Below are 48760 nucleotides of genomic sequence, written 5' to 3'. Positions count from 1 at the left end.
AATATGCTAGATGGATAAATCATACCTTTTTCTATTTTGCTAATTTGACTTTGTGAACATATTCCATGACATAATTCGGATTGTGATATGTTTTTTTTAATTCTAATTTCTTTAATGGTAATACCCAAATCGTAAAATTCCATTTTTTCACCTACTATTTAGCAGTTTATTAGTATACGAATATTCGCTAATCTTTAATCTAATGTAAAATTAATATATTTGCAATTGTTGTTTATTTTCAGGGACTTACTGTTTCTATAAGATGGTGAAGCTTTTTTATGTACAAAAAAAAGACACCCAAAGGTGCCTTCCTCCGACTTGAACCACTTTAATTTTAATAATATGTATTGGACTCCCATCCAAATATTATTTTACCATGTTAAATTGTTTTGTTCATTGATGGGGATTATCATATTGCCATTAACCTAAGAGTACCTATTACCTATTATTGTTATAAATATTATTCTGCCTAGGATTAATAAGAAGAGATGAAAAAACACCTTCACAGGTGTCTTTTTTCATTATAGAAATATCTTAAATAGGACTCTTTTTAATAGTCTAATCGCAAAACCTTTGGATATTTTTAGGAATTATAATCAGGGTTTTATTTTCTCTCTATGAATTCACATAATTTTCAAATATTATAACTTCACATTTTAAGATTTGGTATATAATGAAGGCAACCCGTAGTTAGAGTGTTTGCTCCGATTCAAATTATGAGATAGTTTGTTTCACCTTTTTTGCATTATCTAAAAAAGAACTTGTAGGGATTCCTACAAGTTCTTTTTGTGTTTTATTTTAAATAACCTACAATTTTTTAAATAATTAAAAGGCATAAGCTCAGTTTTACTTTTTACCAGTAATATGCTCTTAATTTTATCTTTCTTGTCCATCTGTTTGATTGGCTTGGAACTCCATTTTTAGCGCAATACTATCCCCTTGGAACACGTTCTGATCTGTGCCGTTATCTTCAAATACAAACCTTATCCAAAACCAATCCATTTTCCCAGGTTTTAATCCCCCTGTTTCAGTCCACTTAGAATGAAATACTTTTTTGGAGGCAATCTCTGGGCTTTGTGATTTTAGTTCTGCAAGAGTTGTCTCGTATACAGGGCTTTTCGCAGGATCCCAATCCAAAAGAAATTGTACTTTAATATGTTTACCGAAATCTTCTGTAGTGTTATTTTGTTTTAAATCGTTTACAGTATAGTCTATTTTCATCATGATATCTTTAATATCTAATGTACCACTATTTTTTAAATTGAATTTCTTTAATATTTTGTCCCCAGGTTTTAAATTTTCTAAGTTAAGTGAAGTAGTTGGTTGCATAGCTAAATCCAATGTACCTGCAGCAAATGCATTATTTGTCACCACTTGATCGCTAAAATATGCATATGTTCCCCCACCAATTAAAGATAAGCCAAGAGCGGCTCAAACCACTCCAACACCTAATTTCTTTTTCAATGACATTTTTTGTTCCTCCCATATCATTTTTATAATCTTTCTCCCTAATCAACCGAAAAGGTCCCCTTAATACAGATATACCATTAATTGCGAAAAAATTACATTAAAAGCAAAAAATTCCTTATTGAGAAAATTATGTTATTATCTATCTTCTGTAAATGAAACGTCCCAAAAATAGAAAAGTTGAATTTATAATTATCAAAACCTCTGCCAAAAACAAATTAATATTAATACCCTTTATAAGATGCACGGAAGTTTTTGATGATATTATCGATAAGTCGTCGAGGAGAAATTAACAAATAAAGGCTAACATACTACTATAGGGATACAGCCGAGATATGTGTAAAAACAGGTCATAGTCTGACTTTTATTTTTAAATAATTGGAGTTGCTAAGGAATTAGAAGATTTAACACCAGAAGAAAAAGAAGTATTGATGATGTATGAAAACGATTCAAAGAGTAACTCGCCATAACTAAACATCCTTCCAATTTAAACGATGAAAGGAAAATGATACACACATTTAGGCATTCATTTTAATAGATGCCTAAATGTGTGTTAAGGAGCATAGAAATGTCGGAATTCACTTCTCGTTTCACTTATGAATTTAAAGATTTCGCCACTCATCACATGCCTTGCGAATATTTTCACGCATATTATTTGTAATTTCTAGTCTGTCATTTAAGAAAGTATCTCTCTGTGAGATTATCTCATTTTTAGCACTCAAATAGAGCCTTTGAATAGATGTAGAATTTCTACCAGCTTCGGTTAATCTATAACGTGGGATACCTGGAGATTCTGTGTACCATAGTGGATCTGTTAGTGATATAGGATCAGAATCATATATATGAACCTTTGTGTCTAAATTTTCATCCCATTCATCTACAAAATTAAACCTGTATTTGAGTGTAGGATAAGAATTAGAAGAAGTAGGAGCTGTAATCATATCGTAGAGGCCACTATTAGCATACATTGCATCACCTACACTTACATTTGTAAAGTAAACTAATTTGTCACCACGTGGTTCACATAAAGCAGCATACTCATCCCCACAACGACTTAAAGTAGCTTTATACCCAGAGTCAATTTCACTAAGAGCTTTTATGTCAGTTAGATGCAAAGTACAAATGTAAACAAGGGCTGTTATACCTTCAAACGTTTCAAAACGTACTAAATCTGATACTAAATCTGAACCATCGTCATATATGCCGTGTAAAATATTTACATCACCGCTCTCTGGATAGCCCTGAAGACGTCTCGCAATACTGTCACAATTAGCTACATAGTGATCTAAAAAGGCTTGGTCAATTATTTTTTTAACCCTATCACAAATTTCTTCTACTGCTTGTTTCACCGCTTCTTGAGCACTATCTTCTGATGGAAACATTTCGCTTATTATTGCTGTACCTATTGAAGAACCCAAAGAACTAGCTCCTATTTTTAATATTTTCTGCCAGTTTAACTCGTCATTTATCATAATGAACACTCCTTTATAATTAGAATGCTCACCATCATTTCAGTTTTATACATTTTTTATACCCTTATGCATTTTGGACACAGTTTAAGATGTTTGGTGTATATCAATATATGAAATTACCAGTGTTTCAAGAATCGGCTTTACCCCTATACGATAGCCCTCTTCAACAAATATCTACTGTATTTGCACATGTGGACACGTGGACATTTGTACAAGTTCACATTTACACATGTGTAAATGTGAACTATAAACTTATCGCTAGAAACAAAAATGAATTAAATGATATATGCGCTACTATTGGCACTATTATATCTCCTGTCTTTTCATAACTCCTAGCAAATAGGCATCCGTTTACAAAATAATGGAAGAAGAACCAATCAAAATGCACAGCTGCAAATATTGATTTTATAAATAGAAAGAATATTTTATATAAAAATATAATTACTGTAAAATGAATGATGAATATTACAAAGTTAGGAATACTTAAGGAGGTAATTAAATGGGAAAGGGAAAAATTTTATGTGTTTCTGTATTATCACTTGTTTTACTGTGTTCCTGTCAGAGTAATACAGAGGAATCCAAGAGTGAGGGTTCAAAAGTCATGGATGTAGTTAATAATACTGTAAATAAAAAATCCTTTATTAGTGCTGCTATATGGGACGAAAATACAAGAAGGTTAGATATAGAAATTGCTGATACTGAAGATTCATCTAAAGTAAAAAAAGAAATTAGTAATCGATTAAAAAATCAAGGGATTAAGCCGTACACAATCAATATAAAGGAACGGGATATGAAGGTTGTGGAAAAAGAGAAAATATGGAATAAAGTTACTGGTTCTATTTCGGAAAATATATTTACTAAAAATGAGTATAAGGGGTCTGAGATTCATCAAATGAATATTGAAGTAGAACAGCCGTATATTCTGACTATAAATACAAAAATTAGTAGCGCTGATCCAGGTGCCAAAGAGTTTGGGAAGAAATTAGAAAAAGAAATTACTGATTCGTTTAAAACAAAAGAAGTAAGCAAATGGATTGGAGGCGACTCTTACACTATCGAAATTTATAGTAACGATAAACAAAGAATTAACTTATAAGGTGCCAAGAAAATGGTACGCCATCTTATCTTTTTTGTTTTTGGGTTTGAAATATAAAAAAGAGAATCCTTATAATAAGGATTCTGCAACAGGAAAGAACAAATATATTATTCAATCTAAGACAAACTTTATTCTTCTATGTCTCTTATGCCATTTATTGTCATACCAAACTGCTCGAAACCATATAATACACCATTTAAAGCCGTGTCGCCCTTTTCTACATCTCCTTCGTCTAGAGCTGCAAACAAGTCGCCTAATGCCCGTAGAAATGTCTTATTAGCATCTATAAATTCAATTTTAAAATAACTGTACTTTTCAGGCGGTTTAAGGCCTACTAACTTCTCTGCCTCTCCTTTCACTATATTAAACTGTGCTTTTAATTCGTCTTTATTTGTTCGTAGAGTTTCATCTTTTTCAACTATTGGTTTCGTAGCTTTTACCGCAGCTATGAATTTATTAGCCTGTATTTCTACTTTTTCTTGATACTCTTTCATACTATTAGGTTTCGTAGCGTCAGACACCTTGTCTTTCTCTTTATTTACTTCTTCTTTCTTCTCTACCTGAACTTCCTTTTTACTTGTTTCTTCCTTCTTTGTTTCCGCTTCTTTTTGTTTCTCTAACTTGTCTTTTTCTTCGTGTATTTTATCTACGTCTTTAATTACAGTAGCTATTGGGTCCTTATTTGTTGTTCCAGACTCGCTATCACTTGCTGAAGAGTCATTATTTGTTCTTTTATCTTTATCTTTTTCCTTCTCCTTCTCTGTTTCCTTATAGTCTGCTACTTTTACACTATCCTCTTTTTTCTCTTCCGCTATGTCCTTACTTGCACAACCTACACCACTCATCAACATTACTGGCAGTGCAACTTCTAATAACTTACGCTTCATTGTAATTTACCCCTTTGTTTCGTGATTGTTGTTTCTTTTCTTCCAACTCTTTCTTTTTTGTTTCGCAATCATTTCATCTACGAAAATCGTTTTTAACCTTGAGACTTTTCCTATAGAGAAGTAGCATCTATCATAATGTATACTTCTTTTTAAAAGTATTGTAATTTATTAACATATGAAACCATATCATAAATTACGTAAATAAGATATACAAATTTTCATCTTTAAGAGGGACCTTGCCATGTTACAAATAAAAAGGATCCGATATGAATATCAGATCCTTTTTCACTATATATAATTATTTCACTGCCTCTTTTAATTCTTTTCCAGCTTTAAATGCAGGCGCCTTAGAAGCAGCAATTTGCATTTCTTCACCTGTTTGCGGGTTACGCCCTGTTCGTGCAGATCTTTCACGTACCTCAAATGTACCAAATCCAAGAATCTGTACTTTCTCTTCATTTGCAAGAGTATTTGTTATTGCGTCTAATACAGCTTGTGTCGCTGTAGCAGCATCCTTTTGTGTAAGTTCTGCTTTATCTGCTACTACTTTTATTAATTCTGTTTTATTCATTTTCTGCACCTCTTTATATGTAATTAGGGACTATTATAACGTGCCTATACTCATGGTGCAATAAATAACAGGTTGTACTGATATGCCTCACAAGTGTAATCGTCTATTTTCAATATTTTAAGAAGACAATCGTTATAACTCCTCCTTATTGTAAATCCTAAAATATTTATTGTTTATATTATTTCATTGTTATATAATACTAAATGTCTTTACTTATATGCGATTACGATATATCATAATTAGAAAAAGGGATCTTTCGGGATTCCTTTTTTCTATTAAAAATAAAAAAGCAGCAGGTTGGCTCTCCAGACATATTCCTACACCTAACGGTAATTCCTTTAAATCATTTTATTACAAATCTGTTCATCTGTATGTAAAATTATAAATAATCTCTAATATTTTGAATCGAGGTGACAATCTTGAGAAGTTTTAGTTCATTATTAATCTCTACTATCTGTTCAGTACTCCTTATCATTTGGAATGCCTATTCCTTCTATGACGGATTCACAATGGGGCGCACATACTACTGGATTAATGGCATTGCAACTGTTATCTTCCTTCTATTTTTCATTCTAAACATGCGAGATATCAACAAGAAAAACTATAGAATTTCAGAATAATAGGAGTTGATACATATGTGGAAAAAAATCAAAAATTATAGATTGAGCTTAAATGATTTAAAGTTCATGCTATGGTTGTTCAGTATAACTTGTTTTATATACAGCTACAATTTCATTACAGGATTAGCCTTTTCTCACAAATTCCAAATCTATGATTTAGGTGGTGCTATAGCTACATTCGCCGCATTTATGGATTCTAAAAATAGGATTAAAAATAAAATTTATAAGACAGCTTAAAAAGGGATCTTTCGGGATTCCTTTTTTCTATGCAAAATAAAAAAACATCCTAATTAGATGCTCTTCGCTTATCCCTTAATACAATTCTACTGTTAAAATAGCCACCCCAAATCCGATACATATAACCCCTATTAATATGAAGAGAAATCGAAAACCCCATAAATCACTAATTATATCTACAATGCGTACCAGCACTATAATTATAAAATCTTTAATTCCACGATCATTTTCTTTTGCTTTTCTGACTCCATCAATTATAGTTAGGCAAACACCTAAACCGATTAGCATAAAACCCAATACAAGCATTCATATATCTTCTTTTTTCTTTATATTACCCTAAAAGGATATAAAGTGTCAGAGTTGCCTCTTTATAAAATAAAAAAGAAGTGGATTCGCTACTTTAATTCTTTAGCCTTAGCATAAATAGTAGTGCGTGGGACACCTGTCATCTTTGAGGTATCATTGACACCCAAACTATTTACTAATCTGTTGAAAAATAAGTTCATAGCCTGTTTTACGTGTTTTTCATCTTGACCACGCCCCATATTGTTCCCTTGCGCCTACGCTCTTCCTCGGCCCTCTGTTGTTCTTTCATTAATCCAGTTTCTTTCAAATTCAGCAATAGCACTTAGCATTGTAAACACGAGCTTTCCAGAAGGTGTAGAAAAGTCGAGTTGATCCTTTATAAATACAACTTATATATCTCATTCCTTTAATTCTTTTACAATTCTTTGCAAATCAAATGTAGAACGTGCTAATCGATCTACCTTGTACACAACCAATTTATCACCTGAACGCAAATATTCTAACACTTTCTTTAATTCTTAACGATGACTTTTCGCCCCACTCTGCTTTTCAGTAAATATTTTTGTACAACCTTATGTTTCTAGTTTTTCACTTTGCAATCCTAGGTCTTGTTCTCTTGTACTAACTCGTACGTGTCCCACCACTTCCATAAAATCATCCACTTGATACTGTCTAAAAGTTATAAGTGTTTTATACATTTCATTTCAAACTAACTTTTAGATAGTTAAGCAGGACATTCATTTATTTTCGTTCGTTGTGTTCGTTTATTTTGTTAGCTTTCCTTAACAACAAACAAGACGCCACCCAAATCACGGTGGCGCCTACAATAATTCCTATACACTTAATCAACTTATTTATCCTCACGTCATTTATTTCTTTGCTTCCATACCCCATTCTCTTTACGATAAGTATTCTTTCCATTCATGAAGTCAGCTGTATTACCAGGAATGCTATATTTCTTATTCTTTTTCTTAGCCTTCTTCTTCAGCCTCTTCTCTTCTTGAACAGCTTGCAAATCCGTCTTCCATTGTTTCAACAAATCCTTTTCACGTCGCATCGAATTTGTACCTCTTAGAGTAAAATATGCATCCAATAATTAGATTCTTCCTATTTATATACTCATTTAACCCAAATGTCCATTTTGTTCAAAATAAAAAGAGTACCCATCATTAGGTACCCTTAAACAAATAAGTATGGCGCTCCAAGTTTCACCTCATATGATAACTCGTCCCACGAATTCATCATATGCTTGTCTTATTAGAATGTTCACTAGTTTAATGTGTAATTTCTATATAACAAAAAAAAGCACCCGTTTGGGATGCCTTTCTAGTTTCATTTTAAAAATACCTCTTTATCATCCGTAATAAGTTGCTGACTCTCATCATCATTATCAATTTCTTTTCTTAAGTATTCAAGGGTAATTTCGATTTCCTCCTTATTCTCATAATAAATCCCTTTTGTACTTTTAATTTCTTGGTCTAATTGTCTCTCTCTGTCTTGAAGCGGATTGATTTCTGCTCTTACGAAAAGTTTTTTCCTTTCCCCTTCAAACTTTTCACTCACTTTTTTTAGAATTTCAATTTTTTTCATCAGAGTAAAGGATTCAAGTTCTCTTTCTCTTTCCACCTTTACAATCGCTTTATACTTTTCTATTAATTTTTTTTCCCAATTTAATAATTCATCAAAAATATATTTATCCATCTCCTAATCCCCTCCAAATTAATTTATTCGATAAGAGTCATAAATATCCTTTTATTAGAATAAATTAATTATACATTTGAAATAGAAAGCCTAAATAGGATGTGAGAAAATAAATAAAAAATTCACTATTAGTTCAAGGCTGAGCACTTTCAACCTTCTCCAAGCCACCGCATCATGTAATTTTTTAGCTCTTATTAGCTACGCGCTTTACGTTCGGTGACTAGGAGAAGACTAAGAATTTTCTCGTTTATACTCCATAGAGTTGGCCAATACTTTGTCTGTCGCATAGCCTTCACTGACCTATAGTCTTTACACAATGTGATTATATCCAAGACGTATATCTTTTAACCTTGTAAAATAATATTTGGATGGGAGTCCAATACATTTTATTAAAATTAAAGTGGTTCAAGTCAGAGGAAGGCATCTTAGGGTGTTTTTTCTTTATGATTTTACACAAATAAAAAAGCCCCTTTATAAGAGGCTTTTTATAATAAATAGATTTTATTAATTAATACCATCCTTCAAAATAACCTGTCCATGTACCATCCCTTTCTTGCCATGCGTCTTTCAAGTACCACGTGATTCCATATAGTACAGTTGTGCTCGGTATAGAATTTCTTGATAGGTACCCTGTTAATTTAATATTTTTCTTATCTGCTGCCATAGTAATCTTGTCTGTCTTTGCACTATCAGTATTAGGTGTTGCAGCCATCGCTCCACCTGCACCAGATAGCATAATACCAGTTGCTAATGTTCCAACTACTAATTTCTTGAACATAAAAATTCCCCCTCAAATATTTTTATAACTTGCACCTTAAATATACCACTTTTTCAAATTTTGTAAATATTTTGAATTTGTAGAAATATTTATTTGAATCTTATTAATATTGGTAATTCATTTTATCAAATGGGAAATAGAGGAATTTATTATGATATGTAATAATGCATGATCACTCAGCAAAAGAATGTGATAAACTCTAACCACCTGTTCTATTTTTTTCAGTTATCTTAGAAACCTTACTTCTTATTTACCCAATTGTGGGGACGCTTTATAGCGTCTTTTTTTTATTTTCAAGAAGACTTGCTCAATTCATTCTTAAATACATAAGGTAATGTGAACCCATTAAATTACATGAAATGACCCCTAGTTTTCCCCTCTGATCTAAAGGAGGCACTATTGTTATGGGATATGGTGGTAGTTGCGGCGAAGGCTGCGGTTTCGCTGGAGGATTTGCTTTATTAGTTGTATTATTTATTTTATTAATCATTATCGGATGCAGTTGCTTCTGCTAAAAAACTATTGGAAAAGGCACCTTAGGGTGTCTTTTCTTTATGAATAAGAGATACGTGGGAAAAATATTTAAGTTTGGATGCCTAGGCATTATAGCTTTATTTGTAATCGGAATAATTGCTATGATCGCTGGTGGCGGAGATTTAACAGAAAAGACTTCAACAAACACTAAAGCGGTATCAAAAGAAGGGGTATCTTCTGATGTGAAAATCTCTGTCGGATCTATGGAAACAGTAGATTCTGTGGGTAATGAATACTCAAAAGAACAAGCACAAGGTGTCTTTAAGATTTTAGAAGTTATACTTACTAATAATCAAAAAGACGCTATCACTGTTGATACTAACAGCTTTAAATTGGTAGATAACAAAGGTCGTGAATTCACATCTTCAGTACAAGGTCAAACATCTTTTGACTTAGCTAATGGTGGTAAAACTGACTTCTTCTTAAAACAATTGAATCCTGGTCTAACACAGACAGGTAAAATTGTATTTGATATACCAAAAGATGCTGCAGGACCTTTCTTAAAAGCTAGTGGCGGTATGACAGGTGAAGAAATTAAGTTAAAAGTAGAATAGTAAAAAGGTACTCGAAAGAGTGCCTTTATTTTTTCACAATGGCCAACATTACTAAACGTGGTAAAATAATATTCGGATGCGAGTCCAATACATATTATTAAAATTAAGATGGTTCAAGTCGGAGGAAGGCACCTTTGGGTGTCTTTTCTTTATTTTCAAAAGGACCTGCTCAATTCATGCGTAAAAACATACAGTAAATTGAATCCGTTAAAATACATGAGTGAACCCTTGTTTTACCCTCCGATTTAAAGGAGGAACTATTATGGGATTTGGTGGTAGTTGCGGCGGAGGCTGTGGCTTTGCTGGAGGATTTGCTTTATTAGTTGTATTGTTTATATTATTAATCATCGTTGGAGCTGCTTGTTTCTGCTAAAAAAACTATTAGAAAAGGCACCCTTATCTGGGCGCCTTTTCTTTTTTGGATACAGACCGCAAAACGGAAAAAACCACGTTAAGCACATTTCGACATAAAAACAAGTAATTTTAACAACGCCAAGAACATTTAATGCAACACTATTTAAAATAAGATTAAAATGATTTAAAAACTCTTAGCGTGGTTTTTTCCAAAATGCTGGTGATGGCTCATTAAATAATTGGGATTAGGTTGAGGAATTACTAGAACGAGGTTTATTAGAGGAATTTGCTAGGTTATGGCTTTGACTCGGTTTTTCTAAAGAATACATTTGGATTATTCAGCCCATTCAACGTATTACGATTATCACTCCAGGCATGAAGCAGAGACTGTCGAGGACCTGTAATGACTTGATTATAGTCAGCCATATAACAAGGACCAACACCAGGATCTTGAGGTGGTCTAGTAATAGTTACTGGAGAAGATGGATTACTTATTACTGATTCTGGATTTAAACCTCTAGTAACAGAGAAAGTTTTCTTAAATATCCCGAATGTTCCGTTGCCAATTCCACCAACTCCCGCTGGATCATTAAAACGATTATATTGAATATGCGCTCCTTTAGCATTGGCAGCTACTGAAGGGAAAAATGCAAATGGCAGACCCTGCGTGATATTCACTGGTTGTGACCAAGTTGCCCCTTGATTTCTGCTGAATGCCAAAAAGATATTAATATCCCCATTAACTGTACCACCATTCCATACAGCATAAATAGTGCCATCAGGTCCAATGGAAGCTTGAGGAAATTCATTATTCCTGATATCCCTTTGAGCATCTACAAAAATAACTGTACGGTTAAACCCGGGTTCACATGGAACAACATTGTTCGCTGCAGCAGCGAAAGGTGTTGTAGAAACTGCTACGTCCGTATGCACTGGAAAGGTGTGTCCACCGTCAGTTGATTTTCTCATTCGAATTGTCCTATTGGCCTGCTTTAATAGTAGATTGTTGTTTGGTATTACTGCATAAAATACATAAATAACCCCTTGCTTGTCTACTATCACGTATTCTCCTTCTACAAATGTATTAGCACTTGGAGGAGAAATGATATCTATATCGGTAATCAAAGGATTTAAATTAACACCGGTTGTATATTTTGAGAAACGAATTCGTCCTAGATTAGTAGTGAAATCTTTCCAAACGATATACAGTGCCTCTTGTCCTGGTCTAGTTCTATCAGTTCCTTCTGTAATCCACTCTTTATCTTGAGAGAAGTTACCATTTTGAGGGTTTTGTCCTCTCCCGACGACTTGCGGCGGATTCATTGTAATCGTTTTGTTCGGATTAATCATTCCAGTTGATACACTAATTACGTCTTGTTGAGTGCCTCCGACAACTTCTTGTCCAATCTGACCATATTGAACTACCCCCACTTTCACTTCGTTTAGAAGAGGGGGATTCCTAAGTAAAGAGTTCTATCGAACTCTAATTTATTAGGCTAGCTCCACAGTCCTTGCGGTTAGAAGCCTTATCGCTTCATTCTTTAGATTAATACTTGCGTTAATATCCCTATCATGGTGTGTAAGACAAGAAGGGCAGTCCCATTTACGTAGGTTTAGATTTTTAACGTCTTTATTTTGATATCCACAACAAGAACATAATTGGCTGGAAGCAAATGTTTTCGATACGACAATGACTTGTTTGCCATACCATTTTGCTTTATATTCCAACATGGTTCGAAACTGTGACCAAGATACTTCACTAATTGCTTTTGCTAACTTATGATTCTTTAACATATTCGATACTTGCAAATCCTCTATACCGATAACATCGTGGCTTTTGATGATTTCAGTCGAGATTTTGTCCAAGTAATCTTTTCTAGCATTTGTCATGTATTCATGAATTCTAGCTACTTTTACTCGTTGTTTATTCCAGCGAGAAGATCCTTTCATTCTTCTAGAAAGAACACGCTGTGCTTTCGCCAACTTCTCTTCTAATGACCGAAAAAACTTCGGATTTTTATAGGTTGTTCCATCTGATAAAATGGCGAAATCTTTTAGTCCCACATCCATTCCAATGTAAGATTGTGTTTTCGGAAGTTCTTGTACTTCTGTTTCAGCTAACAATGACACAAAGTATCTGCCGGAAGGGTTCCTTCTAACTGTAGCATTTACAATACGTCCCTTTACTTCGCGACTCTTGGCAAATCGAACAAGACCTAGTTTCGGCAGCTTAATCTTTTTTCCTACAATGGCAATGTTTTCATTTGTTTGTTTTGTGGTGTAAGATTGTACGTTGTTTTTCTTAGATTTGAAACGGGAGGCACTAGTTTGTTTTTTGAAAAAGCGTGTATACGCATCCGCAAGGTTGCGAACAGACGACTGAATCGCAATACTATCCACTTCTTTGAGCCAAACAAACTCTTTCTTCATGGCAGGAAGTTTGGCAGAGCATGTACCATAAGTCAAACCTTTTCCTGTTTCTCTGTATGCATTATCCCATAGAGATAGGAAGTGATTGAATACAAAACGAGAGCAGCCAATCGTTTTTTTGATTAGGATCGCTTGTGCTTGATTTGGATAGATACGAAATTTATATGCTTTATTGATCATCATTCGTTTCACCTCCATTTCGATATGTGTCTATCATACAACAAACATACATTCTGTAGGTAGTGAAGTAACAGTTTATGCATGTCGAACAATTAAGATGGCTTCCTGCCATCTCTTGTCCGAAGCCAATTCATCTCCCACCTACTCACTTCGCGTTCCTTGAGGAAGGAGTCTTCTTGGCTAAAATGATAAAATATTCCTTTTTTATCTACAGCTATTACAGGATCTCCGTTGTTGACTCCCCCGGGATTTGTCGGTATTGAACCGCCATCAGTCCAGGTCTTACCTAAATCTTTTGAAAAAGCAAATCCAGAGAAACTATTTCTCGTAAATTCATCATTTGAATCATTAAATCCATAGAGAATGAAATCTTTAAAATGGGCTAGGCTTGTCTCACTTTGAGTTATGTTAGGAAAATTAGCTATATCACTGGCAGAATTATTCACTTGTACTTCTTTATTATTTGGTTTTGGAGGTTTTGGAGGTATTGGAGGTATTTTAACCACCCTTTCATTATTATTTTTCAATATATAATATAAAAAAATGAAAAGGGGTTTGTATCTTTTTATTATATTCCGAAAAATTCTTAACATTTGTTCTTATAATTTGTTTTTTCTAAGTAGGGGTACCGCAAACACTGACCTATCCTTACTAAACTCAATTAGGAAGAAACAAATCGCTCCCATCTTTTCTGCTTTCTCTAAGTAGTCCAACTGGTGCTACGCAATATTCTTTAAATCAAATCGTGTTGTGCTCTCTGTAGACTTTGTTTCAAATGCAATAGCTCGCCCTTTATACACACCGTCATAATCTACTGTACTTTTAGCTTCATAGAAATCATTTAGTACACGACCCCCTAAGCTTTTTAATACCTTCACAGGAGTTGGGTGCTTGTTTATAAGTGTCACTCCACCTCTTTGATACATTTCATTCGCTAGATTGATAAGCTTCTCAAAATGCATTCCTCTGTATCCTATTCCTATTATTAGTCCTCACTTTCTATTAAAAGGATTATTTTATTAACTTTCTACAAATGGTAATTAATATATAATTAAACTATTCAAATATTAGGTGGTGAAGCAAATGACTGATACAATCCGCATTGTTCTTTTCACCCTTGTAGGAATAAGTGCCGTATTTTCTGTAATTAAAGAATTTCAAAAACCAGAGAAGAGAATATTTTGGATTACATTCGAAAATTTAATTCTAATCGGGGCAGCTTGGATGTTAATAGGGCTTCTCACGTAACCTACATAATTAGTCAATCCCCTGAATAAAACTCAATATTCCGTCAACAATGTAGATGACATTAGATTTTTCTCCTTTCCCCCTTGGAGATGAGCAGTTAGCTTTTGCTAGCTGCTCTTTTGTGATTCATCGTCACATTATAATGAAATGGTCATATATTATCTCGAAGCAAAAAACCCTAATTTATTTTTCAGTATCTCACTTTTCCCTTAAAGAGCACTTTTTAAAGGTGCTTTTTTTGGGTTCCCCAGAATAAAACTTAATATTTCGTCAATAATATAGATAGGCGATGGCCATAACTCATTTAATGAAGTCCCTAACCTTTCTCCTTTCCCCCTTTTGGAGAACCAGCCGAGCAGTTAGCTTTTGCTAACTGCTCTTTTATTGTAATTTTCCTCTGTATATCTTCTTGATCTGCGCTTCAGTGAATCCTTCATATACCGCAAACACTTCAGGGAACTCACTTAAACACAAAACAATGATAGTATTATCTGTCGTTCGTATATAGAATTACTTAACTAATTCGATGTAATCATTGTGTAAATAATAACCCTTAATCTCGTGATGATAGTTGTTAGCCTTCAAGTAAAATAGCATTTTTTTAGTTCTACTACAGTCAATACATATAAACAACTATATATCAGGGAGTTAAAACGTTATTGTGGTTCTCATATAGAATCACATACGACTTTTTCTCTGCTTAAGGAGCTCTTACTTAGTAGTAAGAGCTATTTTTTATTCAATTATCATTGTCACTTCTTCTCAATCTACAATTCGATATGCACTATTACATATTTTGTATATTTGATTTATAAACATGAGATAATTGTTTTATAAGAATGTACAAAGTTAATATTGAAGGGAGAGTACTAAATGTCTTTCTTTTCTTGGGCTCCTCTTATTTTCTTAATAATTGTTGCAATCATCATTTCTGTTAAAAGGGCTAAGAAACAATAACTTTATTTAGTTACAACAATTTATTACTAGGAGGTGTAATTATGTCATTTGCAGCCTGGAGTGCGATCTTTATGACTTTAATCGGTGCAATGTCTGGAGCAATCTTTGGTACAATTTCCTCTAGAAATAAGAGCAAAAATACCAATTAAAAAACCTAATAATAAAACTCAATATCTATTTTAGTGACAGCTGATACGGCCTTAACATTTCAGCTGTCATTTTTTATTCAAATTACGCTTTTGTTCACTTTGTTGATACATTTACGAAACATTCATATGTTATCTTCAGTACGTTCTATTCTTTTTATAATATCGTGTGAAGTATACCAGACCGAGAATCCCTAGCCCCCTAAGTCTAGGGATTCTTCATTTAAATACGGATTTATACACTTTTATTCTTTTCATAAACTTTCATATTTATTATACGTAATATATAAATTTATGTTAAAATATCTTTATGAAACATCGCGTGTTTCAAATACAACATTTTTTGATGACCTCTTATCTTTCCGTAAGAGGTCTTTTTTTAATTAACGTTTTTGTTTAATTTATATTTAAATAGTTCATTTTCATACAGACTGCCCTTATATGCTATACTCATTCTTAAATAATTGTATAAGGAATGTTAAAAATGGATGATAGATCATCAAGACAATGGAAAATGCGACAAAAGTTAAAAGAACTGAAAACAAAAATAGAAATGATACAAATTTCAAAATAACCGCCATTAATCTATAAAACTGGGATATACCAATGAATAAGCATTCAAACGAATGCGGACTGCTAAAATTCGATTATAAAACTATTTCTCTGTAGAAAAATAAAGAAGGGCTATGATCGGAAAAGCGATTCCTATCCATAATGTTAGGCTCCAACCACCTAAGGCATATGCCCATCCTCCAAGAGAGGAACCAACAGCACCTCCTAAAAAGAAAATAGCCATAAATAGCCCGTTTAGTCGACTACGAATTTCTGGATCCAATGAGAAAATTAAACGTTGACTAAGCACAAGGTTTGCAGATACTCCCATGTCCAACAGAATTGCAGCAATTACTAAAACAGCTATTCCGATGGGCGAACTACCTTGAATAATAAGTGGTAGTAATAAAGAAATAATAACAACAGTGAGAGCTATCCCAGTGGCGGATCGTGTCCAGCCAAAATCAGCTAGACGACCACCTATTGGAGCGGCTATTGCACCTGTAATTCCGACAAGTGCATATAATGCTATGGCAGTCTGAGAAAAATGAAAAGCAGGACTAGACAATAATAATGGAACAGTGGTCCAGAATAAGCTGAAAGCCCCAAATACACAAGAATGATAAATTGCGCGACGGCGTAAAATTGGAGTAGTTCGTAGTAGTTGCCACATTGAACTAAGTAAGGTAGTATAATTTGTTTTTTCCGTTGGTTTCCTAGTAGGGAGTACTTTCGATAATACAAACGCCAAAACAATGATTACAGTAGCAGATAAAGCAAATATTGCATTCCATCCCCAGATATCAGCTACTAGACTAGATATCGGACGCGCAAGCATAATACCTAATAACAGGCCACTCATGACATTACCAACTACACGACCGCGTGCATCTTCCGATGAAAGGTATGATACAAAAGGTACGAGCACTTGCGCTGCAACCGACCCCAATCCGATAAAGAATGAAGCTACTAACAACAAGATTGCGCTCTTTACAAAAACTGTGGCAGTTAGAGCAACTGCACTTAGAATTAACAATATAATTATCAATTTTCTATTCTCAACAATATCCCCTAAAGGTACAAGAAATAGTAAGCCAACAACATATCCAATCTGAGTTAGTGTTACAATTAATCCAGCGCTACTATTAGAAAGCCCAATTACATGACTAATTACCCCAATTAAAGGCTGGGCATAATAAAGATTAGCCACAATAATACCACATGCAGTTGCTAGAAGAATGATTAAACCCGATGAAATCTCCTTATTGATTGCTTTATTTTTAAAATTAGACATATCTATTTCCTCCCATACTTTTATTTCAAAATTACTGAATCGCCTTGGTAAGAACTACATCACTACCATTATTCTAAATTGAGCCTGAACTACTTTCCGTTCTTCTTTCAAAAGATCCAATTACCCCACTTTTTTATTCCCCTTTTCTAAATTTTTTTTAGTAATTCACTTTGTGGATTTGGAAACCTGTTTAAAGACCTTACCATTATAAGTTGCTAGGTAATTAATAAACTAAACGTTCAGTTTACTAATTACCTAAAATATATACTAAACGTTCAGTTTTGTAAATAGGCTATTTTATTATCCGTTCATATTAAGTATACTAAACGTATAGTTTAGGTTTTTGAAAGGAATGATTAATGTGCAAGGTAAAAGAGGTCGACCACGTAATATCGAAACCCAAAAGGCTATCCTTTCTGCATCCTATGAGTTATTACTGGAAAGTGGCTTTAAAGCAGTCACAGTTGATAAAATTGCAGACCGTGCTAAAGTTAGCAAAGCTACGATTTATAAATGGTGGCCAAATAAGGCTGCTGTGGTAATGGATGGTTTTCTTTCTGCTGCTGCTGCCAGATTGCCTGTACCTGATACAGGTTCAGCATTGACTGATATCTTAACTCACGCCACAAGTTTAGGCAGTTTTTTAATAAGTAGAGAAGGCACTATTATTACTGAGTTAGTTGGCGAAGGGCAATTTGATTCGAAACTGGCAGAGGAATATCGTGCTCGCTATTTCCAACCACGTCGCCTGCAAGCAAAGCAACTTCTGGAGAAGGGAATTAAACGAGGCGAATTAAAAGAAAACCTCGATGTTGACTTAAGCATCGATCTCATCTACGGACCAATTTTCTATCGTTTGCTAGTAACAGGTGAAAAGTTGGATGAATCCTATGTGCATGACTTGGTAATAAATGCATTCGAAGGAATACGATTGAAGTGATTAATATTCAAATAAGTGTTTAGAATCCCCATTCCCTCCTATGCGGATGCAAATTAAATTAACTTGATAAATAAAGTGTTTTATGTTTTTAAACTGATGTATATGGAGTGATCTCCTATATACATCAGTTTAAAAATTGATAATTACTCTAAAAGGATCATCATGAAAATAATTTTCTTTATGGGATATTTATAATATCTTAACTTGATTGACATAGTTTATATTTTGGATTGTGAACTACCCGCCACTTAACGTCCTAACGGACTGTTTGAAGTGGTGGCTTCTCGGTTAGTCGTTACTTTTGATAGCTAACGAATTCGTCCTAAGACAGCCGAGCTAACTCCCTTGTTCCAAGGGTTATTTTATTGCTATCTATGCTAACGCCAATAGGCGTATTGCTTCATTTTTGATATTGATAGCTGCGTTATAATCTCTATCGAGATTTACACTGCATGTACAAGAATATACTCGCTCAGACAATGACATATTTTTCACATTTCCACAACTGCTACATGCTTTTGTGGAAGGAAACCATTTGTCTATTTTCACAAGCTGTTTTCCTTGTTCATTTAGTTTATAAGCTAAGAAAGAAGTGAACATACCCCAACCATTATCAGCGACACTTTTCCCAAAATGAAGTGCTTGTGACATTCCTTTCATATTTAGATCTTCAATAGCTACAACATCAAAATGAGTAGCTAACTCTTTAGACTTATGATGAAGGAAGTTCTTACGTTGGTTCGCTACTTTTTCATGTAACGTAGCTACACGGATACGTTGTTTATTCCAACGAATAGAACCTTTTGTTCTTCTTGATAATACTCGTTGTGCCTTTGCTAATTGGTCTAACATTTCACGATAGAACTTAGGATAATTGGCTCTCTCATCCTCAGAACTGACGTATAATTGATCCATCGCAAAGTCTAATCCAACAACTGTTTCTACTTCTTTTTGTACGATCTCTTTTTCGTATTCAGTCAAAATGGACACATAGTATTTACCAGTAGGTGTCATAGAAATCGTACATGACTTGATTATATGGCCTTGTGGTATTCCTCGATGCTGTTTGATACGTACCATTTTCAGTTTTGGCAATTTGATATGACCGTTAAGCAACATAATATTTCCGTTCACTACATTCGTTGTATAAGACTTTCTGTCTTTTTTGCTTTTGAATGTTGGGAAGTCATTTTGACCACTAAAGAAATTCTTATAGGCAGTTTGCAAGTTTAGTTGAGCATTTGCCAAAGCTAATGAATCAACTTCTTTTAACCACTCAAATTCTGCTTTGTATTTTGCAGGAGTGGGAAGCTTTTGTTTCTTTAGTTGATCCTTATCATCTTTATGTTTTTCATACGCTTCTTTCCGTTCAGCTAACATTCTGTTATACACGAAACGTACACAACCGAAAGTTTTACGCATAAGATGTGCTTGGTCTTCTGTTGGATACAAACGGAATTTATATGCTTTATTCTGCTTTGTCATATCATTTCACCTCACTTTTCACTTTGATTTTCAATATATGTTTTTACTACGTCTATTGGCGAACCACAAGTAGTTAGCAAGCAAAAACTTCTTGACCAAAACATCTCTTTCCAAAGTTTCTTTCTTAATTTTGGAAAGTCTCTCTTGATTAGTCGAGAACTTGCACTTTTATAAGCATTAATAAATTTTGTCATTTCTGTATTAGGGTGCGCCTGGAACAAAATATGAACATGGTCTACATCATGATTCCATTCAACTAATGTCATGTTATAGCTTTCAAATAGTCGAACAAACATATCTTTTGCATAGTCTGACATATCATCAAACACATCTCTTCTGTATTTCACGACCAACACAAAGTGATAATACAACGAGAATACTGAATGGTTATTACTATCTAATTTCATTGATATACCATCCTTTATAATTTATAAGACTGATTATATTGGAGACAAAATAAAAAGCAAAACCTTTTGGCTACGCCAAACCGAAATTCATTTCCCACCTATCGTTAGGCTATACCATTCACACGCTTGAGGAAGGAGAATTGTTTCGGGGAATTCGTTAAATCAGCCCCATCTAATTCTCAATTATTCATTTCTAACCAAGAATTCTCATATTCTTTTTAATTAAAGACGGCCACTTTTTTATAATTTTCATAGTCGATATATCCACACTTCTTAGAAAATAAAAAAGACAGGGAATCAATCCTAGTCTTTTTCATAACCGCAGTCATTTTTTTCTTCATATTCTATTACCATAACCAAAAGCGGTTGGCCTTGTTCACGTTCCATGAACCCGCTTGGTGTTATTTCTTTAACTACTTTCCCGTAATTAGCACAATACTTCAAAAAGCCATTCACTTCTTCATCTATTCTTAATGCATCAGCAATAACAGTTCTAATTTGTAATAACATAATAACTCCCTCCCAATAATTTTTTATTTTAAATATGTAATCTCAGAAATTCGAAATCCATCTATTTCTGGTACATATTTAAATTCCAGAATTAAGTCGTTTTATTTTACCAAAAACAATCCTTTTTTTATTTTTTTAACAGTTCTTGGTTTTTCATAATTAAATTGACTTGGTTTACTTTCATAAGTAACTTTGTAATTCTTATTTATACTAAAATAGTCTTATGTAAATCCATCAGCTAATTCTGCAATAGTTACATGATTTCCTAAAAACATTTCTAGTTCTTTTTTATTTTGAAAAATGGTTAAGTGGCCGTTCTTATCAATATCATCAAATATTAATTTGAATTGCCCTCCTAGGTTATTAATCACATTTTGTGATAATTCAACTTCAAACAAACAATCGTATTGAATTTTATATTTCAAATCTTCTACTTTGATTGGAGTTAAAGCATTTGTTTGATGTTTGTTTTTTATAAAGGTGTTATAAAAAACAAACATCATAGCTAAAAAGCCTAACAATAAAAACAATCTCTTAATCTTCATCCTTTCACAATGTAATGTTCTCCAAAAAACGCAAAAAGGCCCTTTTCAGAGTTATATTTTCAGAGAAAGTAAAGTTAAAATACTTAAACTATCTTAGAAAATCGAAACCCCGAAAGGGCTATAGTAGTTATAGATATAAAAAATTGAAATTTAAAAAGGTATACTTAATTTTAGCAAATTCCATCCACAAAAACAACAATATTCTGAATATTAAATTCGTTAATTTTATAACAAGATAATTCTACGCTATAAACCATTCGATAGGGTACATTTAATTTTTTGTCGTTATGCTAAAATTTTATTTAGCTACACCATTAGAATTTGATACAAGTAAACCATTACCTTGCTCTTTAGAAATTGTTCCTGCAGTTTTCTGTTCTGGTTTTTGTTCTGGTTTTTCTTTCTCAAGAACTACCACGTTAACTTTCGCCGTTGAGCTGTTACCTGCCTTATCAGTTGCTGTTACTTGAACTGATATCGTACCTGGCTTACTTGTATCATACGTCCCTACTATTACTACTGGACTTGGATCTTTATTATCTGTTACACTCACTAAACTTCCTGGACTTAATTTATCTCCCACATGTACGGTTACACCTTGTTTCACTGTTATTACTGGTGCTTCCGTATCCTTCTCTTCTTCTTTTTCTACTACGTTAACGGTTACCGTTGCAGTTGAGCTGTTACCCCCATTATCAGTTGCCGTTACTTGAACTGATATTGTACCTGGCTTACTTGTATCATACGCTCCTACTGTTACTACTGGGTTTGGATCTTTATTATCTGTTACTTCTACTAAATCTCCTGCATTTAAGCTATCTCCTACATGTACAGTTACACCTTGTTTTGCTGTAATTACCGGTGCTTCTGTATCTTTTTCCTCTTCTTTTTCTACTACGTTAACGATTACTGTTGTACTTGAACTATTTCCTGATGCATCTGTTGCCGTTACTGTTACTTGAATTTCTCCCGCCTTACTTGTATCGTAATCTCCCACTGTTACAACTGGATTTGGATCTTTATTATCACTTACTTCTACTAAATCTCCTGCATTTAGACTATCTCCTACATGCACTGTCACACCTTGCTTCGCTGTGATTATTGGTGCTTCTGCATCTTTTTCCTCTTCTTTTTCTACTACGTTAACGGTTACTGTTGTACTTAAGCTATTTCCTGATGCATCTGTTGCTGTTACTGTTACTTGAATTTCCCCTGCCTTACTTGTATCATACGCACCTACTGTCACTACTGGATTTGGATCTTTATTATCTTTTACTTCTACTAAATCGTCTGCACTTAGACCATCACCGGCATATACTTTCACACCTTGTTTTGCTGTAATTACTGGTGCCACTGTATCTTTTTCAGGTTTCTCTGGTTTTGTTGTACCACCATCGTTACCATCACCGCCTGTTGGTGGTTTTGTACCTCCTCCGCCATTATTACCATCGCCGCCTGTTGGTGGTTTTGTATCTCCTCCGCCATTATTACCATCGCCGCTTGTTGGCGGTTTTGTATCTCCTCCGCCATTATTACCATCGCCGCTTGTTGGCGGTTTTGTATCTCCTCCGCCACTAGAGTCTCCAGAAGCTGGTGGCTTTTTATCATTATTAATTGGGGGTATTGAATTATTTGCACTAGCAACTCCATCATTGATATTTAGATCGCCACCAAATACAAAGTTCTTACTGTCCTTATTATCCGAGACAGAAGGATTGTTTGTTGCGGATGCTATTGAAGTATTTAAATCTGAAAAACGATTATTTGATTTATCACTGTCAATAACTGATGCTAGATTTCTATCTGAATTTATAGCCGCGGTCCCAATTGAATCCGTTAAATCATCAAATTTCTTTTTGGTTTTGTTATTTTCAATGATTCTAGATAAATTTTGATCTGAGCTACGTTTTGCATTATCAATGATTTCATCAAAATCATTAGTATTTAAATTCTCAGTTGTTTCATCCTTACTTTCATCTTTCTTCTTTTCTTTTTCAGTATCTTTTTTCTTTTTAGATACTGATGCTGTTTTGGTGCTCTTTTTTTCCGAAGAAAACAGCGAGCAGCCTGAAACTACCCCAACACTTAGGGTAGTAGCAGTAGTAGCAAGTAAAACTTTCTTAAAAATTTCCGAATAATCTAATGGCACAATCAATTCCTCCCCATTACTTAACCTGCACTAATAGTTGCTACAGAGGTAGCAGAGCTATTAGGCGCAGAATTATTAATTTTTTCAAGTAAATCTTTATTTCCAACCTTTTGAGCAAACTTTTTAGCTTCCTCAGATTTATTTAATTTCAAATAACTATTAACAATAATTCCTTCTCTTCTGCCATCTAGTGGAATATGGTCTTTTAATTTAATAACTTCTTCATGTCTGTCATCTAATGCTGCAATTTCAAAATGAATTAGTGGATTTTTTGTTTTGAGTTCTTTTACTTTTTTCAAATTATCTACAGCTATATAATATGAAACTACTGATTCTGCAAAATCTTGCTCTAAGTCAATAGCCTTTTGTGCTTTACCGCTTAAAAGATAAGTAAATAAAACTGCCTTTTTATCTTCTTTTCCTATTTTTTTATAATCCACTTTATCAAATTCCAAGGCAGCATCTTGATATTTTTGAACTGCAGATAACCTTAATCCATTTATTAGATTCGCGTTAACTTCTAAACTATTTACATTATTTGCAGATGCAGCCTGTGAATTCTTCAAATTGCTAAAGGCAAAACCTGCTAATATTAATAAAACAATCGATGCGATTCCTATAATAGCGTACTTATATTTTTTCATATTATTTAAAATTCCTTTTTTATCGATTACTACTTCCTCTTCTTGTTTAAATCTAGTTTCATTTGCTAGATTTCTTTTCTTATTTAAATTAATTTCATCACTTTCTGGTTCTCTTTTAACCACAACTATTTTTTGTCTCTTTTGTACTTCTTCTATTCTCTTTTCTTCCTCTAATCTTCTTTTTCTTACTTCTTCAAGTTTTTTCTCTTCTTCTTTCCGTCGTGCTTCAGCCTGTTTCCTTGCTTATTCTTACGCATTTCTACGAGCTTCCGCTTCTTCAAGTTTCCTTGCTTCTTCCTCTGCTTTCCGTCGCACTTCCACTTCTGCCTGTTTCCTTGCGTCTTCCTCTGCTTTCCGTCGTGCTTCCACTTCTGCCTGTTTCCTTGCGTCTTCCTCTGCTTTCCGTCGTGCTTCTGCTTCTGCCTGTTTCCTTGCTTTTTCTTTCGCTTTTCTACGTGCTTCTTCTATTTTAAATTCACTTTCAGAAGTGCCTGACTGTTTTTGAATTGTTGTAATCCAATCAAGAGCCGGATTATTATTTGAAACCTCATTTTTAGGTGTACATAAATTTACACTTTCTTCGCTTTGTTTCAGTGGTTGTTCTAAATGCTCTTGCTGAAATTGCTCACTTACTTGATCCTCATGGAAATCCCCATATTGTTCTTCTTCCTCTGCTAGTAATCGTTCCCGTCGTTCTTTTTCTTGTCTAATCCTTTCTTTAATTACGTTTCTTTTTCTATTATTTTGCATATAACAACAATGGCCTCCTTTCTATTGGTACCTCATAAATGAGAGTAATTAAATTATTTATCCTTCATAATTAATCATGAGATATTTCTTTAGAAAAACTAAGGAAAAAAAGATAATATTATTTTTTTAAGCATGATATATAAAAAGAAGGATAAACAGGTAGCACCCATTTATCCTTCTTTTTTATTTTACATGTATTAAGGTTATATTACATGTTATGCCCTTAATACATCACTTTGTTTCCACCTTTTAGATACAAAAAAACCTCATAGTCTCGTATTATTACAAAATTAAATAACAATTTTGTAATTCACGTTACTCGAGGGGCAAAATTTTGTGAAATAGATATTAAAAAATACAATACGCTCGTTACACTGTATATTCTGATAAATACGAATATATAATTTCACGCCATATTAAGTTCATCCATTACTTTCAACTTTTCATGTAATAGATTAAAAATTTCATCTTTATAGTCGCATTTCTTCAATCTATTAATCGCTTCATCTTTTAATTGTGATACCCTTTCAGTTGTAATCATAAGTGCTTTTGCAATTTCTTTATGCAAATGAATTTTACCATCTAGTAGACCAAAACATAGATTTAGTACCATCTTTTGCTTCGGATTTAATACTTCATCAAATATTATCCATATCTCGTAATTCAAGTCCTCCATTATCATCTCATTTGTGGAGGGAATTGCTGAATTATCATTACAGAATGAGTTCAGTATACCTATATCTTCATTTATTGTATCTATATCTAAAGTCATAGTAGTAACCCGATTATAATATACGTTGTGTCGAACTACCTTTTCTCTAGTTACATCTAACTCTTTTACTACCTCTTCAACTGTAGGGATTCTGTTGTGCATTTGTAAATATTTATCTTCGATTTCAACATATTTCACATTAAATTGATTCACATAGTTAGGGATTTTAAAAGGCCCAGATTTTTTTTTACATATAAACCCTAACATACTCTTTTTTATCCAACAGTAAGCGTATGTAGAAAAACAATAACCTAAATCAGGATCAAAATCCTCAATTGCTCGCAACATTCCCTCATTACCTTCTTGAACCAAATCATCAAATTCTATTTGTGGGTGCTTCTTTTTATATTTTCTTGCAATAGATAGTACTAGGCCTATATTTACATGGAATAAATATTCACGTAGATCCTTTTCACCATGTTTGTACCTTCGAAATAAATTTAAACTCTCTTGCTTTGACAGTACTTTATAATTCCAAATCTCCTTAACTTCAAAATTTTCATCCTCAGGTTTAACCAGCGGCCCAATACTTCTTGCAGTAGTACCTAAAGTTATAGTTCTTGTTAGTGATTCGTCTCGATTTAAACTGCTATATGATTGATTCATACATATTCCTCCTTTCTGTTTTTTAGCGAAGTGTTTCTAAAAATATTTTTGTCTCTTCTTGTAAACTGTTTATTAAATTGCAATCCTTTGCACATGTATTAGCAACTTCTTTATGTGATTTCGTCTTTTTTAACTCATTATATATATCGCATCCTTTACAGATGCTGCTGATACTTTCCATTATTTCTAACTGTTTTTTTCTTTCATATAAAAACTGTTCTTTTGATTTCTTCCTATCAACTTTTCTCCCCATTTGATTCACCTCGTATAAATGAATAGAATTTAGCAATTAAAGACTACTATTGATACTACATAGATACGAAACTTCCCCATTAGATTTATTCCAAAATTCCTCTATATATAATATATATATGATTACAAAAAATGTAAAATTAATTATTAGAAAAATCTTAAAACTTAAAGATATCTATTTCCTCATTATCTTCTTATAGTGGTGTTACATATTTTTATATAAATCTACTTTAATACTTTACTTAAATATCAAAAAGAAATTCTATTTTTTAATATTCATTCAAAACTTAATAATGCTATCCTTTCATTGACAAGTTAGTTTCCTCTTTGAACAATAGCGTTTATCTCACTTTCTCTATTGCTGGAATATAATCGTTTAACAGTAAATCATCTAGCCCCTTTCCAAGATTAATATCCCAACTTGCATAATTAACACTTATCCCTTCTTGATAAAGCGCTTGCGCACATTCTAATAACGACCACTGAACATCTGAATTTGTAATCATATCCATATCTAAAGCGAAAGTTGCCTGTTTAACTCCCATTTTTTTTAATGGTTCAATTAATATTCTCCATACTTTAACCCCAGGTATTGATACGACTGTGGTACCATACATTAATTTTTCCTCATTTGTTAGTAGCTCGTCTAAGTTTTCTGCAGCAATATCAGACTTTAGACTCCCTTCTGAAATCCATACATTATCCTTTTTTATTAATTCTCCACGTTCCCAATTTTTCAGCTCTCGACTAGGTACTGCTACATGTATTGGCAACGGGTTCCCAACTCCTGTTCCATGAAATCTCCCACCTGAGCTGATCCAAATATATTTACTTTCTAACTTTAATTGTACTTCACCTAATTTTTCACCCTCATAATTAATTTCATACCATTCTTTAACATCGACTTTACCTTTAAATATAGACTCTATCTTCCCATTGATTTTATAGGTCACCTCTATAGTATTGGGTTGCTCAATAACTTCTGCCTTAAAGCTTGATTTATGATTTTTTACAACTGTCATATATTCAGGGTCATCAATTCTACATTGAAAACCGCATATCTGATTATATATATTTCTCTGCGGTATTAATAAAGAATCTCTCCTTCCTGCACACGTGAAATATCTTCCATCCTTCGTTTCTTTTGCATAAAATCCTGGAATTCCAACAATATAGCTTGTTTTCCCTCCTACTTTTTTTATTAGCTCTTTTGTAGTATCCCAAGGTTTAATAGGAAAACTTTTGTAATTTCTAATATTTATTACTTCTCTTGTAATCCTACGTTCTGATCCTCTTAACATTTTAATATGTTCATCTCGCACGTCTAAAGATTCTAGGAATAAAGTGTAAATAATATCAAGGGTGTAATCACTTTTCTTCCTATGTTCTTTAATCATCTGATCTTGAGAAAAGTCATATCCCCTTTTTTGCTCTTCAGCTACTATATGTAAATAGCCTGCTTCCCCGAATACTGTTTCTGATGAAATTCGTCCACATATTATTTTGGTTTCAGAATCATTAACCATGCACCATCCTTGCTTACCACATATAGGGCATGTTGTTCTATAATATTCAAACCATCTCTCATTACTCCCCTTATTCATGCTTCTCACTGGTCTTAATATTCTACTTGTTGCTAACTTTTCAATTGACATCACATCTCACCTTTTCCCTTAATCAAATAAAAAAGCCCTTTGGAATACGGAGGTTAAATACCACACAAACGTGTAATTTAATCCGTAACCCGAAGGGCTTCATGTAATCACTAGAAAATAAAAAAATTTACGTTTTATAATAAAAATATACTAAAAATTATAAATTTAATCTAGAGGTTAATTATAATATTCTTTATTTAATCAAATAATCTTCTAAATATTATTAAACCCCACACTATAATTATACATGGGCATATCACTATTTAACTCCTTTTGGACCTTTTGAAGCGAGAACTTCTTCAGAATCAGATACTATTTTAGCAATCTATATTTACCAAGCTATAAGGATACCCGTTATTAACGGTTCACTAATGTTTCTCTGCTGAATTTTTTTGATACAGTATATATAACCTACTAACCAATTAATTGCACTATTAAGTGCATTCTTGTTAACCATAATCAATTCCTTGTAAACAATTATCATAACTTTACACTTTGTCTAAAATTAATTATTCCTACTTTTTAAAAATTTAGACCAAGGACTATAAAACAATCATATAATTATCAATCTCATGTTGATATCAACAGAAAACCAATACATCTTACCCATATTTGACATTGACATATCAAACGAGATTAACATGTCAACTGAATCGCACCAACCTAAATGCTAGTATCTATGAATTAACATTAACATAACGTTAACAAGCGGACGCTTATCAAAAATATTTGTGCCTATCAAAACTTCAAGATCTATATTAGTTGAGCATTAGCCTATTGCAACGGATTGTATAGAAGTATGTTAATTAATAAACTAGCATTGAAAATGTTTCAATGCTAGTAAGATACACAAAAGAAACAACACGAAACTATCAATCTCATGTTGATACCAATGGAAAGATAACTGATTTTTAATCTCTCATTTGTTATTAACATGTTAACTGAGATTAACATGTTAAGTGATTGTTTTCTCTTGTTATCAATATCATTCTGATTAATATTGACATAACATTAACAATTCGATATCAAAAAGAAGGAATGTTTATAACTTTCGAGATTTCAAAATCTATATTGACTGAAATTTTTCTTCTGCGGTAGTTTTCTTGAAGCGAATCTAGTAACGATCTATCTTAAAAAATGTTTCGACACTATCAAAACATAGTTAAAGATTTAATCGAGTAATAAATGCTGACAGCAATTCAATGATTTTTACCCTCTATTTATCATTTACATATAGTTGAAAACAGCAAATACAAAGGAATACTTTCTGTATTGTTAATCTCATATCAACAATTTGGATTTAACATTGATATAACATTAACAATTAAGTGGTTGAAATACGTATAAATACAGGTCTTGAGTCTAGAGATCTGCATTAATTATAAATTTATCTACCACAACAGTTTTCCCTTCATTTATCATTGATATATAATCTAAGATTGACATGTTAAGCATTTATTTTCTTTTGTTATTGATATTATTCTAATTGATATTGATATAACATTAACAATGAGGTGTCAAAAAAGGAGAAGTATTTATGGCTTTCGAGATTTCAAAATCTATATTGATGAAAATTTTCTTTTGTGGCGGTTTACTCGAAGCGAATCTAGTGACGATCTATCCAAGAAGATGTTTTCACACTATCAAAAAATACTTGAAATTTCATCACATTAATAAATGACGACAGCAATTCAATAGTTTTCACACCTTGTTTATCATTGACATATAGTCTAAAAGCCAAACGTAGGGAGAAATGTCATTTTAATTGTTAATGTTATATCAACAATTTACATTTAACATTAATATGACATTAACAATTAAATAACTAAAATGGTCATAGAAGCACCTTTCGGTTTTTCAATATCCGCATTAGTTAAAAATTTATCTACCACCATGTATTTCTATAAAAAAAGAAAACACCCTAAAAGAACTCTAATTGTAGCTAGAAACCAACAAGAACTCCATACAATTGATAGTTTCTTATTAGTAACACAAAAAAAATAATAGTTTTCTCTTCATTTATCATTGATATATAACCTGAGATTGACATGTTAATAGGGCTAGTTATTAATTAATGATAGCTTCATAACAACTATCACCAATACGTATTAACATGACATTAACAATTATTAATTCTAAAGTTGAGAATATACATACAAATAGAGTTTTAAGTTCTACATTTATTAAAAGGCTTTTTTCTATAGCGAAATCCACTGGATAAACCGGAGAAGATATCATTCTTGAAAGCATTTTGATAGTGGCTAAAAACAATAAATTGCTTTTTATTACTTCCGATTTAAGAGTACCAATTGTATGAATCAATTTTGATTATATAGAGATCACTTGTAAAGGGCGGTGCACTCTAGAAAAAACGAGTTTATATTAAGCCGTATTAATAGTAATTCAATAACCTATAATAACCTTCATGTGCATTCTAAAGACCTACTGAAACCAATTAACTATACAGTTCTTAGCTTTCTACTACCAAATATCTTAAATAATAATAAATATAGGCCTTTATTTATTATTAGTATTGGCTTTTCGCTTTACATTTATACATACTTTTTAGCTTTTAAGTCTTTAAGTTTAATACTATATCCTCATAATTTATTTACAAATCACTAATATTTTCTTATCATTAATATATTGTAGACTAATTTGTTAATTTCATAGCAACAATAATCATTAACAACTAACGAATTATTAACAAGATATTAACAATAGTTAGCTCCAAACCCTTTATTTATCAACTTTATGTTAACAAGTGATGCTTTACATGTTAATGATACATTTCATGTGAATGTCAATCAATAAAGGGATTCGGGTTTATATTATCGAAAAAACACTTAACATGTTAATCTCACTTTATATGTTAATTCCATTTTATTGTGGCCATTATATTTCAAGGAGGTATAACGATGATTGAACAAGATAACAAAAATACAAATGAACATATGGAGTCAAATAATACAAACTCTAGTCATGAAGATGCTTTTGAAAAAGCTTGGCGAATAACAGAGTTTTCAAAACTAGTAGGCCGACATCATAACACTGTGTACAATTGGTTCAATACCCTAGAGGAAAAGGGGTTACACGGAACATTAAGAACCAATAATACAAATGAAAAGCTATATAACACACTGGATTTAGACATAGCTTTATTTATTAAGCTAAAGAGGGATGAAAAGTGGTCGCTAGATGCAATTATTGAGCTTTTACCACATCAATTCGAACTAAGACCAGTTTCTCCAGAAAATCAAACTAGTGAAGTCTCAACCCCATTAAACATGCAGGAAGCTGCAGCGACTATTGAGAAAATAGTAGAGCAAAAGATTCAAATGCATTTACAAAACATTGAATTAGAGTATCAAGGAAAGTTTGAAGATGCTATACGTGCGGTGCTACCTGAACCAGAAGACCCTGAAATGTTAAAAGAGCGCCAAAGACAAGAAAGACTAGATAATATGATAATTCAACATAGAGCACGTACAGAGTTAAGAAAACAAGCTGAAAGAGAGTGGAGTGCACAACCAGAAGAAACTCGTATTAAAAAAGTTGGCTGGTTTAAAAAAGAGGAAGATCTTGCAAGAAAACAACTTTTTATAGAAAACTATATTGATGAGAACATGATTGAATATATGAAAAGTGTAATGAAAACAGAAAAATAAGCCTGGAAAATCCCAGGCTTATTTTTTATTTTGATCCAAACATCTTATCTGGATCCATAAATGCTGCTAATTCTTCATCATTTTGTGCTTGTGGTTCTTCATTTTTAACTGGTTCTAATTCAAAGTAATCACCAAAATTAATATTGAAATCATCATCAAAGTCTTGCGCTTCAATTGTATTAATTTGAGACTTTGTATATTGGATTTGGCTTTGTTTTTCTTTAAATTCATTATATTCTTCAACTAATCCTTTAGATAATCGTGATGGTAGTGCATCTGTCTTATAGAAAGTATACACGCTGCCCATAAAGTCATTTTTACTGACTAAATAACCATTAAAAACAGTTCCATTGATTGGTAGTTTATTTGTCACTTCTACTTTTGCATCATCCATAAATGAATCATCAATGTTCTTCTGTTCATCTAAAATTGCTAACATCCCAAAATGATGTACCTTTGATGCCTCTAAATCTCCATTTTCATTTGTCTTCATCAGGTCAATAGGGTGATGGAAGGAGCTTCCTTTCAATGATTCTGAGAACATATCTACAATTTCTTTACTGTTTTCAATTTGATTCATATTACGTGAAACCTTATTAATTACTAAACAGCCTGTTCTTTCTAGTAAAATTCGTTTAAAGTCCTGAGAATCTAGAATTACTGATGTTCCTGAACCATTTGCAGCTGTATTTAACTCATGAATAATATCTCCAATGCGTTGGTTTGCATAATCTCGTGAGTTTCCAATGCCTTTTTTCTCATTTTCGTTTAATCCCTTAAACTCATCATAGAAGTGTTGGTTATCTGCAAATACAACAAATGCAACGCCTTTCGCTGGATCATTAGCTAACTTCCAAATTTCTTGTGAAAATTTATTCACCTGTCTTAGTACATCAGGTCCATCCGCTCTAACTGGAAGTGTAACTACAATACCCATTTTAATGAAATCTTTACGCTCAATAGCATTATTGAAAGCAATTCTTGCATACTTTTGTTGATTTTTTATTAATTCTTCTCTAGGAATTTTCATTGCCATACTTTTAAGTTCTTCAGCAATTACAGGTTTATTATGAAAAGCGGAGAATTCTTCAATTGCTTGAATAATTGTAGATGTACCTGTACCACCGCCTAAACCTGCAAAAAATAGTACTAATTCATCAGTTGGTCTAACACGTTCCGTTATAAATTCTTTTAGTTTATCTTTAGCTTCTTCATTAGATTCTAAAACCTTTACAGCACGCTCAGGATTCTTACCTAAACCACCTAATTTTAGTGAAACTTGGTTACTTTTCGGCACATTTTTCAGTTCAGCTAAATCCCCATCATTACTATTCAATGCTAGGCAATTATAAACTGCTGTACCGTCTGTATGCTTATACTCAGCAAACTTATCTACCATTCTAGTTCCAGCTTGACCAAAACCAACCATAGTCATTTTCACAGCTACTTCGTTTTTCAGAAAGTTTTTTGCCATTATTTTATCTCTCCCTTATTCTCATTACTTTTTTTACGTTTCCCTAATTCAACTAATACTTGTTGTCCCCTAATAGTTGAAATTAAAAACTTATACGGATGCATAATTTTTTCTGTTATTAATGACATTGAAGCTAAAGTAGCAACACTACCTTCTGCCGATCTTCTTGAAATGTTAGTTCTTTCAAGTTCTAATGAATAGGATTTACCCTTAGGTTTCTTTACTCTCCTATCAATAACAACACTTTCTACTATTTCATTTATTGAGATTCCTCTCATATACTTTGTCTCTTGGTATTGTTTGTTTACTTGAGATCCTATGTAATGAAATACATTGTAGAGTATTTCGTCTCCTTCAATAATGTCTGCAAACATTTCCACAACTTCTTCAGTGAATTTGTTTTGTTTATATTTTTCACTTAATACCTCGTTCAAGTTGTCCCCCCCTTAAAACGTTGGTTAATTATTCCTAAAAATATATTACATCATTGTAAGACGTATATCAAGTCATTATATATAAGCCTTATATTAAGTTGTTATATACAAGACTTATATAACATTTACAAAATGTAAAATCGAAACAATGTCCTATATATCAACGTCAAATATATAAGACGTACATGAAAGTCTTTCATATAAGCAGTAAATAAAGCATGTCAATATCAGGTTTCATATAACTAACAATAACTATTAAATAATAAATATGAGTGCAGTATTTATGTATATTTTTCCCAGAATTATAATTCCAATATATAATACTCCTAAAATAACGTACTATTATCAAGGTTATTTGATTTATACGTCTTATACATAAAAACTACATATAAGACGTATGGACAAACACTTAGTATTAAAGGTTTTATATGATTTTATATTAATTTCTTGTCAATAGACTTTTACCATGAATTATTACACGTCCTATTTAAAGGACTTATATAAAAGACTTATCAATAAAACGTGTATTTAACCCTATAAAAAAAGAGTAATACTTCTTAAGTATTACTCTTTTAACTATATAGTTTTATATAAAACACTTAGTTTATTAAACAGATTTTTATGATCCTGCTTCTTTTTTAATAACTCATTTTTCTGTTGGTTGTCCACAGAAAGGAAAGGGGATGTTAATGTCATGTTATATTTCGTTATTTCTTTTATTAATTCCGTAGTTATTTCTGAGATTTGCAGAAATAACACATAAAATTGTGATTCATTTTCATTCATTTGTTTTTCTCTGAAATTAAGTTCTACAAACTTGTCAGTATAACTTGTCAATTTCATATCAATATAATCACTATAACTCACATGTAATGCCATAAAGCGATTAAACTCAGATAAACTAATTAATTTCTTTGTTAAACATAGATGTACTAAATAAATCTTGTATACAGCTTTAAATGAAATAATATATTTAGTTTCTTTTTTTATTAATTGGATGTATTCACCGTATCTGTTAATTAAATACCTTAATTTATTAGGTTTTAGTCTCAATATTCTACTAACTTGTGAAGTATTGTAGATTTTATAAGGATCTAGAGCAGCAAACTGTAATGGAATTATCTCATATTCGTTATTTAATGTGTTAGTTACCTTGTTATAAAAAAAGTCTGTTTCAAATTCACTTTGTATAATCTTTTTTATTAACCCATATTCTGTGTTCCAATTCCGCATTTTTTCACCCCTTAAATCAGATTGTAACATGCAAAATACGAAATATACAAAATTTTCATTTACTTTATTATAATTATTTACTTATTTCTTTTATGATGTGATTTTTCCTCCTAATAAACAGTTACATCCAAAAAATTTTAATATTCATTTCAATATTGAATTTCATCCATTCAAAAATATATTCACTCTGTATTTTGAGGACTCTACACAGATATGACGTAATACATATGACGAACTCTATTTTTATTTTTTAGCTTCGTCACATGTCTTTTTATTTATGTCGAAGGATATATGACGAACTCTAATAGTAAATAGATCCTTATTACATTTGATTTTTATAAGACATACATGAAGATGTATTACGTGTTTTTAAATCCAGAGTCTTGATGGATAACGAGTTGTTTTTTTGTAAATTTCAGTTAAAATATTTTTAAAACATTTTTATGTTCTCAAATGTTTTATTTACCCAATCAGTCTAGGTTGGCTTTTGGATAGTTGCAATCGATTTTATGCAAGTTTCCGTATTTTATTTCCATATCAGGGGAGTGTTTAAAATTGAAAAAATCATTTAATCATGCAGTTAAATATATCGTCGGAGAAAATGATCGTGGAGTTTATTTTAATCGTTCTGATATTTTTACAGTTTTATTTTTATATGAACAGCGAACAGTATCTCAAATTCAATTACGTAAATTTTATGAATTGATAAGTGGGGGGCCTATAAGTCGAACTACTTTTTCATCAAAGTTAACTAAATGGGCAAAAATGAAATTACTAAAAAAGGAAAATATAAGCGTGAGAAAAAAGCGAGGCTTCACACTAGATTTCGTTTCTATCTCTTTGAAAGGAGCTGAAATATTATATAGATTAAAATTACTTTCTGATTGTAGCACCTCATTTGTTACTAAAAGGCAATATGAACACAATATAGCAATCACGCAATTTGTCTTAAATTTACTAAAAGCAGAATCAAACAATGAACATGCCGGCGCAATTGTAGGCGGTAATGGAGATTATCTCTTTCCACTAAGCCAAATTGTAAAGCAAAACTTACAGTTGCCCCACCTGATGTATTCCGATTCAAAAGATGTCTACTTTTTATATGAAGATGAAGAATACCGTGAAGTGTTTCAGCCAGAACTTCAACCCGTTTCTTTCCTACCAGATCTGCCTCAACTTGTATATTCATTTCGTCCATCTAAAGAATTTTATCCTGACTCAAAGGGAAACCCATTACTAATTCCTGATTGGGTTATTACTTGTAACAATTCTATTATCAATATCGAAGTTGATACAGGATCGGAAAACATTCCGTTTTTAGAAAATAAATTAAAAAAATATCTCGATATCGCTGCTGCTAACCCATCTAAGCAATATTACGTGTTATTTTCTATTATTGATGACTCCTACCATACCATTTCTACTTACAAAAAACGGATCACACGTGTTACCAATTTAAAAAAAGCTTTTGGTAATATTCCACGTTTAAGTGTGTTAAACAACCTCAATGTTTACGTATGCAATATGGGTAGTTCTGCACTTGTAGTAAATAATATTCTTCAAGAAATTCGCGAAACTAATAGTTTAAGCAAAAGTCACCTAATTAAAAAAATCACTGAACGTTTAAGCATAAATTCTTCTTTCCCTTATTCGGTAGAGTGGATATCTAATAAAAATGAAATGCAAGCGAAAGGGGTTCAGCATTCTAAACTACTTGAGCTAACAGATGACATTCTGGTATTACGAAAAAAAACATCTGATGAAGAAAAAAAATCTTTAGATTACTTAGAAATAGTTTGTATATTAACAATACTTAAGGTAGGGGAGGTTAACACACACTTTAAATTACAACAATTATCAGGATTGTTGGCCATGCAAAATCAACACCGAACACTAAACCCAATTAAAATATTGGGGATATATGAAGCGGACGAATTAGAGCATGGGCAGCAGGCCATTTTTACTGATTTGTATCACAATTCCATAGCACCAGAGAATATATTATTGGCTACTTCTGCTGAATTGCTTAATTTCACCGCTGCTTTTTATTCTTTAAAAGAGAGGGTGAAACAAGAATTTGGAGAACGCAGTTCAAAAGAATGCTGAACTTAATAATACACCAGGTAATGGGGAGGATCCAAAAGCCGGGAGGAGCAAGAAAAATTCCTATACAGTTACAATCGATATTACAAAAAGCTGGAAATATCGTTTAGTAGCTCGCTCATCTTACTATGTTGTGACTTTACTATTGCTGCTAGCTTGGTATTTTGCTTTCAGGGGAATATATAAATATGCTTCTTTCTGGTCAATACAAATGGGCGTTCCATTACCTACCTTAAGTATCTTCGGTAATCCGTTCGAAACTAATTATTACATTGAAACCTTTTTTAGCTTTTGGATTTTAATCTATACTTGGCAGCTTTCAACCAAGGTTAAGACTTATCAGGAGATAAAACGTAGATGGCTTATTTTCTCGATGATGTTAATTGGTATAGTTGCCCAGTACTTATGGGCGTTTAGTGTTCCATTAGCTAAAATATTTATTCCATTCTTAAATTCGAAAGCTGGAGAAGTTTCACTAAATGACAAAGGATTAGAGGATACTATACTTTCAAATTTTAGTAATATCATGCACCTTGTATTTGCTATACCTGTAATTATTATTATTCTCGTACTCTTATGGCTCTTTAAGATTTTTTATGAACATAAAAAAGAGCTTTTAGATGAATTTGGAAAATGGGAATACGTATTTAAAATACCTGGTTGGATGCTTTCCTTTTTGAATGATGATCGTCAACGAAAACTTGCTACTTCATTACACAAATTTTTCACTGAAAAAAATCCATTAAAATTGCCAGAACCCGATATCTTTCTTGGTCCTAACAGTGCTACACGGGAAATGGCAGTTATTCAGGGCAAGTCTTTAACACTTAACATAATGATCATCGGTAATATTGGTACAGGTAAATCAGCTGCACTAGGTTTGCCAATTGCCAATCAAATTCTTGACTATATGGCTTCAATGATTAATAACTTTAAAACCCTATATGCAAGAAAAGATTATCATTCAGAGGATGTAAAAGGAACGCAGATAAATGGTCTTACAGTTATCGAGCCATCTAACGACTTCTGCGAAAAGGTATATCAATTGGTATTGGCACACAAGATTCCCGAAAGTGTTATTTTCTATTTAGATCCAACAAATCCTGATACCCCTTCAATAAATTTTGTACGTGGTCCAGTTGATAAAGTTGCTGAGATGTTATGTTCAGTATTAACGGGGCTCTCTGATAATGGCGCAGGAAATCCTTTCTTTGTTCAATCTGAGCGTTCGCATCTTAAACAACATATTTACTTGTTAAAACTCCATGATTCAAAATTTGAAGCTAGATTTGAACATTTAATTGATTTGTATAATGATGCTAATCTCGTTTTTGAGATGCATCTCAAGTTAAAAGAGCGCCTTCCAAATGATATTGAATCTATACCTGATAGAGATGAACGAAATCATTGGCGCATAATGAAGCAAGTTGATGAATGGTTTGATTTAAATTATGTACCTGAAATTTCTGGCGGGCGTGGGGGAGGGGAAGTTGTTTATCATACTGAAGGGAAATACTATGGGCAGCCAAAGATTATTGATAAACAAGAAACCTTCGTTCGTGGTTTACGAAACACATTAAATGATATTTCAGCTCAACCTCTGCTCCGTCGTGTATTATGTGGTCCATCAGATTTTGACTTTGAAAAGCATTTGGAATTTGGAGGTATCCTTTTAATCAATACAGCGAAAGGGGAACTTTCTGACCTATCTGATGTATTCGGTAAATTATGTTTATATGCAGTGCAAAATGCTGTTTTCCGTCGTAAACCTAACGTATCTCCATACCATCCTGTTTTAGTGGATGAGTTTGCAGATTACATTTATAAAGCATTTAAAAGTTTTCCTGCTCAATCACGTAAATATAAAGCTCCTTTAATTGTTATTGCGCAAACAATTAGCCAATTAGCAATTGAACATGGCCCAAGATTCATGGATATCCTGTTAGGTACATTTCGTAATAAACTTGTTTATGGTGATGTCACTAATGAAGATGCTAAATTGTTTAGTAAGCTTATGGGTACGAAAACAATTTATGAAGCACGTGAAGGTGATCAAGAAATTGATATGGTAACAGCTGAAACGAAAACTCAAAGTACACGTAGAACATCCTACTCTTATTCGAAAACAGAGGTACCCATTCTTTCTGAAAATGATATATTGATTCAAAAAGCATTCCAGTGTGCTGCTAAAATTGTAAAAGATAATGCTCCTCAAGGAGGAATACAAGTAAATGCAAACTTTGTTCCTGCCACTGAGTTTAAAACAGCTAAGATTCAAGTTGATGCAGAAGCAGCTGCTTATTGGCTAAAAGTACGTGAAGAGTCATTGAATACGGAAATTAAATATGATGATTATGTTACAGATACAGATGTTGATAGTGAAGATACTGTAATTGAGGAATTGAGTACACCTAAAACAGTGCCTACTGCAATAGAAGGTTGGTTACAAACGTTAAATCCTGATACTTACGATTTTTATAATAATGAAGATGATACTGACAATGAAGGTGATTTAACAAATAATCAGTCTGTGCAAGATTACTCAAGAAATTCTGCTCCTAAGCTAAAAAAGAAGGACGCTACAGCATCAATTGCTACTTCTACTTCAACAGAACCCGCAAAAATTAATGAAGTAATCAATGTTCAAAAAGAAAATGTACCAGACACAAGTAAACATAGAGAACCTATTGAAATTAACAAAAAAGCATCAGTTATTACTGAAACCCCAATAGAAGTGCCAAGGGCAAAGCATACACCACAATATAGAGAGCCTGCTTACACATCGACTGTAACTCATAATCAGCAAGAACAGGAAATTCAACGAACTGCAGAAATCAATGGTAAAAATACAACATCTAACTTAACAATGCAATGGTTACAGCAACAAATGGCTGCAACTGTTTCTCAAGATGTTGAAAATACATTACCTTTAGATGAAATGGACGGAGGCTCTCGTCTTCACAATCGTAAAATAGCAGAAGTAACTCCAGAAAGTGCAGCAATTAAAGATAAACTCCGTCAATATATCGAAGGTGACATTGATCATGATTGATAAGCTATGCATATAACGAATATTTCTACCAGTAAGAAGGGGTGGGCTGTAAACTCATACCTTCTTATTTTTTAAGATGCATATTTCCGAAAAAAAGACTTTTTATGAAACAAAACCAGAATTGTGGCCTTACAGCAAAACTTGATTAGAATCCTGTGTTAATGTGCAGGATTTTTTCCTATTAAGCAATCGGTCCAGATTACGGAATAACTCCTTACTGAATAAGATTTTAAAGAAGAAAATTAAAACTCAGTAAGGAGGGGTTTCTTAATCTCGCATTGCCCCAGCTTCCCGGGAAGTCATTGCTCCTTGTCCTGCTCTTACATCATTTTGAATTTCTTGTTTTACTTTTTGCGCATCAGTTTCTGCAAAATTTGGTTTCATAATAGAACCAGACTTCTCTATAGCTTTTTTATGATTTTGCATACAAATCCTCCTCAATTTAACGTTTAACACTCTTATTTTGTACAAAAGTACACTCGGTATACCCCGAGTAGTTGAACGAATCTCACGTAAAGTAAAGGAGGGAAATTAAATACGTGGTTTCTGTTTTTAGGAATAGCAAATAGAAATTATTCCAATGTCAAGTGCGATTATGGAGCCATACATATAGAAAATGAAAAAACTAAAAAGAAGCAGGTACCTCTGTAAAGGTATCTGCTTCTTTTTACATAGATTCTATAATCATTTGTCTTTCATACCACTTGTTAAGTTTTTCATTAACACTTTTTGAAATGCGTTTCATTTTTTTATTACAAAATCTTGAGAGTGTAGCAGGGGATAGACCTATTTCATCTGCTATCTCACGCATTGTTTTATTTTGATGCATATGCTGATGCATAATTTTCTCTCGAACCATATCCTCTGATCCTACAGTAGGTTGTTTTACTGTATCTACAATATAACGCTCCTCTTGCTTCTCTTGTGTATCTATTGATTTTTTCTTCACCATACTATCTATATTATTCATCAATTCTTTTGGAGGTAAAATAATGATTCCCAACTTTTCAAAGTAATTCTTAAACCAATTACGTTCTCCTATCTTTGTTTCATCCAATTCCTCTGCATACGCCCAATGTGAAATTACATTTTCTTTTTCTAAATCATTTAAAACATTTTCTAGTTGTTCACGAATTCGAGTTGGGCGCCCCTTTGTAGTTGTAATACCCATTACAGATAGTAAACCTTTTTCTCCACCAATGGAGTATGGTCTTTTTAAAGTACTGTATTGTTGACGGATTCGCCACTGCCAGGATAAATAACGTATTAAACGTTTATGAAACTTGTGTCTATAGCTATTATACTCTAATGCTTTTTTCGATAATAAAGCAGTTGTGCTATTAGATCCATACAAATAGCCCGATAAAAAACTACCTGGTTTAATCTTACAGGATTCTATCCCCATATATTCATTAGTATTCTTATCTCTCCATAACACTACAGAGTCCAGTACGAATAGCCTTTTGATTACTTCACGTTTTACTTCAAATTTTTCCCCAGTTTCAGCTTGATCGTTCAATACTACAACTTCATTATCATCATTCAAATAAATAAAGATGCTTGCTAACGCTGCAATACGTTGCGCTACTTTTATCTTATCTTCTGCACGATAATACTCTACACCGTTTGCTGATGCTTTTGGCATATTACATAATTCCAACACATTTTCATAACTAAAATCTATGAATTCATCTGGAGATTTAGCTTGATTTAACCATTGTATTGTAATGGTATCCAAACAGTCTGCTGTAAGATCATCCATATTACTAATTACTCCATCAACCAATATAGACCATCTTTCTGCTTCGTTTGTATTCACTAATCTCAAATCCTCATCCTTATGTGAAGATAGTTGTGCAACTCCGCTTGAATTTTTTGTTTCTAATGGCAGTACCGGTTTTGCTACTGCTTCATCTTCCTCAAAATGATTTTTTGCTATTCCATCACGTAATTGATAGTACATTGCGTCATTGGTTACAGGATAGTAATCATCCGATATATCTTCTATATGTTCTGTTACCTGACTATCTTCAAAAATTGAAATTTGAGTTGGTTCAACTGCTTCAACTTTTTCTCCGAATTCTTGTTCAATGATCTTATCTAGTACATTTTGAATTTCAATTTTATATTTATTCAGATTGGCATAAATGTTTAACAACGATATTCCTTGCTCTTGTTTCTGACCTAACCAAGAAACAAGTGTCGAAAAGGAAGGGGACATATTAGCTGATGTTACTAATTTATCGTGATTCCCTTGTACTTCTTTATAATATTTATTCCATTTGGCCCATAACTGCTTGTTTTCTTCATAAATTGGAGCAGCAAGTAGGAGGGCATCACTAAACAATGCTAACACTTTCTCCATATTTAAATACCTCCTAACAATGTTAATTACAAATATAATTTGAATCTTAAAAATGTGAAACGTCATAGCTATATGATGGCTATATAACCTTTAAGTTGAAATGTTGTCTGAATAATCTACATAATCGTTGTTTTTTTACACGTTTTACTGTGAATCATTTAAATTCTCTTTACTTGTCTTTAATTATATAAAACTGCTTCTATTTGTAAAATCATTACTTTACAATACAATTTCAATTTTTGAAAGTTTTTAATGCTCAAATTCAGTTACTGTTACATTTTTAACATCTATATTTTTGGTTCAACAAGTTGTAAACCCGGGTGGTAAATATGTTGATATAAGTCCTTGGATATCGTATTCTTCAGTTTTCCATTCCCTAAATCTTCTTCATCAACAATAATAGTTTTTGGGGCGACTCGATTTATTAGCTTAATAATTATGGAGCTTTCCTCTAAAAGAACCAAAGTAAACAATAAAAGCGCTTGCATAATTAAAAATCCGAGTTATAATACTTGTATACAAGTATACTTGATTAACATGAGGTGAATTTATGGCGAAATCAATGGAATTTCTTTATCCTGAAAAATGGCTTTCAAAAGCTTCTACAGGTGATCGTGTTGCGAGCGAACTGAGAATGCGCATTATTGCAGGTGAAATTGAAAGCGGTACCATCCTATCGGAAAATAAATTAGCTGCCGATTTTTCTGTAAGTCGGTCACCCGTCCGTGAAGCATTAAAAGTACTAGCTTCTGAAAATATTATTCGCTTAGAAAGAATGGGTGCAGTTGTCATTGGTTTAACCGAGAAAGAAATCGAAGAAATATATGATGTTCGTTTACTTATAGAAACGTTTATCTTTGAGCGACTTGTAAAGATGGACACAAATGATTTAGTAAGAGAACTAAATAAAATAATGGAAATGATGAAAATCGCCATTAAATATCATGATTCCGATGAATTTTCTTATCAAGATCTCTTATTCCATGAAACGATTATTCGAACCATTGAGCATTCCTACATCCTGATGATTTGGAATAATTTAAAGCCTGTTATGGAAAGCTTAATCCTTTTATCAATGCGTACTCGTTTCAAGGAAAAGTACGAAGACTTTGAACGGATTATAAAAAATCATGAGCTTTATATAAAAGCAATCGAATCAAAAGATCGAGCCCTCATGATTAAGGCCTTACATCAAAATTTTGATGATGTTCAAGGGAAAGTTGAAGATTTCTGGATGTCACAACAAATGTTATCTAAAGGAGTAGAGCAAGGACATGAGTAGCTATATGTTAGGTATAGATATCGGTACAACAAGTACGAAAGCAGTTTTATTTACTGAAAAAGGCGAAGTCATCCAAACCGAGAATATTGGTTATCCACTTCGCACACCGGATATATCCACAGCGGAACAAGATCCAGAAGAGATTTTCCAAGCTGTTTTACAAGCGATATCAAATATAACGAAACAGCATTCAGATAAAAAACCATCGTTTATTTCATTTAGCAGTGCTATGCATAGTGTCATTGCTATGGATGAAAATGATCATCCGCTGACACCTTGTATCACTTGGGCAGATAATCGTAGTGAGGCATGGGCACATAAAATCAAAGATGAACTGAATGGCCATGAAGTTTATAGACGAACAGGAACACCTATTCACCCCATGTCACCATTAAGCAAAATTACATGGATTGTGAATGATCATCCGGAAATTGCTATTAGAACGAAAAAATATATTGGAATCAAAGAATATATCTTCAAACAATTCTTTAATCAATATGTTGTTGATCATTCCATCGCCTCGTGCATGGGTATGATGAACTTAAAAACACTAGATTGGGATGAGGAAGCTTTAAAAATTGCTGGTATAACACCAGCTCAATTATCTGAACTTGTACCAACCACCCAAATATTTAGCAACTGCAATCCAGATTTAGCCCAAAAGATTGGTATCGATTCACAAACACCGTTTGTCATTGGTGCCAGTGATGGGGTGCTTTCTAATCTAGGTGTGAATGCAATTCGAAAAGGTGAGATTGCCGTCACAATTGGGACAAGTGGTGCTATTCGGACCATCATTGACAAGCCACAAACAGATAAAAAAGGAAGAATATTTTGTTATGCCTTAACTGAAAAGCATTGGGTAATTGGTGGACCGGTAAACAATGGCGGAATGGTCCTTCGTTGGATTCGTGATGAACTTGCTTCATCAGAAGTAGAGACTGCGAAAAGACTAGGAATTGATCCATACGATGTATTAACTAAAATAGCTGAACGCGTGAGACCTGGTGCAGACGGATTATTATTCCATCCATACCTCGCAGGTGAACGTGCACCATTATGGAATCCAGATGTACGTGGCTCCTTCTTCGGTTTAACGATGTCACATAAGAAGGAACATATGATTCGTGCTGCTTTAGAAGGCGTTATATATAATTTATACACTGTATTCTTAGCGTTAACCGAATGCATGGATAGTCCTGTAACCCGTATTCAAGCAACAGGCGGCTTCGCAAGGTCTGCCGTTTGGCGACAGATGATGTCCGATATTTTCGCATCTGAAGTCGTTGTTCCAAAGAGCTACGAAAGCTCTTGTCTAGGTGCATGTATATTAGGTCTCTATGCCACAGGAAAAATTGATTCTTTTGAAATCGTTTCCGAAATGGTTGGCAATACCTACAAACATACACCGAAAGAAGAAGCAACAAAAGAATACAGACAATTACTGCCGATATTTATTAATCTATCAAGGGCGCTAGAAGATGATTATACACGAATTGCAAATTATCAAAGAAATTTAATAAAGTAAAACTTTCATCAGTAATCCCCACGCCTCGCTTCTATCTAAATCTCGAGGTGGGGGGCCTTACTGCCCACGAATAGCGGGATAAATACAAATACAGCTAAGATTAGGGGGGGAACTACGATGCCATTAGTCATTGTAGCAATTGGGATTTTAGCATTACTTTTACTGATTATGCGCTTTAAATTAAATACCTTTATTTCATTAATCATTGTATCGGTCGGGGTTGCTTTAGCACTTGGAATGCCACCAGAAAAGATTTTTAAAACCATTGAAGCGGGATTAGGCGGAACACTTGGTCATTTAGCACTCGTTTTTGGACTTGGTGCGATGTTAGGTAAGTTGCTTTCAGATTCTGGGGGCGCACAACGCATTGCCATGACCCTTGTGAAAAAATTTGGTAAAAAGAACATTCAATGGGCTGTTGTGACTGCCTCATTTATTATCGGTATTGCATTATTTTTTGAAGTAGGATTAGTATTATTAATCCCGATTGTATTTGCGATTTCAAGAGAATTAAAAGTTTCTATCCTATATCTCGGTATTTCGATGGCAGCAGCTTTATCTGTAACACACGGATTTTTACCGCCACACCCAGGGCCAACTGCTATCGCTGGTGAATTGCATGCAAACATCGGTGAAGTATTACTTTACGGTTTTATGATAGCGGTTCCAACGGTTGTGTTAGCTGGGCCTGTATTTACTAAACTTGCAAAAAAACTAGTACCTGATGCGTTCACAAAAACCGGTAATATCAAATCTTTAGGTGAACAGAAAGTATTTAAACTTGAAGAAACTCCTGGCTTTGGAATCAGTGTTTTTACCGCTTTACTACCTGTTCTTTTAATGGCAGTTGCTACAATTATTACTTTGCTGCAAAAAACAATGGGATTCAAAGATAATAGTTTACTAGCAACGATTGAGTTTATTGGGAATGCGGATACTGCCATGTTGATATCCTTACTAGTTGCGATCTATACAATGGGATTGGCAAGAAATATTCCAATCAAAAACGTGATGGAATCTTGTACAACAGCGATCTCGAATATTGGGATGATGCTCTTAATTATTGGTGGAGGCGGCGCTTTCAAACAAGTATTAATTGATGGCGGCGTTGGTAACTATGTAGCCGAATTATTCAAAGGAACTTCATTATCACCGATCTTGCTCGCATGGATTATCGCTGCCATCTTACGTATTTCATTGGGGTCTGCTACGGTTGCTGCATTAACAACTGTCGGTTTAGTGATCCCGATGTTAGGTCAATCTGATGTTAACCTTGCTTTAGTTGTCCTTGCAACAGGGGCTGGTAGTTTAATTGCTTCACACGTGAACGATGCTGGTTTCTGGATGTTTAAAGAGTACTTTGGTTTAAGCATGAAAGAAACATTTGCAACATGGACTTTACTTGAGACTATCGTTTCTGTAGCCGGATTAGGATTTACTTTATTATTAAGTTTATTTGTATAGATCTTTCTAAACAATAAAAGGGATACGGAAGCTGTTTAATTTGATTTTCCGTAATTAACCAGTTATTTTTCATGATTGATTAATAAGGATGAAAATCTCTCTTTATTTTTTAACTTGATAGTGATGTGCCGTGTCCCTATAACCTTTCGCAAGAATACTGGCGGAGCCTATTGAAATGAAAAAGATTGATTATTTGATTAAAGTGTTATTTTAGGTATATATACTATAATACAGAGTAACATACATGGAAAGGAACGATGGAATATGGCAAAGTTACAAATTGGAGTTGTTGGTGTGGGCGTTATGGGAAAAAGCCTCGCACTTAACTTTGAGAGCAAAGGGTATTCTGTGGCCCTATATGATATTTCAAAGGAAAAAGTTGATGAAATCATTGAGGAAAACCGTGGTAAAAACTTAGTTGGTACTCATATAATTGAAGAGTTTGTTAACTCACTTGAATCACCTAGAAAGATTTTATTAATGGTGAATGCAGGGGAAATTACAGATAAGGCGATTGATTCTCTAGTTCCTCACCTCGATAACGGTGATATTTTAATTGACGGTGGTAATACATACTTTGTCGATACAATTCGCCGAAACAAACGTCTTGCCGAAGAAGGAATCAATTTCATCGGGGCAGGTGTGTCAGGTGGCGAAGAGGGTGCATTGAAGGGACCATCTATTATGCCAGGCGGACAGAAGGATGCATACGAAAAAGTAAAAGATATGCTTGAAAACATCTCCGCAAAAGTGAATAACGAGCCTTGCTGTTCTTATATCGGACCTAATGGGGCAGGCCACTATGTAAAGATGGTTCACAACGGTATTGAGTATGGAGATATGCAATTAATTTGTGAAGCATATTTCTTCTTGAAACAAACACTTGATTTGACTGCAGAAGAGTTCCATGAAATATTTGCTGAATGGAATAAAGGTGAACTGAACAGCTATCTAATTGAGATTACAGCCGATATCTTCAAGAAGAAAGATGAAGAAACTGGTAAGCCATTAGTGGATGTTATTCTTGATACTGCAGGACAAAAGGGTACAGGGAAATGGACAAGCCAAAGCGCACTTGATTTAGGTATCTCTCTGCCGATTATCACGGAATCTGTATTTGCACGTTGCATTTCTGCTTTAAAAGAAGAGCGTGTGAACGCAAGCAAAGTTTTATCTGGCCCTAAAGATAAAACAGCAATTGAAGTTGAAAAAGCTGAATTAATTGAAGCAGTGCGCCAAGCTTTATATATGAGTAAAATTTGTTCTTATGCACAAGGATTCACGCAATTGAAGGCAGCTTCTGAGGAATATGATTGGAACCTTGATTTTGGAAGCATTTCTATGCTTTGGAGAGGCGGATGTATTATCCGTGCTGCCTTTTTACAGAACATTAAAGAGGCTTATGAAACAAACACTGAACTACCGAACCTTTTACTTGATCCATACTTTAAAGAAATTGTAGAGTCATATCAAGGTGGATTACGCCAAATTATCTCAATGGCGGTACAACAGGGCATTCCGATACCTGCATTTTCAGCAGCAATTTCTTATTATGACAGCTATCGTACTGCCAAACTACCTGCCAACTTGTTACAAGCGCAGCGCGATTATTTTGGAGCGCATACGTATAAACGAGTAGATAAAGAAGGTACATTCCATACAAAATGGATATAAAATAAGAAATGGACTAAGATTAAATTCTTAGTCCATTTTTCATCCCACAATTCGCAGGCTATAAGACTCCCACTGATGGAAGTTCACTTTAAACGAATGACCGAATCAAAATGCGTTTATTTTTCCCATTTAGATGAAAAACTACATAGCCTTATCGGGGCTATAAACTCTTATTTGAAACTAAATAGCCTTATCATGGCTATAAACTCTTATTTGAAACTATATTGCTTTATCGGGGCTATAAACTCTTATTTGAAACTATATAGCCTTATCATGGCTATAAACTCTTATTTGAAACTATATAGCCTTATCATGGCTATAAACTCTTATTTGAAACTATATAGCCTTATCATGGCTATAAACTCTTATTTGAAACTATATAGC

General features: G+C 33.2%; 39 protein-coding genes and 10 pseudogenes. 17 read left to right on the top strand and 32 right to left on the bottom strand.

Going from position 1 to position 48760, the window contains the following annotated elements:
* From JDS98_RS28750 to JDS98_RS28735, 4 genes and pseudogenes are all read right to left on the bottom strand, one after another.
* On the bottom strand, window positions 1–143 hold a 143-nt coding region (locus JDS98_RS28750), incomplete at its 3' end, for a helix-turn-helix domain-containing protein (protein ID WP_141506657.1).
* Window positions 144–876: 733 nt separating this feature from the next.
* Window positions 877–1470: pseudogene (locus JDS98_RS28745) on the bottom strand (TasA family protein).
* Between the two features lie 599 nt (window positions 1471–2069).
* Window positions 2070–2939, bottom strand: coding sequence for a hypothetical protein (locus JDS98_RS28740; RefSeq protein ID WP_098911847.1), 870 nt, complete (start codon window positions 2937–2939; stop codon window positions 2070–2072).
* Between the two features lie 244 nt (window positions 2940–3183).
* A pseudogene (locus JDS98_RS28735) lies at window positions 3184–3354 on the bottom strand (CPBP family glutamic-type intramembrane protease); the annotation flags it as partial.
* Between the two features lie 84 nt (window positions 3355–3438).
* Between JDS98_RS28735 and JDS98_RS28730 the strand changes: the two are divergent.
* Complete coding sequence (locus JDS98_RS28730; protein WP_098911848.1) at window positions 3439–4035, top strand: DUF4030 domain-containing protein; 597 nt, start codon at window positions 3439–3441, stop codon at window positions 4033–4035.
* A 128-nt stretch (window positions 4036–4163) separates the two neighbouring features.
* Here JDS98_RS28730 and JDS98_RS28725 read toward each other — a convergent pair whose 3' ends face one another.
* Both JDS98_RS28725 and JDS98_RS28720 read right to left on the bottom strand, forming a co-directional pair.
* A complete protein-coding gene (locus tag JDS98_RS28725) occupies window positions 4164–4922 on the bottom strand; it encodes a hypothetical protein (RefSeq protein ID WP_199634589.1) in 759 nt (252 codons plus the stop codon).
* Between the two features lie 298 nt (window positions 4923–5220).
* The gene (locus tag JDS98_RS28720) at window positions 5221–5493 is read right to left on the bottom strand and encodes an HU family DNA-binding protein (RefSeq protein ID WP_001043917.1); all 273 of its coding nucleotides are present in this window, start codon (window positions 5491–5493) and stop codon (window positions 5221–5223) included.
* Window positions 5494–5912: 419 nt separating this feature from the next.
* Here JDS98_RS28720 and JDS98_RS30420 point away from each other — a divergent pair, with 419 nt between their 5' ends.
* The gene (locus JDS98_RS30420; protein ID WP_098158569.1) at window positions 5913–6113 is read left to right on the top strand and encodes a hypothetical protein; all 201 of its coding nucleotides are present in this window, start codon (window positions 5913–5915) and stop codon (window positions 6111–6113) included.
* A 15-nt stretch (window positions 6114–6128) separates the two neighbouring features.
* Entirely contained in the window at window positions 6129–6350 is a 222-nt protein-coding gene (locus JDS98_RS28715) for a hypothetical protein (RefSeq protein WP_098711930.1), read from the top strand.
* A gap of 75 nt (window positions 6351–6425) precedes the next feature.
* On the opposite strand, the gene JDS98_RS28710 is transcribed toward JDS98_RS28715, so the two are convergent.
* From JDS98_RS28710 to JDS98_RS28690, 6 genes and pseudogenes are all read right to left on the bottom strand, one after another.
* Window positions 6426–6656, bottom strand: a complete 231-nt coding sequence (locus tag JDS98_RS28710; RefSeq protein WP_098711929.1) for a hypothetical protein — start codon at window positions 6654–6656, stop codon at window positions 6426–6428.
* A gap of 89 nt (window positions 6657–6745) precedes the next feature.
* Complete coding sequence (locus tag JDS98_RS30835) at window positions 6746–6895, bottom strand: hypothetical protein (RefSeq protein ID WP_371399373.1); 150 nt, start codon at window positions 6893–6895, stop codon at window positions 6746–6748.
* 15 nt (window positions 6896–6910) lie between these two features.
* Window positions 6911–7162 (bottom strand): annotated as a pseudogene (locus tag JDS98_RS30830) (recombinase family protein).
* Window positions 7163–7521: 359 nt separating this feature from the next.
* A complete protein-coding gene (locus JDS98_RS28700) occupies window positions 7522–7713 on the bottom strand; it encodes a hypothetical protein (RefSeq protein ID WP_098145910.1) in 192 nt (63 codons plus the stop codon).
* Between the two features lie 275 nt (window positions 7714–7988).
* A complete protein-coding gene (locus tag JDS98_RS28695) occupies window positions 7989–8357 on the bottom strand; it encodes a hypothetical protein (protein ID WP_098145912.1) in 369 nt (122 codons plus the stop codon).
* Between the two features lie 508 nt (window positions 8358–8865).
* Complete coding sequence (locus JDS98_RS28690) at window positions 8866–9135, bottom strand: lysine 2,3-aminomutase (protein ID WP_098157533.1); 270 nt, start codon at window positions 9133–9135, stop codon at window positions 8866–8868.
* A 404-nt stretch (window positions 9136–9539) separates the two neighbouring features.
* Between JDS98_RS28690 and JDS98_RS28685 the strand changes: the two genes are divergently transcribed.
* The 3 genes from JDS98_RS28685 (at window position 9540) to JDS98_RS28675 (ending at window position 10596) form a co-directional block, all read left to right on the top strand.
* Complete coding sequence (locus tag JDS98_RS28685; RefSeq protein ID WP_000540371.1) at window positions 9540–9650, top strand: YjcZ family sporulation protein; 111 nt, start codon at window positions 9540–9542, stop codon at window positions 9648–9650.
* 54 nt (window positions 9651–9704) lie between these two features.
* On the top strand, window positions 9705–10223 hold the full coding sequence (locus JDS98_RS28680) for a DUF4352 domain-containing protein (protein WP_098711922.1): 519 nt from the start codon (window positions 9705–9707) through the stop codon (window positions 10221–10223).
* A gap of 262 nt (window positions 10224–10485) precedes the next feature.
* Window positions 10486–10596 (top strand): YjcZ family sporulation protein, encoded by a 111-nt coding sequence (locus JDS98_RS28675; protein ID WP_000505679.1) that lies wholly within the window; start codon window positions 10486–10488, stop codon window positions 10594–10596.
* Window positions 10597–10871: 275 nt separating this feature from the next.
* Here JDS98_RS28675 and JDS98_RS28670 read toward each other — a convergent pair whose 3' ends face one another.
* The 4 genes and pseudogenes from JDS98_RS28670 to JDS98_RS28655 form a co-directional block, all read right to left on the bottom strand.
* On the bottom strand, window positions 10872–12008 hold the full coding sequence (locus JDS98_RS28670) for a sialidase family protein (protein ID WP_242481000.1): 1137 nt from the start codon (window positions 12006–12008) through the stop codon (window positions 10872–10874).
* Between the two features lie 60 nt (window positions 12009–12068).
* The gene (gene tnpB, locus JDS98_RS28665; protein WP_199634588.1) at window positions 12069–13190 is read right to left on the bottom strand and encodes an IS200/IS605 family element RNA-guided endonuclease TnpB; all 1122 of its coding nucleotides are present in this window, start codon (window positions 13188–13190) and stop codon (window positions 12069–12071) included.
* A gap of 146 nt (window positions 13191–13336) precedes the next feature.
* Window positions 13337–13675: pseudogene (locus JDS98_RS30660) on the bottom strand (exo-alpha-sialidase); the annotation flags it as partial.
* A gap of 132 nt (window positions 13676–13807) precedes the next feature.
* Window positions 13808–14170 (bottom strand): annotated as a pseudogene (locus tag JDS98_RS28655) (Holliday junction resolvase RecU); the annotation flags it as partial.
* Window positions 14171–14270: 100 nt separating this feature from the next.
* Between JDS98_RS28655 and JDS98_RS28650 the strand changes: the two are divergent.
* Window positions 14271–14435 (top strand): hypothetical protein, encoded by a 165-nt coding sequence (locus tag JDS98_RS28650; protein ID WP_098712072.1) that lies wholly within the window; start codon window positions 14271–14273, stop codon window positions 14433–14435.
* Window positions 14436–14816: 381 nt separating this feature from the next.
* On the opposite strand, the pseudogene JDS98_RS30825 reads toward JDS98_RS28650, so the two are convergent.
* A pseudogene (locus JDS98_RS30825) lies at window positions 14817–15032 on the bottom strand (hypothetical protein).
* Between the two features lie 319 nt (window positions 15033–15351).
* Between JDS98_RS30825 and JDS98_RS30655 the strand changes: the two are divergent.
* Together JDS98_RS30655 and JDS98_RS30910 are read left to right on the top strand one after the other, a co-directional pair.
* Window positions 15352–15541: pseudogene (locus JDS98_RS30655) on the top strand (hypothetical protein).
* 481 nt (window positions 15542–16022) lie between these two features.
* Window positions 16023–16102 (top strand): annotated as a pseudogene (locus JDS98_RS30910) (CDI toxin immunity protein); the annotation flags it as partial.
* A gap of 91 nt (window positions 16103–16193) precedes the next feature.
* Here JDS98_RS30910 and JDS98_RS28645 read toward each other — a convergent pair.
* On the bottom strand, window positions 16194–17384 hold the full coding sequence (locus JDS98_RS28645) for an MFS transporter (protein ID WP_199634587.1): 1191 nt from the start codon (window positions 17382–17384) through the stop codon (window positions 16194–16196).
* Between the two features lie 352 nt (window positions 17385–17736).
* Between JDS98_RS28645 and JDS98_RS28640 the strand changes: the two genes are divergently transcribed.
* On the top strand, window positions 17737–18324 hold the full coding sequence (locus tag JDS98_RS28640; RefSeq protein ID WP_106081045.1) for a TetR/AcrR family transcriptional regulator: 588 nt from the start codon (window positions 17737–17739) through the stop codon (window positions 18322–18324).
* Window positions 18325–18696: 372 nt separating this feature from the next.
* Here JDS98_RS28640 and JDS98_RS28635 read toward each other — a convergent pair whose 3' ends face one another.
* The 9 genes and pseudogenes from JDS98_RS28635 to JDS98_RS28595 form a co-directional block, all read right to left on the bottom strand.
* Window positions 18697–19809 carry an RNA-guided endonuclease TnpB family protein gene (locus JDS98_RS28635; protein WP_199634586.1) on the bottom strand — a complete coding sequence of 371 codons (1113 nt, stop codon included), beginning with the start codon at window positions 19807–19809 and terminating at the stop codon, window positions 18697–18699.
* A gap of 11 nt (window positions 19810–19820) precedes the next feature.
* Complete coding sequence (gene tnpA, locus JDS98_RS28630; protein ID WP_199634585.1) at window positions 19821–20216, bottom strand: IS200/IS605 family transposase; 396 nt, start codon at window positions 20214–20216, stop codon at window positions 19821–19823.
* A gap of 303 nt (window positions 20217–20519) precedes the next feature.
* The gene (locus JDS98_RS28625; RefSeq protein ID WP_061530031.1) at window positions 20520–20726 is read right to left on the bottom strand and encodes a hypothetical protein; all 207 of its coding nucleotides are present in this window, start codon (window positions 20724–20726) and stop codon (window positions 20520–20522) included.
* 23 nt (window positions 20727–20749) lie between these two features.
* Window positions 20750–21271, bottom strand: a pseudogene (locus tag JDS98_RS30650) (peptide ABC transporter ATP-binding protein).
* Between the two features lie 298 nt (window positions 21272–21569).
* Window positions 21570–23420, bottom strand: a complete 1851-nt coding sequence (locus tag JDS98_RS28615) for an adhesin (protein ID WP_199634584.1) — start codon at window positions 23418–23420, stop codon at window positions 21570–21572.
* Between the two features lie 20 nt (window positions 23421–23440).
* A pseudogene (locus JDS98_RS28610) lies at window positions 23441–24814 on the bottom strand (cell envelope integrity protein TolA).
* A 406-nt stretch (window positions 24815–25220) separates the two neighbouring features.
* Window positions 25221–26192, bottom strand: a complete 972-nt coding sequence (locus JDS98_RS28605; protein ID WP_098911864.1) for a sigma-70 family RNA polymerase sigma factor — start codon at window positions 26190–26192, stop codon at window positions 25221–25223.
* A 22-nt stretch (window positions 26193–26214) separates the two neighbouring features.
* Window positions 26215–26445, bottom strand: a complete 231-nt coding sequence (locus JDS98_RS28600; protein WP_098157561.1) for a hypothetical protein — start codon at window positions 26443–26445, stop codon at window positions 26215–26217.
* A gap of 340 nt (window positions 26446–26785) precedes the next feature.
* Window positions 26786–28099 (bottom strand): DUF3854 domain-containing protein, encoded by a 1314-nt coding sequence (locus JDS98_RS28595; protein WP_098911865.1) that lies wholly within the window; start codon window positions 28097–28099, stop codon window positions 26786–26788.
* Between the two features lie 2918 nt (window positions 28100–31017).
* Here JDS98_RS28595 and JDS98_RS28590 point away from each other — a divergent pair.
* Window positions 31018–31767, top strand: a complete 750-nt coding sequence (locus JDS98_RS28590; RefSeq protein ID WP_000572413.1) for a terminase gpP N-terminus-related DNA-binding protein — start codon at window positions 31018–31020, stop codon at window positions 31765–31767.
* Window positions 31768–31792: 25 nt separating this feature from the next.
* On the opposite strand, the gene JDS98_RS28585 is transcribed toward JDS98_RS28590, so the two are convergent.
* The 3 genes from JDS98_RS28585 to JDS98_RS28575 form a co-directional block, all read right to left on the bottom strand.
* Window positions 31793–33241: an FtsZ/tubulin family protein gene (locus JDS98_RS28585; protein ID WP_001097026.1), complete on the bottom strand. Its 1449-nt coding sequence runs from the start codon at window positions 33239–33241 to the stop codon at window positions 31793–31795.
* Window positions 33241–33675, bottom strand: a complete 435-nt coding sequence (locus tag JDS98_RS28580) for a hypothetical protein (protein ID WP_001006721.1) — start codon at window positions 33673–33675, stop codon at window positions 33241–33243. Before JDS98_RS28580 ends, JDS98_RS28585 begins: the two co-directional genes overlap by 1 nt.
* Window positions 33676–34251: 576 nt before the next feature.
* Window positions 34252–34938 (bottom strand): hypothetical protein, encoded by a 687-nt coding sequence (locus JDS98_RS28575; protein ID WP_098157558.1) that lies wholly within the window; start codon window positions 34936–34938, stop codon window positions 34252–34254.
* A 525-nt stretch (window positions 34939–35463) separates the two neighbouring features.
* Here JDS98_RS28575 and JDS98_RS28570 point away from each other — a divergent pair.
* Entirely contained in the window at window positions 35464–37014 is a 1551-nt protein-coding gene (locus tag JDS98_RS28570) for a replication-relaxation family protein (protein ID WP_098911868.1), read from the top strand.
* Window positions 36986–40063 (top strand): type IV secretory system conjugative DNA transfer family protein, encoded by a 3078-nt coding sequence (locus JDS98_RS28565; RefSeq protein ID WP_199634583.1) that lies wholly within the window; start codon window positions 36986–36988, stop codon window positions 40061–40063. Before JDS98_RS28570 ends, JDS98_RS28565 begins: the two co-directional genes overlap by 29 nt.
* 267 nt (window positions 40064–40330) lie before the next feature.
* Here JDS98_RS28565 and JDS98_RS28560 read toward each other — a convergent pair whose 3' ends face one another.
* Together JDS98_RS28560 and JDS98_RS28555 are read right to left on the bottom strand one after the other, a co-directional pair.
* Window positions 40331–40489 carry a hypothetical protein gene (locus tag JDS98_RS28560; protein WP_001179369.1) on the bottom strand — a complete coding sequence of 53 codons (159 nt, stop codon included), beginning with the start codon at window positions 40487–40489 and terminating at the stop codon, window positions 40331–40333.
* A gap of 241 nt (window positions 40490–40730) precedes the next feature.
* Complete coding sequence (locus JDS98_RS28555) at window positions 40731–42428, bottom strand: helix-turn-helix domain-containing protein (RefSeq protein WP_053446372.1); 1698 nt, start codon at window positions 42426–42428, stop codon at window positions 40731–40733.
* A gap of 550 nt (window positions 42429–42978) precedes the next feature.
* Here JDS98_RS28555 and gntR point away from each other — a divergent pair.
* The 4 genes from gntR to gndA all read left to right on the top strand — a co-directional run bounded on the left by gntR (window position 42979) and on the right by gndA (window position 48376).
* The gene (gntR, locus tag JDS98_RS28550) at window positions 42979–43710 is read left to right on the top strand and encodes a gluconate operon transcriptional repressor GntR (protein WP_001130026.1); all 732 of its coding nucleotides are present in this window, start codon (window positions 42979–42981) and stop codon (window positions 43708–43710) included.
* Window positions 43703–45238 (top strand): gluconokinase, encoded by a 1536-nt coding sequence (gene gntK, locus JDS98_RS28545; protein ID WP_199634582.1) that lies wholly within the window; start codon window positions 43703–43705, stop codon window positions 45236–45238. Before gntR ends, gntK begins: the two co-directional genes overlap by 8 nt.
* Before the next feature lie 117 nt (window positions 45239–45355).
* Window positions 45356–46702, top strand: coding sequence for a gluconate permease GntP (gntP, locus tag JDS98_RS28540; RefSeq protein WP_098000910.1), 1347 nt, complete (start codon window positions 45356–45358; stop codon window positions 46700–46702).
* 264 nt (window positions 46703–46966) lie between these two features.
* Entirely contained in the window at window positions 46967–48376 is a 1410-nt protein-coding gene (gene gndA, locus JDS98_RS28535; protein ID WP_199634581.1) for an NADP-dependent phosphogluconate dehydrogenase, read from the top strand.
* Window positions 48377–48760: the final 384 nt, after the last annotated feature.

The organism is Bacillus cereus group sp. N11 (assembly GCF_016483605.1).
Lineage (GTDB): Bacteria > Bacillota > Bacilli > Bacillales > Bacillaceae_G > Bacillus_A > Bacillus_A toyonensis.
The sequence above is the reverse complement of the archived record's forward strand: the minus strand, read 5'-3'. Positions and strand labels throughout refer to the sequence as shown.

What these genes read in the sequence shown, in the direction of transcription:
- gntP (WP_098000910.1), top strand. Translation starts at nt 45,356, where the DNA reads ATGCCATTAGTCATTGTAGCAATTGGGATTTTAGCATTACTTTTACTG.
- JDS98_RS28575 (WP_098157558.1), bottom strand. Translation starts at nt 34,938, where the DNA reads ATGTTACAATCTGATTTAAGGGGTGAAAAAATGCGGAATTGGAACACA.
- JDS98_RS28635 (WP_199634586.1), bottom strand. Translation starts at nt 19,809, where the DNA reads ATGACAAAGCAGAATAAAGCATATAAATTCCGTTTGTATCCAACAGAA.
- gntK (WP_199634582.1), top strand. Translation starts at nt 43,703, where the DNA reads ATGAGTAGCTATATGTTAGGTATAGATATCGGTACAACAAGTACGAAA.
- JDS98_RS28650 (WP_098712072.1), top strand. Translation starts at nt 14,271, where the DNA reads ATGACTGATACAATCCGCATTGTTCTTTTCACCCTTGTAGGAATAAGT.
- JDS98_RS28700 (WP_098145910.1), bottom strand. Translation starts at nt 7,713, where the DNA reads ATGCGACGTGAAAAGGATTTGTTGAAACAATGGAAGACGGATTTGCAA.
- JDS98_RS28585 (WP_001097026.1), bottom strand. Translation starts at nt 33,241, where the DNA reads ATGGCAAAAAACTTTCTGAAAAACGAAGTAGCTGTGAAAATGACTATG.
- JDS98_RS28625 (WP_061530031.1), bottom strand. Translation starts at nt 20,726, where the DNA reads ATGTTATTACAAATTAGAACTGTTATTGCTGATGCATTAAGAATAGAT.
- JDS98_RS28560 (WP_001179369.1), bottom strand. Translation starts at nt 40,489, where the DNA reads ATGCAAAATCATAAAAAAGCTATAGAGAAGTCTGGTTCTATTATGAAA.
- gntR (WP_001130026.1), top strand. Translation starts at nt 42,979, where the DNA reads ATGGCGAAATCAATGGAATTTCTTTATCCTGAAAAATGGCTTTCAAAA.
- JDS98_RS28720 (WP_001043917.1), bottom strand. Translation starts at nt 5,493, where the DNA reads ATGAATAAAACAGAATTAATAAAAGTAGTAGCAGATAAAGCAGAACTT.
- JDS98_RS28590 (WP_000572413.1), top strand. Translation starts at nt 31,018, where the DNA reads ATGATTGAACAAGATAACAAAAATACAAATGAACATATGGAGTCAAAT.
- JDS98_RS28595 (WP_098911865.1), bottom strand. Translation starts at nt 28,099, where the DNA reads ATGTCAATTGAAAAGTTAGCAACAAGTAGAATATTAAGACCAGTGAGA.
- JDS98_RS28555 (WP_053446372.1), bottom strand. Translation starts at nt 42,428, where the DNA reads ATGGAGAAAGTGTTAGCATTGTTTAGTGATGCCCTCCTACTTGCTGCT.
- JDS98_RS28675 (WP_000505679.1), top strand. Translation starts at nt 10,486, where the DNA reads ATGGGATTTGGTGGTAGTTGCGGCGGAGGCTGTGGCTTTGCTGGAGGA.
- JDS98_RS28740 (WP_098911847.1), bottom strand. Translation starts at nt 2,939, where the DNA reads ATGATAAATGACGAGTTAAACTGGCAGAAAATATTAAAAATAGGAGCT.
- JDS98_RS28695 (WP_098145912.1), bottom strand. Translation starts at nt 8,357, where the DNA reads ATGGATAAATATATTTTTGATGAATTATTAAATTGGGAAAAAAAATTA.
- JDS98_RS28690 (WP_098157533.1), bottom strand. Translation starts at nt 9,135, where the DNA reads ATGTTCAAGAAATTAGTAGTTGGAACATTAGCAACTGGTATTATGCTA.
- JDS98_RS30835 (WP_371399373.1), bottom strand. Translation starts at nt 6,895, where the DNA reads ATGGGGCGTGGTCAAGATGAAAAACACGTAAAACAGGCTATGAACTTA.
- gndA (WP_199634581.1), top strand. Translation starts at nt 46,967, where the DNA reads ATGGCAAAGTTACAAATTGGAGTTGTTGGTGTGGGCGTTATGGGAAAA.
- JDS98_RS28710 (WP_098711929.1), bottom strand. Translation starts at nt 6,656, where the DNA reads ATGCTTGTATTGGGTTTTATGCTAATCGGTTTAGGTGTTTGCCTAACT.
- JDS98_RS28685 (WP_000540371.1), top strand. Translation starts at nt 9,540, where the DNA reads ATGGGATATGGTGGTAGTTGCGGCGAAGGCTGCGGTTTCGCTGGAGGA.
- tnpB (WP_199634588.1), bottom strand. Translation starts at nt 13,190, where the DNA reads ATGATGATCAATAAAGCATATAAATTTCGTATCTATCCAAATCAAGCA.
- JDS98_RS28725 (WP_199634589.1), bottom strand. Translation starts at nt 4,922, where the DNA reads ATGAAGCGTAAGTTATTAGAAGTTGCACTGCCAGTAATGTTGATGAGT.
- JDS98_RS28645 (WP_199634587.1), bottom strand. Translation starts at nt 17,384, where the DNA reads ATGTCTAATTTTAAAAATAAAGCAATCAATAAGGAGATTTCATCGGGT.
- JDS98_RS28715 (WP_098711930.1), top strand. Translation starts at nt 6,129, where the DNA reads ATGTGGAAAAAAATCAAAAATTATAGATTGAGCTTAAATGATTTAAAG.
- JDS98_RS28605 (WP_098911864.1), bottom strand. Translation starts at nt 26,192, where the DNA reads ATGAATCAATCATATAGCAGTTTAAATCGAGACGAATCACTAACAAGA.
- JDS98_RS28640 (WP_106081045.1), top strand. Translation starts at nt 17,737, where the DNA reads ATGATTAATGTGCAAGGTAAAAGAGGTCGACCACGTAATATCGAAACC.
- tnpA (WP_199634585.1), bottom strand. Translation starts at nt 20,216, where the DNA reads ATGAAATTAGATAGTAATAACCATTCAGTATTCTCGTTGTATTATCAC.
- JDS98_RS28730 (WP_098911848.1), top strand. Translation starts at nt 3,439, where the DNA reads ATGGGAAAGGGAAAAATTTTATGTGTTTCTGTATTATCACTTGTTTTA.
- JDS98_RS28600 (WP_098157561.1), bottom strand. Translation starts at nt 26,445, where the DNA reads ATGGGGAGAAAAGTTGATAGGAAGAAATCAAAAGAACAGTTTTTATAT.